At 57.3% G+C, this 56,577-nt stretch carries 51 protein-coding genes, 1 tRNA gene, 1 other RNA gene, 2 pseudogenes and 1 riboswitch (1 of these 56 only partly in view); of the genes and pseudogenes, 25 read left to right on the top strand and 30 right to left on the bottom strand.

Annotated features, from left to right (window positions below; genetic code table 11):
- Positions 1–923, top strand: the 3' portion of a protein-coding gene (locus tag P3C52_RS04465) for a L,D-transpeptidase family protein (RefSeq protein ID WP_275553999.1). Its footprint begins 244 nt before the window's first position; 923 of the gene's 1,167 nt are visible here — the last part of the coding sequence; the start codon falls outside the window, past its left edge; its stop codon occupies positions 921–923.
- 45 nt (positions 924–968) lie between these two features.
- On the opposite strand, the gene P3C52_RS04460 is transcribed toward P3C52_RS04465, so the two are convergent.
- Positions 969–1,922, bottom strand: coding sequence for a DUF481 domain-containing protein (locus tag P3C52_RS04460; RefSeq protein ID WP_275553998.1), 954 nt, complete (start codon positions 1,920–1,922; stop codon positions 969–971).
- An 814-nt stretch (positions 1,923–2,736) separates the two neighbouring features.
- Between P3C52_RS04460 and P3C52_RS04455 the strand changes: the two genes are divergently transcribed.
- Entirely contained in the window at positions 2,737–4,332 is a 1,596-nt protein-coding gene (locus tag P3C52_RS04455) for an inorganic phosphate transporter (RefSeq protein WP_275553997.1), read from the top strand.
- Between the two features lie 83 nt (positions 4,333–4,415).
- Here P3C52_RS04455 and P3C52_RS04450 read toward each other — a convergent pair whose 3' ends face one another.
- The 4 genes from P3C52_RS04450 to P3C52_RS04435 form a co-directional block, all read right to left on the bottom strand.
- A complete protein-coding gene (locus P3C52_RS04450; RefSeq protein ID WP_275553996.1) occupies positions 4,416–5,618 on the bottom strand; it encodes an MFS transporter in 1,203 nt (400 codons plus the stop codon).
- A gap of 75 nt (positions 5,619–5,693) precedes the next feature.
- Positions 5,694–6,647, bottom strand: coding sequence for a tRNA dihydrouridine(16) synthase DusC (gene dusC, locus P3C52_RS04445; RefSeq protein WP_275553995.1), 954 nt, complete (start codon positions 6,645–6,647; stop codon positions 5,694–5,696).
- 136 nt (positions 6,648–6,783) lie between these two features.
- Positions 6,784–8,274: an ATP-dependent RNA helicase RhlE gene (rhlE, locus tag P3C52_RS04440; RefSeq protein WP_275553994.1), complete on the bottom strand. Its 1,491-nt coding sequence runs from the start codon at positions 8,272–8,274 to the stop codon at positions 6,784–6,786.
- A gap of 236 nt (positions 8,275–8,510) precedes the next feature.
- Positions 8,511–8,903: a YbhQ family protein gene (locus tag P3C52_RS04435; protein ID WP_275553993.1), complete on the bottom strand. Its 393-nt coding sequence runs from the start codon at positions 8,901–8,903 to the stop codon at positions 8,511–8,513.
- A gap of 177 nt (positions 8,904–9,080) precedes the next feature.
- Here P3C52_RS04435 and P3C52_RS04430 point away from each other — a divergent pair, with 177 nt between their 5' ends.
- The 3 genes and pseudogenes from P3C52_RS04430 to P3C52_RS04420 all read left to right on the top strand — a co-directional run bounded on the left by P3C52_RS04430 (position 9,081) and on the right by P3C52_RS04420 (position 12,128).
- Positions 9,081–9,842, top strand: a complete 762-nt coding sequence (locus P3C52_RS04430; RefSeq protein WP_275553992.1) for an endonuclease/exonuclease/phosphatase family protein — start codon at positions 9,081–9,083, stop codon at positions 9,840–9,842.
- A pseudogene (gene clsB, locus P3C52_RS04425) lies at positions 9,839–11,082 on the top strand (cardiolipin synthase ClsB). Before P3C52_RS04430 ends, clsB begins: the two are co-directional and overlap by 4 nt.
- Complete coding sequence (locus P3C52_RS04420) at positions 11,082–12,128, top strand: lysylphosphatidylglycerol synthase domain-containing protein (RefSeq protein WP_275553991.1); 1,047 nt, start codon at positions 11,082–11,084, stop codon at positions 12,126–12,128. The pseudogene clsB and the gene P3C52_RS04420 overlap by 1 nt, the downstream one beginning before the upstream one ends.
- Before the next feature lie 107 nt (positions 12,129–12,235).
- On the opposite strand, the gene P3C52_RS04415 is transcribed toward P3C52_RS04420, so the two are convergent.
- Positions 12,236–12,946, bottom strand: coding sequence for a Bax inhibitor-1/YccA family protein (locus tag P3C52_RS04415; RefSeq protein WP_275553990.1), 711 nt, complete (start codon positions 12,944–12,946; stop codon positions 12,236–12,238).
- Between the two features lie 200 nt (positions 12,947–13,146).
- On the opposite strand from P3C52_RS04415, the gene P3C52_RS04410 reads away from it, so the two are divergent.
- A complete protein-coding gene (locus P3C52_RS04410; RefSeq protein ID WP_275553989.1) occupies positions 13,147–15,093 on the top strand; it encodes a methyl-accepting chemotaxis protein in 1,947 nt (648 codons plus the stop codon).
- A 288-nt stretch (positions 15,094–15,381) separates the two neighbouring features.
- On the opposite strand, the gene P3C52_RS04405 is transcribed toward P3C52_RS04410, so the two are convergent.
- The gene (locus tag P3C52_RS04405; protein WP_275553988.1) at positions 15,382–16,470 is read right to left on the bottom strand and encodes a DUF1615 domain-containing protein; all 1,089 of its coding nucleotides are present in this window, start codon (positions 16,468–16,470) and stop codon (positions 15,382–15,384) included.
- 272 nt (positions 16,471–16,742) lie between these two features.
- Here P3C52_RS04405 and P3C52_RS04400 point away from each other — a divergent pair, with 272 nt between their 5' ends.
- Positions 16,743–17,540: an OBAP family protein gene (locus P3C52_RS04400; RefSeq protein ID WP_275553987.1), complete on the top strand. Its 798-nt coding sequence runs from the start codon at positions 16,743–16,745 to the stop codon at positions 17,538–17,540.
- Here P3C52_RS04400 and moaE read toward each other — a convergent pair.
- From moaE to moaA, 5 genes and pseudogenes are all read right to left on the bottom strand, one after another.
- Positions 17,537–17,989 (bottom strand): molybdopterin synthase catalytic subunit MoaE, encoded by a 453-nt coding sequence (gene moaE, locus P3C52_RS04395; RefSeq protein WP_275553986.1) that lies wholly within the window; start codon positions 17,987–17,989, stop codon positions 17,537–17,539. The genes P3C52_RS04400 and moaE overlap by 4 nt on opposite strands.
- A gap of 1 nt (position 17,990) precedes the next feature.
- The gene (gene moaD / locus P3C52_RS04390) at positions 17,991–18,236 is read right to left on the bottom strand and encodes a molybdopterin synthase sulfur carrier subunit (RefSeq protein WP_275553985.1); all 246 of its coding nucleotides are present in this window, start codon (positions 18,234–18,236) and stop codon (positions 17,991–17,993) included.
- Complete coding sequence (gene moaC / locus P3C52_RS04385) at positions 18,229–18,714, bottom strand: cyclic pyranopterin monophosphate synthase MoaC (RefSeq protein WP_275553984.1); 486 nt, start codon at positions 18,712–18,714, stop codon at positions 18,229–18,231. Before moaC ends, moaD begins: the two co-directional genes overlap by 8 nt.
- A 2-nt stretch (positions 18,715–18,716) precedes the next feature.
- Positions 18,717–19,232, bottom strand: a complete 516-nt coding sequence (moaB, locus tag P3C52_RS04380; RefSeq protein ID WP_275553983.1) for a molybdenum cofactor biosynthesis protein B — start codon at positions 19,230–19,232, stop codon at positions 18,717–18,719.
- 14 nt (positions 19,233–19,246) lie between these two features.
- A pseudogene (moaA, locus tag P3C52_RS04375) lies at positions 19,247–20,235 on the bottom strand (GTP 3',8-cyclase MoaA).
- A riboswitch (molybdenum cofactor riboswitch) is annotated at positions 20,222–20,354 on the bottom strand. Its footprint overlaps the pseudogene before it by 14 nt.
- Before the next feature lie 306 nt (positions 20,355–20,660).
- Here moaA and yvcK point away from each other — a divergent pair.
- Positions 20,661–21,569 carry a uridine diphosphate-N-acetylglucosamine-binding protein YvcK gene (yvcK, locus tag P3C52_RS04370; protein WP_275553982.1) on the top strand — a complete coding sequence of 303 codons (909 nt, stop codon included), beginning with the start codon at positions 20,661–20,663 and terminating at the stop codon, positions 21,567–21,569.
- A gap of 112 nt (positions 21,570–21,681) precedes the next feature.
- Here the strand turns inward: yvcK and uvrB are convergent, their stop codons facing one another.
- The gene (uvrB, locus tag P3C52_RS04365) at positions 21,682–23,703 is read right to left on the bottom strand and encodes an excinuclease ABC subunit UvrB (RefSeq protein ID WP_275553981.1); all 2,022 of its coding nucleotides are present in this window, start codon (positions 23,701–23,703) and stop codon (positions 21,682–21,684) included.
- Between the two features lie 908 nt (positions 23,704–24,611).
- On the opposite strand from uvrB, the gene P3C52_RS04360 reads away from it, so the two are divergent.
- A complete protein-coding gene (locus P3C52_RS04360) occupies positions 24,612–25,328 on the top strand; it encodes an ATP-binding cassette domain-containing protein (RefSeq protein ID WP_275553980.1) in 717 nt (238 codons plus the stop codon).
- Between the two features lie 38 nt (positions 25,329–25,366).
- Here the strand turns inward: P3C52_RS04360 and bioD are convergent, their stop codons facing one another.
- Genes bioD through bioB form a run of 4 tightly spaced genes read right to left on the bottom strand, consistent with a single transcriptional unit; the run spans position 25,367 to position 28,964 of the window.
- On the bottom strand, positions 25,367–26,047 hold the full coding sequence (gene bioD, locus P3C52_RS04355; RefSeq protein WP_275553979.1) for a dethiobiotin synthase: 681 nt from the start codon (positions 26,045–26,047) through the stop codon (positions 25,367–25,369).
- A complete protein-coding gene (bioC, locus tag P3C52_RS04350) occupies positions 26,040–26,798 on the bottom strand; it encodes a malonyl-ACP O-methyltransferase BioC (protein ID WP_275553978.1) in 759 nt (252 codons plus the stop codon). Before bioC ends, bioD begins: the two co-directional genes overlap by 8 nt.
- The gene (bioF, locus tag P3C52_RS04345) at positions 26,779–27,933 is read right to left on the bottom strand and encodes an 8-amino-7-oxononanoate synthase (RefSeq protein WP_275553977.1); all 1,155 of its coding nucleotides are present in this window, start codon (positions 27,931–27,933) and stop codon (positions 26,779–26,781) included. The genes bioC and bioF overlap by 20 nt, the downstream gene beginning before the upstream one ends.
- The gene (bioB, locus tag P3C52_RS04340) at positions 27,933–28,964 is read right to left on the bottom strand and encodes a biotin synthase BioB (RefSeq protein ID WP_275553976.1); all 1,032 of its coding nucleotides are present in this window, start codon (positions 28,962–28,964) and stop codon (positions 27,933–27,935) included. Before bioB ends, bioF begins: the two co-directional genes overlap by 1 nt.
- Before the next feature lie 86 nt (positions 28,965–29,050).
- Between bioB and bioA the strand changes: the two genes are divergently transcribed.
- The 4 genes from bioA to P3C52_RS04320 all read left to right on the top strand — a co-directional run bounded on the left by bioA (position 29,051) and on the right by P3C52_RS04320 (position 32,641).
- Positions 29,051–30,343 (top strand): adenosylmethionine--8-amino-7-oxononanoate transaminase, encoded by a 1,293-nt coding sequence (bioA, locus tag P3C52_RS04335; protein WP_275554122.1) that lies wholly within the window; start codon positions 29,051–29,053, stop codon positions 30,341–30,343.
- 74 nt (positions 30,344–30,417) lie between these two features.
- Positions 30,418–31,473 carry an NADP-dependent oxidoreductase gene (locus P3C52_RS04330; RefSeq protein WP_275554121.1) on the top strand — a complete coding sequence of 352 codons (1,056 nt, stop codon included), beginning with the start codon at positions 30,418–30,420 and terminating at the stop codon, positions 31,471–31,473.
- Positions 31,470–32,150 carry a type 1 glutamine amidotransferase domain-containing protein gene (locus P3C52_RS04325; RefSeq protein WP_275553975.1) on the top strand — a complete coding sequence of 227 codons (681 nt, stop codon included), beginning with the start codon at positions 31,470–31,472 and terminating at the stop codon, positions 32,148–32,150. The genes P3C52_RS04330 and P3C52_RS04325 overlap by 4 nt, the downstream gene beginning before the upstream one ends.
- Before the next feature lie 14 nt (positions 32,151–32,164).
- Positions 32,165–32,641 (top strand): kinase inhibitor, encoded by a 477-nt coding sequence (locus P3C52_RS04320; RefSeq protein WP_275553974.1) that lies wholly within the window; start codon positions 32,165–32,167, stop codon positions 32,639–32,641.
- Positions 32,642–32,658: 17 nt separating this feature from the next.
- On the opposite strand, the gene P3C52_RS04315 is transcribed toward P3C52_RS04320, so the two are convergent.
- The 3 genes from P3C52_RS04315 to pgl all read right to left on the bottom strand — a co-directional run bounded on the left by P3C52_RS04315 (position 32,659) and on the right by pgl (position 34,533).
- Positions 32,659–33,003 carry a phosphatase PAP2 family protein gene (locus P3C52_RS04315; protein WP_275554120.1) on the bottom strand — a complete coding sequence of 115 codons (345 nt, stop codon included), beginning with the start codon at positions 33,001–33,003 and terminating at the stop codon, positions 32,659–32,661.
- A 6-nt stretch (positions 33,004–33,009) separates the two neighbouring features.
- Positions 33,010–33,399, bottom strand: a complete 390-nt coding sequence (locus P3C52_RS04310; protein ID WP_275553973.1) for a hypothetical protein — start codon at positions 33,397–33,399, stop codon at positions 33,010–33,012.
- Between the two features lie 138 nt (positions 33,400–33,537).
- Positions 33,538–34,533 (bottom strand): 6-phosphogluconolactonase, encoded by a 996-nt coding sequence (gene pgl / locus P3C52_RS04305; protein ID WP_275553972.1) that lies wholly within the window; start codon positions 34,531–34,533, stop codon positions 33,538–33,540.
- A gap of 157 nt (positions 34,534–34,690) precedes the next feature.
- Between pgl and P3C52_RS04300 the strand changes: the two genes are divergently transcribed.
- Entirely contained in the window at positions 34,691–35,509 is an 819-nt protein-coding gene (locus P3C52_RS04300) for a pyridoxal phosphatase (protein WP_275553971.1), read from the top strand.
- A 94-nt stretch (positions 35,510–35,603) separates the two neighbouring features.
- Here P3C52_RS04300 and modC read toward each other — a convergent pair whose 3' ends face one another.
- The 4 genes from modC to P3C52_RS04280 form a co-directional block, all read right to left on the bottom strand.
- Positions 35,604–36,665 (bottom strand): molybdenum ABC transporter ATP-binding protein ModC, encoded by a 1,062-nt coding sequence (gene modC / locus P3C52_RS04295; protein ID WP_275553970.1) that lies wholly within the window; start codon positions 36,663–36,665, stop codon positions 35,604–35,606.
- Positions 36,665–37,354 (bottom strand): molybdate ABC transporter permease subunit, encoded by a 690-nt coding sequence (modB, locus tag P3C52_RS04290; RefSeq protein WP_275553969.1) that lies wholly within the window; start codon positions 37,352–37,354, stop codon positions 36,665–36,667. Before modB ends, modC begins: the two co-directional genes overlap by 1 nt.
- Positions 37,354–38,130 (bottom strand): molybdate ABC transporter substrate-binding protein, encoded by a 777-nt coding sequence (gene modA / locus P3C52_RS04285; protein WP_275553968.1) that lies wholly within the window; start codon positions 38,128–38,130, stop codon positions 37,354–37,356. Before modA ends, modB begins: the two co-directional genes overlap by 1 nt.
- 148 nt (positions 38,131–38,278) lie before the next feature.
- Positions 38,279–38,434 (bottom strand): AcrZ family multidrug efflux pump-associated protein, encoded by a 156-nt coding sequence (locus P3C52_RS04280; protein ID WP_085067555.1) that lies wholly within the window; start codon positions 38,432–38,434, stop codon positions 38,279–38,281.
- Positions 38,435–38,598: 164 nt separating this feature from the next.
- Between P3C52_RS04280 and modE the strand changes: the two genes are divergently transcribed.
- The 6 genes from modE (at position 38,599) to gpmA (ending at position 45,548) form a co-directional block, all read left to right on the top strand.
- Positions 38,599–39,381 (top strand): molybdenum-dependent transcriptional regulator, encoded by a 783-nt coding sequence (modE, locus tag P3C52_RS04275; RefSeq protein WP_275553967.1) that lies wholly within the window; start codon positions 38,599–38,601, stop codon positions 39,379–39,381.
- A 76-nt stretch (positions 39,382–39,457) separates the two neighbouring features.
- Positions 39,458–40,927 carry a molybdate ABC transporter ATP-binding protein ModF gene (gene modF, locus P3C52_RS04270; protein ID WP_275553966.1) on the top strand — a complete coding sequence of 490 codons (1,470 nt, stop codon included), beginning with the start codon at positions 39,458–39,460 and terminating at the stop codon, positions 40,925–40,927.
- A gap of 500 nt (positions 40,928–41,427) precedes the next feature.
- Entirely contained in the window at positions 41,428–42,480 is a 1,053-nt protein-coding gene (gene galT / locus P3C52_RS04265; RefSeq protein ID WP_275553965.1) for a galactose-1-phosphate uridylyltransferase, read from the top strand.
- Positions 42,481–42,502: 22 nt separating this feature from the next.
- On the top strand, positions 42,503–43,624 hold the full coding sequence (gene galK / locus P3C52_RS04260; RefSeq protein WP_275554119.1) for a galactokinase: 1,122 nt from the start codon (positions 42,503–42,505) through the stop codon (positions 43,622–43,624).
- Entirely contained in the window at positions 43,618–44,649 is a 1,032-nt protein-coding gene (gene galM, locus P3C52_RS04255) for a galactose-1-epimerase (RefSeq protein ID WP_275553964.1), read from the top strand. The genes galK and galM overlap by 7 nt, the downstream gene beginning before the upstream one ends.
- Positions 44,650–44,795: 146 nt before the next feature.
- Complete coding sequence (gene gpmA, locus P3C52_RS04250; RefSeq protein WP_275553963.1) at positions 44,796–45,548, top strand: 2,3-diphosphoglycerate-dependent phosphoglycerate mutase; 753 nt, start codon at positions 44,796–44,798, stop codon at positions 45,546–45,548.
- A 70-nt stretch (positions 45,549–45,618) separates the two neighbouring features.
- Here the strand turns inward: gpmA and aroG are convergent, their stop codons facing one another.
- On the bottom strand, positions 45,619–46,674 hold the full coding sequence (aroG, locus tag P3C52_RS04245) for a 3-deoxy-7-phosphoheptulonate synthase AroG (protein ID WP_275553962.1): 1,056 nt from the start codon (positions 46,672–46,674) through the stop codon (positions 45,619–45,621).
- A gap of 292 nt (positions 46,675–46,966) precedes the next feature.
- Here aroG and P3C52_RS04240 point away from each other — a divergent pair, with 292 nt between their 5' ends.
- From P3C52_RS04240 to zitB, 4 genes are all read left to right on the top strand, one after another.
- Positions 46,967–47,329, top strand: a complete 363-nt coding sequence (locus tag P3C52_RS04240) for a YbgS-like family protein (protein ID WP_275553961.1) — start codon at positions 46,967–46,969, stop codon at positions 47,327–47,329.
- Between the two features lie 164 nt (positions 47,330–47,493).
- Complete coding sequence (locus P3C52_RS04235) at positions 47,494–48,081, top strand: response regulator transcription factor (RefSeq protein WP_275553960.1); 588 nt, start codon at positions 47,494–47,496, stop codon at positions 48,079–48,081.
- Positions 48,063–51,206: a transporter substrate-binding domain-containing protein gene (locus tag P3C52_RS04230; protein WP_275553959.1), complete on the top strand. Its 3,144-nt coding sequence runs from the start codon at positions 48,063–48,065 to the stop codon at positions 51,204–51,206. The genes P3C52_RS04235 and P3C52_RS04230 overlap by 19 nt, the downstream gene beginning before the upstream one ends.
- Entirely contained in the window at positions 51,175–52,113 is a 939-nt protein-coding gene (gene zitB, locus P3C52_RS04225) for a CDF family zinc transporter ZitB (protein ID WP_275553958.1), read from the top strand. Before P3C52_RS04230 ends, zitB begins: the two co-directional genes overlap by 32 nt.
- On the opposite strand, the gene pnuC is transcribed toward zitB, so the two are convergent.
- The 3 genes from pnuC to P3C52_RS04210 all read right to left on the bottom strand — a co-directional run bounded on the left by pnuC (position 52,110) and on the right by P3C52_RS04210 (position 54,561).
- The gene (pnuC, locus tag P3C52_RS04220) at positions 52,110–52,826 is read right to left on the bottom strand and encodes a nicotinamide riboside transporter PnuC (protein WP_275553957.1); all 717 of its coding nucleotides are present in this window, start codon (positions 52,824–52,826) and stop codon (positions 52,110–52,112) included. The two genes, zitB and pnuC, sit on opposite strands and share 4 nt — an antisense overlap.
- A 23-nt stretch (positions 52,827–52,849) precedes the next feature.
- Positions 52,850–53,908, bottom strand: coding sequence for a quinolinate synthase NadA (gene nadA, locus P3C52_RS04215; RefSeq protein ID WP_275553956.1), 1,059 nt, complete (start codon positions 53,906–53,908; stop codon positions 52,850–52,852).
- Between the two features lie 161 nt (positions 53,909–54,069).
- Positions 54,070–54,561: a methylated-DNA--[protein]-cysteine S-methyltransferase gene (locus P3C52_RS04210; protein ID WP_275553955.1), complete on the bottom strand. Its 492-nt coding sequence runs from the start codon at positions 54,559–54,561 to the stop codon at positions 54,070–54,072.
- A gap of 168 nt (positions 54,562–54,729) precedes the next feature.
- Here P3C52_RS04210 and P3C52_RS04205 point away from each other — a divergent pair, with 168 nt between their 5' ends.
- Positions 54,730–56,190 (top strand): AlkA N-terminal domain-containing protein, encoded by a 1,461-nt coding sequence (locus P3C52_RS04205; protein WP_275553954.1) that lies wholly within the window; start codon positions 54,730–54,732, stop codon positions 56,188–56,190.
- A gap of 106 nt (positions 56,191–56,296) precedes the next feature.
- Here the strand turns inward: P3C52_RS04205 and P3C52_RS04200 are convergent.
- Together P3C52_RS04200 and P3C52_RS04195 are read right to left on the bottom strand one after the other, a co-directional pair.
- Positions 56,297–56,421: non-coding RNA, RtT sRNA (locus tag P3C52_RS04200), on the bottom strand.
- A gap of 29 nt (positions 56,422–56,450) precedes the next feature.
- Positions 56,451–56,526, bottom strand: a tRNA-Lys gene (locus P3C52_RS04195).
- Positions 56,527–56,577: the final 51 nt, after the last annotated feature.

Below are 56,577 nucleotides of genomic sequence, written 5' to 3'. Positions count from 1 at the left end.
GTTCTAAACTGATTATTCCTCATCAGTTAATTCTGCCTGACGCTCCGCGTGAAGGCATCGTGATCAACAGCGCCGAGATGCGTCTTTACTACTACCCGAAAGGCACCAAAACGGTCGTAGTGCTGCCGATTGGTATCGGTGAGCTGGGCAAAGATACGCCGGTAGACTGGACGACCACCGTGCAGCGCAAAAAAGCGGGCCCGACCTGGACGCCAACCAAGAAGATGCATGAAGAGTACGCCGCGCGCGGCGAGACGCTGCCTGAGGTGTTCCCGGCTGGCCCGGATAACCCGATGGGACTTTATGCGCTTTATATTGGCCGTCTGTATGCCATTCACGGCACCAACGCCAACTTCGGTATCGGCCTGCGCGTAAGCCACGGCTGCGTCCGTCTGCGCGCTGACGATATTAAATGGCTGTTCGACAATGTGCCGGTTGGCACGCGCGTACAGTTTATCGATCAGCCGGTGAAGGCGACGGTCGAGCCGGACGGTTCGCGTTACGTCGAGATTCATAACCCGCTTTCCACCACGGAAGAAGAGTTTAAATCTCGTGCGCCGGTACCGATTAATCTGACGCCAGCAGTCAGCAAAATCATCGCTGATGCCAGCGTTAATCAGGCGATTGTCGATCAGGCACTGAAAGCGCGTTCCGGTATGCCGGTGAAAATCAACGGCGCAGCCGAAGAAGCACCGATGCAGCCGGTAGTGCCAGAAAGCGCGGGCACCGTGGCGCCAAACCAGACGTTGCCAGCTAATGCCGCCGAGCAAAACGGCAACGCGGCGCCCATCAATCAGGCTCAGCCTGCGAATAACGGCGCGGCACCGATTGACCAGGCTCAGCCTGCGCCCGTGGAGCCAGCGCAGCCTGCTCCAGCGCCTGTAGAACCAGCACAGCCGGTTGACGGCAATAGCGGTTCCTGACATAAAATTTCTGACCAGGGGCGATGCGCAGCATCGCCCTTTTTTTTACCATTTCACGCCCAGACCGGTAGTAAAGCGCCGTTCATTCAACGTGTCCCTGGTGCCGCTGACAAAATCGCGGGCGTAGCCGATATTCAGCGTTGACCAACTGGTCAGGGCATAACGCAATCCCACCTCGGCATCCAGCGTAAAAACGCCCTCCTCATCCAGCGAATGCCCCGCTTCGCCGTGGCTGAACAGGATAATCTCTTTGCCGCGCAGATAGCGCTGATAATCCCAGCGCAGCGAAGCACCGTAATGACTGTCAACACTGCCATCGCTGTAGCCATAGCCAAAGGCACCCGCCAGCAGCGAAAGCGAAAAGGATCCCAGCTCGTTATCCCAAAACTGATAGCCGGGGCCGGTGCCGATAAGCGCCTGATGCGCCAGATCTTCCACCCAGTCGCGCTTATAGCTGGCGCGCCCCTGCCAGAAAAACTGCTCGCGGAAGGTATAGTCGAGCGCGTAGCGCAGGCTGTAATTATTGGTGTTAACGCTGGCATCCTCTTTTTCACGGTTCCAGGTGGCGCCGAGATCGTGACGCCATTTGCCCTGGCTGATTTTGCTGTTAAAAGCAAAGTTGGTGTCCTGAGTTTGCGTCGAGGCGTGCTTCAGGTTGATGCCGGCGTCTACGTTGCCGTTCCACTTCAGCCGATCGCTTCTGACTTTAGCCTTCATAAACTCATCGATCCGTGAAACCGAAACCTTTTCCTCATCCTGTTGTTCATTGATTACCGTCAGGTAACCCGGTTCGGCCGCCGCCAGCCTGACGCTGTAATTTTCTCCGGTCTGGCTGTTACGCAGCGTAATCGCATTTTTACTGTCCAGCGTGCTGACTGCACTCCAGTTCAGCGACAGCGTGCCGCCCCAGCTGGTATCCATAATCAGTTTGCCATCGCTGAGCGAACGCACAGTGCCGCTCAGGCGATCGCCATTGCTTAGCCAGACGGTGTCGGCCACGGCACCGCTGCAACAAAGGAGGCTAAGCCAGGCGGCAGTTAAAAAGAATCGGGATATTTTTGAAGAGAGCATGGCTGGTTTTTGAGGTCTCTGCGGGCGAAGGAGTAAGCCTGGCAGCGAACCGGGGGCAGGAAAAGAGAAGATAATTCCGAAACTTATCTTTGCACAATGAGGATAACGGCGGACCTCTGATATTTCAGGTTAGCACCAGCGGCTGGCAGAGTTCGTAACAGAGATAAAGGCATAAGCTTATTGGCTGAAACGGTACAGGTTCGACAGCATTCATCTCAGAGCAGCCGCTATTTATCTAAATATTGAATTAATTATTTTTGAATTATTATCTCCCTATTCGTGAAAAATTAAAAAATAAAGGAAAAGAGTTCACATTCAACGAATATTTTATTGACGCGCCACGCGCTTTAATAATCTTCGCGTCACCTTAGCTGTAAAATAATAATAATTTTTGCTCTTTTGCCTCACCAGGGAACCTTTATCTACCAACGCCGCTGCCGCCGGCCATTTCGCTGGCGGCGCGGTTTATTTGCCTGTTAAAGCTTCTGCTACTTAATGACGCTTGTTGAGAATAATACGCGTTTCCAGCGCATTAAATAAAGCTACGCCCTTAAAGCTCAGGAATATATTTATTATTGTTTATTACTCGCTGAATTGGCGTTGTTCTTATTTTTCACCATAACAAATTTCCCGCCTGCTTTATTTCCTGACGTCCGGTAATGTCACAGAAATCACCGCGTCATGATCCTGTCATATTACAAGCGTATCACGGCTGTAGTATTTCACGATTTTACGGCCCGATATGAGCGACTACAGCATTTTTAACCGTTACACGTCACGCTTCCCGACGCTTTATCCGGCACGTTCTCGTCGGCAGCTACGCTTACTGACGGTCATCTTTGCCCTGCTGCCGGTTGCGGCAACGGGTTGGATGATGATGCAGCTGAATCTTAATGAGATCGCCAGTCATGGGTTTGGCACCACGCTGCTGCTGAGCGGCGCTCTGCTGTTGGCGCTCGGTTTTGTCTTTATTAATGGGGTTCACGATACCGCTAACGCCGTAACGACGGTGATCTATAGCGGCACGCTTTCACCCGCCCGCGCGGTATTCATTTCCGCCATCGCCAATATGCTGGGCGTCCTGCTGGCAAGCGGCGTGGTCGCCTGGGGCGTGATGTCGCTGCTGCCGCCGGAAAGCCTGCTGCAGCTCGACGTCCGCCACGGCTATGCGTTGATTTATGCCCTGCTGCTGGCGGCTATTAGCTGGAATCTCGCCAGCTGGTATTTTGCTATTCCCTCCTCCTCTTCTCAGGCGCTGCTGGGCGCAATGCTGGGCGTCGGCGTCGCCAGCAGTCTGCTGAATGGCGATCGCACGCTGAGCGGTATCGACTGGCATCAGGCAGGCTGGGCGGGCTGGGCGCTGCTGCTGTCGCCACCGCTGGGATTTGTGGCGGCCGCTCTGCTGCTGTGGCTGATGAAAACGTTGCTGGCTAATCGTCAGCTTATTCAGCCCAGCGATTTTCGTCGCCCGCCACCGCTGTGGCTACGCGGCATGCTGATCCTGACCAGCAGCGGCGTCTCATTCGCTCACGGCGCCAACGACGGACAAAAAGGAATGGGATTGATCATGGTGATTTTGCTGATTGCCCTGCCCGGTGCTTTTGCGCTGAATCGCACCTTGCCAGAGCGCGAGCTGGCCAGCCTGACGATGCTGACCGCCCAGGCGCAGGCGCAGCTGCCGCAGCGCAGCGACCTCTCTCTGTCGGCAGCGCAGGCGCGACTGAGTGACTATCTGGCACAGGAGCGCGGGCACGGCGAGCTGCTTCCGGCGCTGGGCAACGTGACCAGCAGCCTGCATCAGCAGCTTAGTATCATTAAAAGTTTCAGCCAGCTTCCTGCAGAGCGGGCTACAGCGCTGCGTCTGCAGATGGCGCTGGTCGGTAAAACGTTGCGCCAGCTGTTAAGCAGCCCGGCACCGCTCACCGATAATCAGCGCGCGCTGTTAACGACGCTGGCGGGCGAGCTGAATCATGCCAGTAGCGGGATTCCGTGGTGGGTAAAAATCATGGTAGCGCTGGCGCTGGGTTTGGGCACGCTGATCGGCTGGCAGCGCATCGCCATCACCATTGGTGAACGTACCGGCAAAACGCCGCTCAGTGCAGCGCAGGGTGCCAGCAGCGAGTTAGTGACGATGTCCACGCTGGGCCTGGCGGAGCAGTTTGGTCTGCCGGTCTCTACCACGCAAATTTTGACCTGCGGTGTGGCGGGCAGCATGGTGGCTAACCGCAACGCGCTACAGTGGCCAACGCTGAAACGTATGGGACTGGTCTGGCTGCTGACGCTGCCGGTCTGCGCGCTACTGGCGGCGCTGTTCTATACGCTGTTTATTACGCTGTAGAAAGCGCCGCCCTACGATTCAGACTCAACTTTAGCACTAGCGACACAGATAAAGCTTTCAGCCTGCAACAACGCACCTGTGATTCAGACGCGGCTGAGTACTTCACTGCGTGAATGTCGCCACAGACGCAGCGTCAGCAGCATGGCCGCCAGCACCATCAGCGCGGCGGCGGGCCAGATGGACATTATCCCGAGATGATTAATCAGCAGCCCCGCCAGCGGGCCGGTAAGCCCCAGCGCTAAATCAAGAAAGGCGGAATAAATGCCGAGCGCTGCGCCCTGATTCTGCACTTCAACCTGCTTAACTGCCTCCACGCCCAGCGCCGGAAATACCAGCGAAAAGCCTGCGCCGGTGAAAAAGGCGCCAATATCCACCAGCCACGCGCTATCAGCCTGCCAAATCAGCAGCAGCCCTGCGCACTCCAGCGCAAATGAACAGGCGGAAACCGGCAGACCGCCGAAACGGGTAATGGTGCGGCTGAAAGTCAGGCGCATCAGCACAAAGCCGATGCTGAACAGGCTGAGCGCGAAGGCGGCGCCCTGCCACTGACGGCTGGCGAAATAGAGCGTAATAAAGGTGGCAATCACGCCGAAGCCGATGGTTCCTAGCCCGAGGCCCAGCCCGTAAGCCCAGACTCTGGACACCACGCGATGAAAAGGGATACGCACGCCGACGGCCACGCTTACCGCCACTTTACGGCTGGCCAGCAGCAGACCGACCACGCCCATCAGCGTCACCAGCGCGGCAAAGCCGTGAATTCCCATCAGGGCATTGAGCGCCACGCCGGTCGGCGCGCCCAGCGCCATCGCCAGATAGGTGGCGACGCCATTCCAGGAGATCACCCGCGCCGTATGCGTGCTGCCAACGATATTCATGCCCCAGAGCGTCGCGCCGGTACTGCTGAAGCTCTCACCGACGCCAAGGAAAACGCGCCCAACTGCCAGCAGCGTCAAACTGAGCCACGGCGTTGCGGTCGCCAGCCCCGCCAGAATGGTCAGCACACCGCTCAGCCCGCAGCAGCACATGCCCGCCATTACCACTTTTTTCGGCCCTAACGCATCCGCCAGCCGCCCGGACTGCGGCCTGCTTACCAGCGTGGCGAAATATTGCACGCTAATAATCAACCCCGCCATCAGCGAGCTGTAACCCAGCTGGTTATGAACAAAGCCGGGCAGCACCGCCAGCGGCAGGCCAACCGAGAGATAACAGAAAAAGGTGAAAACAATCACGGAGAGAATACGCCGGTTAAGCTGGGCGTTGGTTAAAGCTGGAGTTGTCGGGGCCATGGGCATTCAAAAGCTGGGAGATGAAAACACATCATACGCCAGCCCTGCGGTTGAAAGGGAATTTTTATAATTATGTTACAAAACATCGCTAATCTGGCACTGACGATCGATCGCTGCGGCGATCTCCGCTGAGCTTTTGAGCGTGCGCACCGTGGTAAACAGGGCCTCCGCCTGCGGATACGCCTTACGCAAATAGCCAAGCCACTGCTTGATGCGCGCTACGTGATACATGCCGGTGTCGCCCTGCTTTTCCAGCCGGGTATAGCGATGCAGCAGCGCCATCACCTGCGGCCACGCCAGCGGCGGCTCATTATATTTCACCACCCGGCTCAGGTTCGGCACGTTCAGCGCGCCGCGTCCGATCATTACCGCATCGCAGCCGGTGATCGCCATGCACTGCTGCGCGCTCTGCCAGTCCCAGATTTCGCCGTTGGCAATTACCGGAATACGCAGACGCTGGCGGATTTCGCCGATTGCCTGCCAGTTAATCGCCTCGGCGCGATAGCCATCTTCTTTCGTACGACCATGCACCACCAGCTCGCTGGCGCCCGCCTGCTGTACCGCATCGGCAATTTCAAAGCGACGATCGCCAGAATCCCAGCCCAGGCGCACCTTAACCGTGACCGGCAAATGCGCAGGTACCGCTTCACGCATCGCCTTCGCGCCACGATAAATAAGTTCAGGATCTTTCAGTAGCGTTGCGCCGCCGCCGCTGCCGTTGACCAGCTTCGACGGACAGCCGCAGTTTAAATCGACGCCCCAGGAACCCAGCGCCACCGCGCGTGCGGCATTCTCCGCCAGCCACTGCGGATGCTGGCCCAGCAGCTGGATTCTGACCAGCGTGCCGGACGAGGTTCGGCTCTGATGCTGGAGTTCCGGGCAGAGCCGCAGAAAAGATTTTACCGGCAACAGCTGATCCACCACGCGCAAAAACTCGGTGATACAGAGATCGTAATCATTCACTGAAGTCAGCAGTTCGCGCACCAGAGAATCCAGTACGCCCTCCATCGGCGCCAGTAACACCCGCATGACAGATACCTTTGAAAAAATTGACGCGCAAGTTTACGCCTTTTGCGCAGAGGTGAGAATCACCTGAGCCCGCGTTTATTGCCGGAGCGGATAAAAAAACGGCTACCCTGAGGTAGCCGTGTTCAGCAAAGCGGAATTAACGATTGCCGGAAGGCTTATCGCTGCGTCCCTGCGCGGAACGCTGACCGGAAGGACGACGCGGCTGCGCGCCATCACCGGACAGGCGACGCGGATGGCTGCTGTCGCCCGAAGTCCGGCGCGGCTGATTGCCTTCGCTGGAAGTGCGGCGTGGCTGGCCTTCACCGGACGCACGGCGCGGTTGGTTGCCTTCGCCAGAGGTACGGCGCGGCTGACGCTCGCCGGTCGCAGACTGACGCTGGCGATCGCCGCCCTGTGGACGTCCACCCTGACCGCGACCACCCTGGCTACGACCGCCGCCGCCGCCGCCGCGCTGCTGGCGGCCATTGATAATCGGCTCCGCTTTAATGCTCGGATCCGGCTCAAAGCCCGGCTTCGCCAGACGCGGAATTTCACGTTTCAGCAGGCGTTCAATATCACGCAGCAGCTTATGTTCATCGACGCAGACCAGTGAAATCGCTTCGCCCGTTGCCGCCGCACGCCCGGTACGACCGATACGGTGAACATAATCTTCCGGCACGTTCGGCAGCTCATAGTTGACTACGTGCGGCAGCTCTTCGATATCCAGACCACGCGCCGCGATGTCGGTAGCGACCAGCACACGAATCTGTCCACCTTTAAAATCGCTCAGGGCACGGGTACGCGCGCCCTGGCTTTTATTGCCGTGGATCGCCGCCGCGGTGATGCCATCTTTATTCAGCTGTTCGGCCAGATGGTTGGCACCATGCTTGGTACGGGTAAAGACCAGCACCTGCTGCCAGTTGCCCTCACCGATCATCAGCGACAGCAGTTCCCGCTTACGCTTTTTGTCCACAAAGTGAACGTGCTGAGTAATCTGTTCAGACGCGGTATTGCGGCGCGCCACTTCAACCTGGCTGGGATTATCCAGCAGCTTTTCCGCCAGCGCTTTAATCTCATCGGAGAAGGTCGCGGAGAAAAGCAGGTTCTGACGTTTCGCCGGCAGACGTGCCAGCACGCGGCGAATATCGTGAATAAAGCCCATATCGAGCATGCGATCCGCTTCATCCAGCACCAGGATTTCCACCTGGGAGAGATCGACCGCATTCTGCTGCGCCAGGTCGAGCAGACGGCCCGGTGTCGCCACCAGCACATCCACGCCGCCGCGCAGTTTCATCATTTGTGGGTTAATGCTGACGCCGCCGAAAACCACCAGCGAGCGCAGGTTCAGGTATTTACTGTAATCGCTGACGTTTTCGCCGACCTGCGCCGCCAGTTCACGCGTCGGGGTCAGGATCAGCGCGCGTACCGGGCGACGGCCTTTCGCCGCCGTTTTTGCGCTCAGACGCTGCAGGATCGGCAGGGTAAAACCAGCGGTTTTACCGGTGCCGGTTTGCGCGCTGGCCATCAGATCGCGGCCTTCCAGTACCACCGGGATTGCCTGACGCTGGACGGGAGTAGGCTCAAGATAGCCTTGCTCGGCAACGGCACGCAAAATATCGGCGTTCAGGCCGAGAGAATCAAAGGACATAGGGGTTTAACTCCGGTTCCGCCCTGACCGTCGTTAACGGTGCAGTTTCCAGGGGGGAAAATCATGACGCTTGTTGAGCAAGCGGTTGAAAGGGCACAAACTACGGTGCGTAATGAGATCAGTGTAACAGTTTACACGTCGTGGGGATAGCAGTGCGCCGCTGTCATGTAAAAAAGGCGTACGGCAGAAAAAGCCGGGGCCGCATAATGCGGCCCCGATAAGTGAAGAAACTGGGATTAGCTACGCTTCTTTTCAATGCGCGGCGGCGGCTCTTTCGCCAGCAGCGAAACCAGCGCAGGGCCTAACAGCATCACCACGCCCAGGCACGCCAGCAGCAGGTTGTTATGCAGAACGCGTGAAACCAGGAACAGCACCAGCATAGCGGCGCCAAAATAGTAGGTGGTGGTCATCTCTTCTAAAAAATCGCCGGTGCGACGCAAACGTGGAATACGCTGCGTTAACAGCATGGCGACAAACACCGTGGCATACGCCGCCACCAGTACACTGCTCACTTCGACCAACGCCCTTTCACGCCAGCCCCAAACCAGAGCGACAAGCATCAACAGATGTAAAGAAATATGCAGGCAGGGTTGGCCGGTAGCGATCTGTATACGGTTAAACAATTTCATCCTCTTCTCCTGACAACGACTGAACGCTGCCCAAGTTGTCGGCAAAGCCGATGACGAATGTCCTCAATGTAACGTAGTTTTCGGACAATGCCGCAAATCGCGGCGGAAGTCAGCGCCCTTTTGTGACAAAGACTACACTTTATCGGAAATCAAAACAAAAAGGAGAGCGCCCCCAGTATGTCACAAAAAGCGCAAGGATTTTCCTTTAAAGTCCTGACAATTAATACACATAAGGGTTTCACCAGCTTTAACCGGCGCTTTATTTTACCTGAACTGCGTGAGGCGGTACGCGCCACTTCCGCCGACATTGTTTTTTTGCAGGAGGTGATGGGAACCCACGCCGTGCATCCGCTGCACGTGGAAAACTGGCCGGACACGCCACACTATGAGTTTCTCGCCGATACGATGTGGAACGATTTCGCCTACGGGCGCAACGCGGTCTATCCTGAAGGTCATCACGGCAACGCGGTACTTTCCCGCTTTCCGATTATCGATTATGAAAACCGTGATATTTCAGTGGCGGGTACGGAAAAACGCGGCGTCCTGCACTGTCGGCTGCAGCTGCCGGAACAGGATCAAATTCTGCACGTGATGTGCGTACATCTTGGTCTGCGCGATGCCCATCGCCATGCGCAAATGAAGATGATGTGCGAAATGATTGACGCCCTGCCCGCCGACGCGCCGCTGGTGGTTGCGGGCGATTTTAACGACTGGCAGACGCGCGCGAATAAAATGCTGAAACGCTGCGCCAATCTGGATGAGGTCTTCAGCTATAAAAGCGGGCGTCCGGCGCGCACCTTCCCGGCGCGTTTCCCGGTATTGCGGCTCGATCGCATTTATGTGCGCAATGCCAGCGCCAGTCATCCCAGAGCATTACCGATGCGGCCCTGGTCTCATCTTTCCGATCATGCGCCGCTGGCGGTGGAGATTCACCTATGACAACAAGCTGGCGCGACGGTAACCGTATCCAGCTACTGGAGAACGGTGAACAGTTTTTCCCGCGCGTATTTGGCGCGATTCAACGGGCGCAACAGAGCGTGCTGCTGGAAACTTTTATTCTGTTTGAAGATAACGTCGGCAAGGCGCTGCATCGCGAACTGCTCGCGGCTGCGAAGCGCGGCGTGAGAATAGAGATGATGGTTGATGGCTACGGCTCGCCCGATCTGTCGGATGAGTTTGTCTCCAGTCTCACCTCGGCGGGCGTGCGCTTTCTCTATTACGATCCGCGTCCGCTGGTGATGGGGATGCGTACCAATGTTTTCCGACGGCTGCACCGGAAAATTGTGGTGGTTGACGGCGTGATCGCCTTTGTCGGCGGTATCAACTTTTCCGCCGAACATAACAGCGATTATGGCCCGGAAGCCAAACAGGATTACGCCATCGAAGTGAAAGGGCCAATTGTTGATGATATTGGCCGCTTCGTGCAGGAGGCGATCGGCAGTGAAGCGCCGACGCATCGCTGGTGGGGACACCGCTCCCATCGTCCGGCGGTCAACCAGCGGCCAGGCGATGCGCAGGCGCTGTTTGTTTATCGCGACAATCATGAACACCGTGACGATATTGAGCAGCACTATCTGGAGATGCTGAGCAACGCGAAGGAAGATGTGATTATCGCCAACGCTTACTTTTTCCCTGGCTATCGCCTGCTGCGCGAAATGAAAAACGCGGCGCAGCGTGGCGTGCGCGTGCAGCTTATCGTGCAGGGCGAGCCGGATATGCCGATTGTAAAGTGGGCGCGGAGCTGCTCTATAACTATCTGGTGGAGGGCGGCGTCGAGGTTTATGAATATATCCGTCGTCCGCTGCACGGCAAGGTGGCGGTGCAGGACCAACAGTGGGCCACGGTCGGCTCCAGCAATCTCGATCCGCTCAGCCTGTCACTGAATCTGGAAGCAAACCTGATTATTCACGATCGTCAGTTTAACCAGACGCTGCGCAATAATCTGGAACGCCTGCTGCAGGAGGATTGCGTGCGCGTGGAAGAAGACAAGCTGCCGAAGCGCACCTGGCTACAGCTGAGCAAAAGCATCATTGTGTTCCATTTCCTGCGCCACTTCCCCGCCATTGCTGGCTGGCTGCCCGCGCATACGCCAAAAGTAAAGCAGGTGCCGCCGCCGGTTCAGCCGGAACTGGAAACCCAGGATCGCGTTGGTAGTGATAAACAAGGGGTCAAATCCTGATGTCAAAAGCTCATCCCAAATGGAAACTGGCCAAGAAGATCCTTACCTGGCTGTTCTTTATTGCTGTTGTCGTACTGCTGGTCGTCTACGCCCGTAAAGTTAACTGGGAAGATGTCTGGAAGGTCATCGTTAACTATAACCGTGTGGCGATTCTCAGCGCGGTCGGTCTGGTGATCCTGAGCTATCTTGCCTACGGCGGCTACGATTTGATTGGCCGTGCCTACTGCGGCCATAAGCTGGCCAAGCGGCAGGTAATGCTGGTCTCCTTTATCTGTTACGCCTTTAACCTGACGCTCAGCACCTGGGTCGGCGGCGTGGCGATGCGCTATCGCCTCTATTCGCGTTTGGGGCTGAGCGGCAGCACCATCACGCGGATTTTTTCGCTCAGCATCGCTACCAACTGGCTTGGCTACATTTTGCTGGCGGGGATTATTTTTACCGCCGGCATGGTGCCGGTACCGCCCGGCTGGTTTATTGGCGAAGGTACGCTGCGGCTGATTGGCGGCCTGCTGGCGCTGCTGGTGATCGCTTATCTGGCCGCCTGCGCCTTTTCCAAACGCCGCCGCTGGACGATTAAAGGGCAGAAGCTGGCGCTGCCGTCTCTGCGCATGGCGCTGTTTCAGTTCGTTATCTCCAGCGCGAACTGGATGGTGATGGGCGCTATTATCTGGCTGCTGCTGGGCCAGAGCGTCGATTATCCGGTGGTGCTGGGCGTGCTGTTAATCAGCAGTATCGCCGGGGTGATAATTCATATTCCGGCAGGCATCGGCGTCCTGGAGGCGGTTTTCCTGGCGCTGCTGCGCGGCGAACATGCCGGTCACGGTCAGATTATCGCCGCCCTGCTCGCCTATCGCGTTCTCTACTTTATTGTGCCGCTGCTGCTGGCGCTGGTGCTTTATCTGTGGCTGGAAAGCCGGGCGAAGCATCTGCGGGTGAAGAACGAGCAGAAAATGCGGCAGGAGGAGCGTAACGATCAAGAGGCGACAAACAACCTGCGCCGCGAAGGCATGGAGCCAGATTTAAGCCCTCATGAGAAAACGGTATAGAGCAGCAATATAAACAGCGCCCAACAAAAAGGCCGATCTTGCGATCGGCCTTTTTCTTTACTGCCTCAACATAGCCTGACGGCGGCGCGGTGGAAACTGTCTCCACTTTAACGGCGATTGCCAAAGATACGCAGCAGCATCAGGAACAGGTTGATAAAGTCGAGATAGAGCGTCAGGGCACCCATGATCGAATAACGACGCAGATTTTCTTTATCACGCGTATCGATATTTTCGCCGATCGCTTTCAGCTTCTGGGTGTCATAGGCGGTCAGGCCAACAAACACCAGCACGCCGATATAGGTAATCGCCCACATCAGCGCCGGACTTTTCAGCCAGAAATTGACCAGCGAAGCCAGCAGCAGACCAATCAGCGCCATAAACAGAATGCTGCCCATTTTGCTTAAATCGCGTTTGGTGGTGTAACCCCAAAAGCTCATGGCGCCGAACATTCCGGCAGTAACAAAAAAGGTGCTGGCAATGGATGAATAGGTATAGACCAGGAAAATACTGGCCAGCGTTAAGCCGGTCAGCGCCGAATAGAGCATAAACAGCGCGGTAGCCACCGCCCCGCTCAGCTTATGCACCAACCCCGACAGCACAAAAACCACCGCCAGCTGCGCAATTACCAGCCCAAAAAAGGTCATGCGGCTGGCAAACACCAGCTCCATCACCGCTGGCGTATTGGCCGCGTACCAGGAAATAAATGCGGTCAGCAGCAGACCACAGGTCATCCAGCCATAAACCTGCGCCATATAAGTTTGCAGGCCAGTATTGGCGCGCTGCACGATTGTATCCTGCGAGTGTGGAAATCGATCCATAGATCCCCCAATGGTGTTGATGGATAAGTTTACCAAGTGTGGCATAGATCTAATGGATTATGCCATTTCTCTCGCTTTTCATCGGCGCAGAGGCGGCGGCATAACGGTTAAAGTTTACCCGGTTAGCTGCCGATAATTGCTGCAGAAGGAGCGTTGCTGACAGGAGGTTATTTTACTTTTAACCTTTTCCGGGGAACGCCATGTCTACCATTTCTTCCGCCCGGCGCAAAATGCGCACCCGAACCCTGATGCTGCTGACCGGCGTCGTGACGATCTCCCTTGGGTTTATCCTTACCATCGGCCTGCTGAGCAGCCAGTCGCGTCAGCAACAGCGTCAGCTGGCGCAGGATTATCTGCAACAGATCGCTAAAGCTAATGCGCAACAGGTACAGAATAAGCTCGACGAGGCGCTACATACGGCGCGTGCGTTGCGCACCGACGCCTGGAGTTTAAAAGAGGCAGGCATAACGGATCGACGGGCGCTCGATCAACTGTTGCTGAACACACTGCAGGCACATCAGGAATATCTCTCGATCTCGCTTGCTTTTGAACCCAACGCCTTTGATGGCAAAGATGCTGAATTTACCGGTCAGCCCGGACAGGATCCCGCCGGGCGCTATGTTCGCTATTCCACCCACGATAAGGATGGGCAGGTCAGCGTGCAGAATCTGCTGGATTACGAACATCCCGGCAGCGGCAACTACTATCTGCTGCCGCGTCAGCGCATGAAAGAGGTTATTCTGGAGCCCTACCTCTATCCCTATGACGGTGTGGATGTGATGCTGACTTCTATCGCCTCACCCATTATCGTGGATGGTCAGTTTAAAGGCTCAGTGACCTCTGACATCTCTCTCGCCACGCTGCAAAAAACCATTAGCGCCATTAAGCCCTGGCAGGGCAAAGGCTATGCGCTGCTGCTCTCGCACGAGGGCAAAATCATCGCCGGTCCGGATGCGGCGCAGGCGGGCAAAGCCTGGCAAGGCAAGCAGGAAAACAGCGTTGCGGTACATGAATATCAGGATGCGTTTCTGAAAGAGGCGGCCTTTATCAGCTGGCAGCCGGTTGCCATCGGCAACAGCGGCACGCCGTGGCGGCTGGCGATTGTGGCGCCGGTAAGCGAAGTGATGGCGGCAGCCAACCGTCAGCTGATCTATGCGCTGATTCTGATGCTGGTCAGCATTGTGGTGGTATGCGGCGTGCTGGGACTGATCTTCAGCCGCAAAGTGGCGCGTCCTATCGGCGGCGAACCGGCAGAAGCAGCCAGTCTGGCGCTGGCGGTCGCGCAGGGTGATTTAAGCCGATCCATCGCCGTACAGACCCATGACCAGCAAAGCATTTTCTACGCCATGCAGACCATGCAGCAGCAGCTACGCAATATGGTCGGAGAGATAATAACCGCCAGCGCCTCGGTGCGCAGCGGCGCCAGCGAAATCGCCAGCGGCAACCTCGATCTCTCTTCGCGTACCGAGCAGCAGGCATCTGCCCTGCAGGAGACAGCGGCCAGCATGGAGCAGTTAACCGCTACCGTGAAGCTCAATGCGGATAACGCGCATCAGGCCACCGAGCTGACCGGCAACGCGACGGCCGTCGCCGGACGCGGCGAGGCGCTGGTACAGCAGGTGGTTGAGATTATGGCGCAGATTGACGAAAGCTCGCGCAAGATTGGTGATATTACCAGCCTGATTAACAGCATCGCCTTCCAGACCAATATCCTGGCGCTGAATGCCGCCGTTGAAGCGGCGCGCGCCGGTGAACAGGGACGCGGCTTTGCGGTGGTAGCCTCCGAAGTGCGCAATCTGGCGCAACGCTCGGCCGGAGCGGTGAAAGAGATCTCGGCGCTGATTGAGGAATCGGCTGCCCGCGTCAGCGCCGGCGTGGCGCTGGTTAACGAAACCGGTAAGACCATGAAAACCATGACCGAATCGGTGGCGGCGGTGCAGACGATTATCGGTGAGATCGTCAACGCCTCGGACGAGCAGTCGCTGGGCATCAGTCAGGTCAGCGTGGCGGTCAATGAGATGGATGGCGTTACGCAGCAGAACGCGGCGCTGGTTCAACAGATGTCGGCTGCGGCCGCCTCGCTGGAAGAGCAGGCGCGCCAGCTGGCGGATACCGTTTCCACTTTCCAGCTGGAGCAGCATGGTTAAGGATGCCGAATGGCGGAAGGCCGTCGCCTCTTTCAATGGAAACGGTATGGCTGCGGAAAATTGCTGAATGGCGGGATGCCGTTTCACCATCCAGAGGAAGCGGCATGGCTGCCGAGATTGTTGTCCGGCAGGAAGGCACATCCAGTTGAAAATGGTCTGGCTGATGCTAACGTTGTTAACCAGCCAGATGCCGCCTCACCTTCCCGACCGGTGCAACACTGCCAGCTTCGCCGCGCCGCCCTGAAATCGCGTTGTCGCCCGCCCCTGACGTTAACGCCAGGGGCTTTTTTATTTAGCCCGCGCCATACATTGCTGGTAACGACTGTTTACGCGCTGGGCAAACCAGGCGGTAGTCAGATTGCGGGTGATTTTCGGGCTTTCCAACCGGATACCCGGCAGTATCGCCCGCGGCAGTTTGCGGCCCGCCTGCTTATCGGCCAGTGCGAACACCTGCTGCCACAGCTCGCTTTTCTCGAACTCCAGCTTATCACCCTTCTCCAGATCGCGGCGAATCGCGCGATCGCTCATATCAATCTGCCGGGAGAGCGTACGCACCGCCAGCTCGGTAGCACCCGCCTTATCGGAGCCGTACAGGATCAAATCGCCGTCCAGTGCCAGCTTCATGCCGGTAGCGCGCGCCACCGCCGCCTGAAATGCGGCGTTGCGGCTGGCGTACCAGCCGGCGTTAAAGTCGGCGAAACGGTAAAGCGGCTCGCTATAGCTGACCGGATAGCCCAACAGATGTTTTACGCCGAACCAGATGCCGCCGTGACGCGTAAACACCTCCTGACGCACCGAGGTTTCAATCGGCCACGGATAGCCCTCTTCATGCGCCTCGGCAAAAGCGATGCTGACCTGCATCGGCCCGCCGGTATGGATCGGATTAAGATTACCAAACAGCGTCTGCCCCATCGGCACCATATTAATAAAATCGTCAAAGATGGCGCTCAGCTCTTTTTCCGTGCGCACCTTGTCCAGACGGTCGGCGTAGCTGCGCCCGTCAGGCGATTTGATCAGCAGCGCGGTGCGCACCAGAAAAGCGGGAATATGCAGGCGCGCCGCACGCTTATCGATCTCGCCCCAGGCGATTTTCGGCAGGCCCGGCACCGGCGAATCGGCGTTAAAGTTGGTTTCCTGATCGGCCACGGCGATGGTCGCGCAAATATTGCTGTCGCTGGCTTCAATCTCCTGGGTGCGGAACGCGGTCGCGATGTCGCTCGCCCAGTCCGATTTCTGCCGTACATCGCCCGGCAACAGCGCTGAGATACGCGCCTGCATCTGCTGCGGCGTTTGCTGCAGCGTCTTTGGTTTGCTGGTACAGCCCGCCAGCGCCAGCAGCGCCACGAGCGGAATAAGTCGAAATAGCTGAGGTGACATACCTGTCCTTATGGGTTGACGTTAAGCGCACCTTAACCACTGCCGCTGCGAAATGCCAGCCCTGCTCCGCTTCATTCACTGTGCTGGCCGAACTAACTAAGGCGACTTCATACAATGATGCTCGGAAGTGACATTAGCCAGGTTATTTCAATGTTTTTATCTGGCGCAGTTTTTTTAATATCCCATGTCACGACAGTTTCTGCCCGTGCCTTTCTATTTCAGGAATTTGCACTAACGTTAAGTTTTGTTAATTGTTATGACAGGAGTTGCTGATGAAAACCTCATGGCTGCCGCTGGCTGCGGCGATGATACTGGCTGGCTGCGGCGGCAATAATACGCCGACGCAGGTGCAGACGCCGGGCGCACCGACCTCAACAAAAATGAAGCTGCTGGATACCGGCGCCGCCGCGATGCAGTCGCGCCCGCCTATCGACGCCATTAATGCCTATCTTGACGGTTTCCACTTCTACAACGGTGATAAAAACGGCCAGATGGAAGCGCATCACTACGTTACCATTCTGAACGACGATGTGATGCAGGCGCTGATTTATGACGGCAACACGCGCGATGCGCGCCTGATGGGCGTGGAATACATTATCAGCGAGCGGCTCTATAAGACGCTGCCGCCGGAAGAGAAAAAGCTGTGGCACAGCCACAGTTACGAAGTGAAATCGGGCACGCTGGTCGCGCCAGGACTACCAGATACAGCAGACAAAGCGCTGATGACCAAACTGGTGAACACTTACGGTAAAACCTGGCACACCTGGCATACCGATCGTGATAAAACGCTGCCGTTTGGTATTCCGGCGCTGATGATGGGCTTTACCGCCGATGGTCAGCTCGATCAGCGGCTGCTGAAAGATCGCGATGAGCGCATGGGGATTGATACGCGCAAAATGCGCCAGCAGCGCGCCGATATCGTGGCGCATCCGGTAGTGAAAGGCGCGAACGCCTGGCAGGATGGCGAGACGATCCAGCTACAGCGCGTCGAGGGCGGCGGCGAACACGCCCACGGCAGCACGGAATTTGGCCCTTCAGAACAGACGAAGCGCCATAAAACGGGCAATTAATCCCAGCGACCGGCCGCCTGCTGGTCGCTGTCGCGCGCCTCAACCCAGCGGTCGCCTTCGGGCGTCGCTTCCCGCTTCCAGAACGGCGCGCGGGTTTTCAGGTAATCCATAATAAACTCGGCAGATTCAAACGCCGCACCGCGATGGGCGGCGCTGACGCCGACAAAAACGATCTCATCGCCGGGAAAAAGCTCGCCAACGCGATGAATCACGCTTATACGCTGCAGTGGCCAGCGCTGACGCGCCTCTTCAACAATCTCAGCCAGCGCCTTTTCCGTCATGCCGGGATAATGCTCCAGCGTCAGGGCGGAGACGTTATCGCCCAGGTTGTGATTGCGCACTTTGCCGGTAAAGGTCACCACGGCGCCATCATCATTGCAGGCGGAAAGCCATTGATACTCTTCAGCCATGGCAAACGGCGCCTGGCCGACGCGAATGCGGGTAGCCATCTTAACCTCCGGTCACCGGCGGAAAGAAGGCCACTTCGTCGCCGTCCTGCACAGGATGTTGTAACGAAACCAGCGTTTGGTTGACCGACGCCAGCAGTTTGCCCGCGCTTAACGCCAAATCCCAACGATCGCCGCGCGCCGCCAGCGCCGTGCGCAGTTCGTCCACCGTGGCGTAATCTGCCGGTAGCGACAGCTCAGCAGTCTCCACCAGCTCGCGTACCTGCGCGAAAAACAGCACCTTAATCATGTTCCACCGCCTGAAAATCGCCCGATTTGCCGCCGCTTTTATGCAGCAGGCGCACCGATTCAATCACCATATCTTTCTGCACCGCTTTACACATATCGTAAATGGTCAGTGCAGCCACGGACGCGGCGGTCAGCGCTTCCATCTCGACGCCGGTTTTGCCGGTCAAGCGGCACACCGATTCAATACGCACCCGCTGTTTTTCCGGCTCGGCAGTCAGCTCGACCTCAACCTTACTCAGCATTAGCGGATGACAGAGCGGAATCAGCTCCCAGGTACGTTTTGCTGCCTGAATCCCGGCGATGCGCGCGGTGGCGAACACATCGCCTTTATGATGGCGGCCTTCGATAATCATTTGCAGCGTTGCGGGCGACATTACCACGCAGGCTTCCGCCCGCGCTTCGCGCAGCGTTTCCGCCTTGGCTGAGACATCAACCATATGCGCTTCGCCAGCGGCATTAATATGGGTTAGTTGCGACATAATCAGGATTTTTTCAGATGTGAAACAAACTGGCAGGGACGGGTTCGCGCGTCCAGCTGCTCGCAGATGATACGTTCCCAGGCGGTACGGCAGGCGGAGGTCGATCCCGGCATGGCGAAAATCAGCGTCTGATTGGCCATGCCCGCCACCGCACGCGATTGCAGGGTTGAGGTACCGATCTCTTCCCAGGACAACATGCGGAACACTTCGCCGAAACCTTCGATTTCGCGGTCGAACAGGGGCAGCAGCGCTTCCGGCGCGCAGTTTTTGCTGTTAAAGCCGGTGCCGCCGTTAATTAAAATCACCTGGATATCGTCGCTGGCGATCCAGCTGGAGACCACGGCGCGAATGCGATGCAGGTTATCGGCGACAATCGCATGATCGAGAACCTGGTGGCCCGCTTCGGTCGCCGCCTCGCGTAAATAGTCGCCTGAGGTGTCATCGGATGCGTCACGCCGATCGGAAACGGTTAATACCGCGATCTGTAACGCCTGAAATTCCATCGTGGCTTTGCCCATGCTTTCCTCCAAGGTTAGCCGCCAATAAATGAGAGATTTTGCGTGATGCCTGTGTTGCCCTGATGCAGGAAGTGCGTCTGCTTTTTGTGGCCCAGGCTGGCGGCAATGCGCGCCTGCAGCTCCGGCTGCTGCGCATCGGAGGCCAGCAGATCGCGCAGCGGCACACCGCCGTCGCCAAACAGGCAAAGATGCAGGTTGCCGATGGCCGACACGCGCAGACGGTTGCAGCTGGCACAAAAATCCTTCTCGTACGGCATGATCAGCCCGATTTCGCCCTGATAGTCAGGGTGCCAGAACACCTGTGCCGGGCCGTCGCTGCGCGCACGTATCTGGCGCTGCCAGCCCTGCTGAATCAGCTGATCGCGGATCACTTCGCCGGAAATATGATGGCGACGGAACAGGTCGCTGCCCTCGCCGGTCTCCATCAGCTCGATAAAGCGCAGTTGAATCGGTCGATCGCGGATCCAGTCAAGGAAGGTTTGCAGACTATGATGGTTTACATCGCGCATCAGCACGCTGTTGACTTTGACCTTGCTGAAGCCCGCGTCAAAGGCGGCATCGATGCCGCGCATCACCTGGTGAAATTTATCCTGGCCGGTGATGGCGTGAAATTGACGGGCGTCAAGGCTGTCGACGCTGACGTTAATGGAAGTGAGACCGGCGGCGCGCCAGCGCGCGACATCGCGTTCCATGCGGTAACCGTTGGTGGTAACCGCCAGCTGGCGAATGCCAGGGTTCTCGCGTACGGCGGCGATAATATCGACAAAGTCGCGGCGCAGGCTGGGCTCGCCGCCAGTCAGCCGGACTTTTTCCGTACCGGCATCGGCAAAGGCGCGCGTAACGCGACGGATCTCATCAAGCGAGAGGAAACTTTTGTTGGTCGCGCCCTGCGGCTTATAGCCATCGGGAAACAGTAGGTGCAACGAAAATTGCACACGTCTGTGATCGACAAACGCAAGTAATAGAACTTGCGTGCATAGGAATCAGTAAATTGGGTCACCAGAACACCTTTCCAAAATGGGAGATGCAGTCATTTCTTTCTGCACCCTGGCAGCTCGCGGCTGCGGCCAGTGCCCCGTATCTGCTGACGTAGGCGCAAAGGCTTGAGTGTGGTTTTGCCTGTTAAACAGGAATGCGCAAATAGTAGCGCTATTTGTCGGGGCATGCCACGTTCAATTTCGCTATATAAATGAATATATATCGATAGTTCAACGCTTTTTCCTGCACGATCGCTTCATTTTCTCTGATATTGCTTTTTAAAACCTGCAGGCGAGGCGCGAACGATGATTGCTATAAGTCAACAATGCGTTTTATTTGCAGAATAACGGGCGACGCAGCGCGGGAGCGAGAGTATTCAAGCGCGTGATAAACCATTATCCTGTCGCCTGCCGACGGTTGAGGTTACCGTCACTTTTTGTCAGGAGAATTATGCGTAATCGTACCCTTGCGGATCTGGATCGGGTGGTGGCTCTCGGCGGCGGCCATGGCCTGGGGCGCGTGATGTCTGCCCTCGCCTCTCTGGGTTCACGTCTGACCGGCATTGTCACTACCACCGATAACGGCGGCTCTACGGGCCGGATCCGACGATCGGAAGGCGGCATTGCCTGGGGGGATATGCGTAACTGCCTGAACCAGCTGATTACCGAGCCGGGCGTGGCCTCCGCGATGTTTGAATACCGTTTTGCCGGTAACGGCGAACTGGCCGGGCACAACCTCGGCAACCTGATGCTGAAGGCGCTGGATCATCTGAGCGTGCGCCCGCTGGAAGCGATCAACCTGATCCGCAATATGCTGAAGGTTGACGCGTTTCTGATCCCGATGTCGGAGCAGCCGGTTGATCTGGTCGCCACCGACAGCGAAGGCCATATGATTTACGGCGAAACGGAGATTGATACGCTGGTGAAGCCGCCGCAGGATCTGATGCTGCATCCAAACGTGGCGCCCACGCGCGAAGCGATTGAAGCGATTGCCGAAGCGGATCTGATTTTGATTGGGCCAGGCAGCTTTTTTACCAGCCTGATGCCGGTGTTGCTGATGGATGAGATGACGCAGGCGCTGCGCCGCACACCCGCGCCGCTGATTTATATTGGCAATTTAGGCCGCGAACTCAGCCCGGCCGCCGCCAGCCTCCGGCTGGAAGATAAGCTGGCGATCATGGAAAGGTATATCGGCAAGAAAGTAATTGATGCGGTGGTTGTCGGCCCGCATGTGGATATTCAGGGCGTGCAGGATCGTCTGATTGTGCAGCAGCCGCTGGAAGCGGCGGACATTCCCTATCGTCATGATCGCCAGCTGCTACGCCTGGCGCTGGAACAGGCGATTCAGGGTCTTGGCTAAACCGCCGCTCGCTCCCCGGCAAAGATAAAAAGTTATATCCCGCCAGACCGTACCTTATCCATGCAAAAAGAAAAGCCGCCACCTTTTCAGGCAGCGGCTTTGCTACGTGCGCTTAAGAAGCAGCGATAAAAAGTTCGCGCAGCTGATGCAGCTGGTCGCGCACGCTGGCGGCCTCTTCGAACTCCAGATTCTGCGCATGCTGTTGCATCTGGCTCTCCAGCTGATGGATCTTCTTCTGCAAAGCCTGCGGCGTCAGCGCCATATAATCTGCCTCAGCCTCGGCGGCGCTACGGCTGGTGGTTTTACCGCGCGTTTTCCCTTTCGTCACGCTTTTGCCCAGCTCAAGAATATCGGTGATCTTCTTGTTCAGGCCCTGCGGCACAATGCCATGTTCGGTATTGTATTCCATCTGTTTTTCGCGACGACGCTCGGTTTCGCTAATCGCTCTGGCCATCGACGGCGTAATTTTGTCGCCGTACAGAATCGCCTTGCCGTTCACGTTACGCGCCGCGCGACCAATGGTCTGGATCAGCGAACGCTCGGAGCGCAGGAAGCCCTCTTTATCGGCATCCAGAATCGCCACCAGCGAAACTTCCGGCATATCCAGCCCTTCCCGCAGCAGGTTGATGCCGACCAGCACGTCGAATTTGCCGAGGCGCAGATCGCGAATAATCTCCATGCGCTCAACGGTATCAATGTCGGAGTGCAGATAGCGCACCTTCTCGCCATGCTCTTCCAGATACTCGGTCAAATCTTCCGCCATGCGCTTGGTCAGGGTGGTTACCAGCACGCGCTCGTTGATCTCCACGCGCTTGCGGATCTCCGACAGCAGATCGTCCACCTGCGTCGCCACCGGACGCACTTCGATAATCGGATCGAGCAGTCCGGTTGGTCGCACCACCTGATCGATCACTTCGCCACCCGATTTTTCCAGCTCATAGTTGCCCGGCGTAGCGGAGACATAAATGGTCTGCGGCGCCAGCGCCTCAAACTCCTCGAACTTCATCGGACGGTTATCCAGCGCCGACGGCAGACGGAAACCATATTCCACCAGCGTCTCTTTACGCGCGCGGTCGCCGCGATACATGCCGCCGATCTGCGGAATGGTGACGTGCGACTCATCCACCACCAACAGGCCATCCGCCGGCAGATAGTCAAACAGCGTCGGTGGCGGCTCGCCCGGCCCGCGCCCGGAGAGATAGCGCGAATAGTTTTCGATGCCGGAGCAGTAGCCCAGCTCATTCATCATCTCCAGATCGAACTGGGTGCGCTGCGTCAGGCGCTGCTCTTCCAGCAGCTTATTGTTGGCAAGCAGGGTCTTACGGCGATCGGCCAGCTCAACTTTAATCTCTTCCATCGCCTGTAAAATACGTTCGCGCGGCGTGACGTAGTGCGTTTTCGGATAGATAGTAAAGCGCGCCACTATCGAATCGATCTGGCCGGTCAGCGGATCGAACAGCGACAATCGCTCAACTTCCTCATCGAACAGCTCGACGCGCAGCGCCAGGTCGTCAGATTCCGCCGGGAAGATATCGATCACTTCGCCGCGTACGCGGAAGGTGCCGCGCTGAAACGCCTGATCGTTACGGCTGTACTGCAGCTCCGCCAGGCGGCGCAAAATGCTGCGCTGATCGATAATCATGCCGCGTGACAGATGCAGCATCATTTTCAGATAGAGATCGGGATCGCCCAGACCATAAATCGCCGAAACCGAGGCCACCACGATCACATCGCGGCGTTCCAGCAGCGCTTTGGTAGCGGAAAGACGCATCTGCTCGATATGTTCGTTTACCGAGGCATCTTTCTCAATAAAGGTATCGGAGCTGGGAACATAGGCTTCCGGCTGATAATAGTCGTAGTAAGAGACGAAATATTCCACGGCGTTATCGGGGAAAAACTCTTTCATCTCGCCATACAGCTGCGCCGCCAGCGTTTTGTTGGGCGCCAGCACCATGGTCGGCCGGTTAAGATCGGCAATCACGTTGGCTACGGTGAAGGTTTTCCCGGAGCCGGTCACCCCCAGCAGCGTTTGGTGCGCCAGACCGTCCTCAAGCCCCTCTTTCAGACGACGTATCGCCTCTGGCTGATCGCCGGAAGGTTGAAAGGCGGAGTTAAGTTTAAAGGCTTTACTCATTAGGCATGATCTCTGCTGAAGAATTGCACGGACAGGAGGGTAATTTTACTCCGCTTCGATGATTTTTCCAGCGCGCAGCACTGGATAAATAATCAGTTATTTTGCCCGATTGCGCTGAAAAAGGCAAAGCGACAATTCTAAGGCTTATCATTACATGGGGATAATATTAAGGCATGCAAGGTTATCCCCAAGCGCGCCTGGCATTTAACATTTGTCAATAGGCGCAGCGCAAAACCCGCAGCGGAAAAAAGCATGGAAAGCCACAGGCTTGATTTTAATTAACTTGCTGAAATAAAAGAATTTATAAATAAAGCCCAGTTTAGCGCCAGTTCAGGAAAAAGCCGCGCCCGCTCTGGTCTGCAGGTTGTTTTCACTTGGTAATGCACATGGTTATCCACAGGAATAGTGGATAACTGTTTACAGGCCCCGCGACAACGGGGATGGGTAAAAATCCCCTCAGCGCGGTAACAGAGATGAAATATTTTTTTTTCGCCTTTTTCGTGTTCAGCTAAGGCTAAATTTTTCTCTTTAACGCCTGCTATCCGGCGCGATAACGCTTTTCATGGCTATTACGTCTAACGGTTATTAATAAACTTTCCTGCCTTATTACGGATCCTTTGCACCATAAGCGTTCTGAAAGCGGCACTGTCAAAGTGCATCCGGTTTATTACCGGATTAAATAATTAAGCAATTCTGACCATTTCCTGCAAACCAACCAGGATTAGGGCCTGCTTTTTCGGCGGTGGGCTGCTGTTGGCCTGAGGATTGCAAGTAAAAATGGACCTGGCGTCGTGGCAACCACGCGACGCAAAGAGGAAAGGTGCGATGACTTCGCCGATTTCTGTTTCCGGTCATGCTTGCAGTCCGGCTGGCAGAATGATTTTAACTGTACGGAAGGAGAGTAGCAGATGCTGAGTTTACGTTCGGTTAATCAGTTCTACGGCAAAAATCATATCCTGTGGGATGTGGATCTCGATCTGCCGCCCGGAACCTGCACCGGCATTATCGCCCAGCCGGGCATGGGCAAAACTACGCTGGTGAATTGTATTATGGGCCACCTGCCGGTAAATAGCGGCACCATGGTGTGGCAGCAGGCGGGAGCGGCCCCGCAGGATCTCCTGATGCAGCCGGCGACGACGCGTGCGCGGCTCGGCATCGGCTATGTGCCGCAGGGCCGCCAGATCTTTTCGCAGCTCAGCGTGGAAGAAAACCTGCAGATTGCTCTGCTGGCGGGGCAGCAGGATCGCCACTGTGCGATCCCGTCGCTGGTCTACGATCTCTTTCCCGCGCTGTGGCCGCTGCGCCATCAGCGCAGCGGCGATCTGCCACTGGCGCAGCAGCAGCACCTGGCGCTGGCGAGAGCCTTAACCCTGCAGCCCAAACTGCTGATTCTGGATGAGCCGACCGAAGGCATGTCGCCGTGGCTGGAAGAGGAGATGGGCAATTTGCTGCATCGACTGAATCATGAGTTCGGCCTGACAATCCTGCTGCTGGAGCAGCGTATTTCGGTTATTCGTCGCGTCGCCGACTACTTTTTATTGCTGCACCGGGGACGCAACGTGGCGCAGGGCCACGTTGCGGATCTGAATGAAAGCGTGGTCGATAAATGGCTGGCGGTAAGCTGAGGTTGCAGCTTACCGATATTGCTTTGGGGTTAGCCTTCTCAGGCTGCTGGCGTCGGCAGGCGCAAATAGTCGCCGAGCCGCGCCTCATCGATATTTTCCAGCCAGGGAATTTCGCCCAGCATCGGTGCCGGCAGGCGCTGTTGCAGCGTGGCGAGATATTCCTGATGCCGACGGCCCGGCGGCTCGACATCGTTCGCGATCCAGCCCGCCAGCGGCAGTCCCGCATTTAAAATCGCCTCGGCGGTCAGCAGCGCATGATTGATGCAACCGAGCTTAACGCCCACCACCAGAATCACCGGCAGCTGCTCCTGTTTCACCCAGTCGGCATAAGTCTGACGCTCGGAAAGCGGCGTATACCAGCCGCCAGCGCCTTCCACCAGCACCCACTCCGCTTTTTCACGCAGGTTATGCAAGCCAGCAGAGAGCGTCGCGAATTCAATGGGCTGCCCGGTATCGGCACTGACAATATGCGGCGAGGTGGGTTCGATAAACACCAACGGATTGATCTCTTGATAGCTGAGCGGCAGGCTACTGTTGCGCTGCAGCGCCAGCGCATCGCCGTTGCGGATGCCTTCTGCCGTCATCTCGCTGCCTGAGGCCACCGGCTTATAGCCGGCGGTGGCAAAACCTGCGCGATTAGCCGCCTGCAGCAGCGCGCTACTGGCCACGGTTTTGCCGACTTCGGTATCGGTTCCGGTCAGGAACCAGCAATTACTCACAATCAATCACTCCGGTAATCAGTTGATAAGATAACAGATAGCCCTGCTCATCCTGCGGCCAGTGCTGGGCCAGCTGATGCAGGCGCTGACGCGTCAGCAGCCCGCTGGCGCGTCCCTGATGAATATGGGTGGCGCCGATCCCCTTTAATGAATGCAGCGCGCTCAGCACATCGGGAAAATGCTGTACTACCGTTTCACAATGCAGCCGCAGCGCCATACCCGCGCCAGCCTGCCGGATAGCCGACTCGGAAAGAAAACGGTTTACGTGCTGATAATCATCCACCGCCTGCCAGGCGCTACGCACCTCCTGCAGCGAGGCTTCCGCCAGCGTGGAGAACAGCACCTGTCCGCCGGGGCGCGTCACGCGGCAAAGTTCACGCAGCCCCTGCGCCAGGTCGTCACACCACTGCAGCGCCAGATTGCTCCAGCTCAGATCGACGCTGTGGCTTTGCAGCGGCAGCGCCTCAATATCGCCCAGCAGATAGTGATGGGCGCTGGCGTCTCGTCGCGCCTGCGCCAGCATGCCCGGCGAGAGATCAAGCGCAATCACCTGATGTCCCTGCGCGCGCCAGCGCCGACTGAACCAGCCGGTACCGCAGCCCGCGTCCAGTACACGCCCTGCCGCCGCTGGCGGCAGCAGCGCCATCAGCCGCTCGCCGCTGTCACGCTGGAAGTTGGCAAAGCGATCGTAACCGTCTGCCGCGCGACCAAACGCCTGCGCCACCGCCTGTTTATTGATTTTGTGTGTCATCCAGCGCCTCCAGAAGCCGATCGATGTCTTCCGCCGTATGGCTGGCGGTCAGCGTAATACGCAGGCGAGCCGTGCCGGGCGGTACGGTAGGCGGCCGGATCGCCGTCACCCAGCAGCCGCGCTGACGCAGCCGTTCAGAAAGCCGCAGCGCCTGCGCCTCTTCGCCCACCAGCAGCGGCTGAATCGCGGTAGAAGATGGCAATAGCGTCAGCGCGAGCCGATCGGCGCCCGCGCGAAAACGGGCGATATTCTCCGCCAGCCGCTGGCGCTGTTCGTCGCCTTGCTGTACCGCCTGCAGCGCCGCCCGCAGCGCTTCTGCCTGCGCAGGCGGCATCGCCGTGCTGTAGATCAGATGGCGGGCAAACTGCAGCAGATAATCTGCGGTCGCGCGATCGCACAGCAGCGCCGCGCCGCTCACGCCAAAGGCTTTGCCAAAGGTGACCACCAGCAGCTCCGGCCTGATGCCCTGCTGCCAGCAGCTGCCGCGTCCCTGCTCGCCCTGCACGCCGATGCCGTGCGCATCGTCCACCAGCAGCCAGCCGCTCGCCTGCTGCGTCAGTTGATGCAGTGCGGCCAGCGGCGCGCTGTCGCCATCCATACTGAATACGCCCTCGGTTACCACCAGGGTTTCGCCTGCCTGCGGCGCGCTTAACAGGCGTTGCAGGCTGGCCGGTTGGTTATGGGCAAAACGGCGCAGCGTCGCCGGGCTCAGGCTGGCGGCCTCCAGCAGCGAAGCGTGCGACAACTTATCTGCCAGAATGCGATCGTCGCGCATCGCCAACGCACCAATCACTGCCTGGTTGGCGGCGTAACCGGAATTGAACAGCAGCGCGCATGGATAGCCGAGCCAGTCAGCCAGTTCCGCCTCCAGTTCAGCGTGCGGCAACGCATAGCCGGTAACATGGCCTGATGCGCCCGCGCCGACGCCGTAGCGCGCCGCGCCCTGCTGCCAGGCCGCGATAATGCGCGCATCGTCGCTCAAACCAAGGTAATCATTGCTGGCGAAATTGCGGTAGCGTTTGCCGTTATGCAGCAGCCAGCCGGCACGGCTCTGTGCCAGCAGGCTGCGCTGGCGTAAGCGCTGCTGCCGCTGCCGTTCGTCCAGCGCCGCAGCAATGCGATGTTGCCAGCTCATTACAGCGCCGCGTTGTAAAACTGCGTGGTATCGGCCTCGATCAGCTGCTGCGCCAGCGCCTGCTGCTGTTCGTTATCGCCCGCGCGGGTATGGGTATGTTCAGGGTTGAGGCCCAGCTTGCGGAACAACAGCAGATCTTTATCCTCTTCCGGGTTCGGCGTGGTCAGCAGCTTGCAACCGTAGAAAATAGAGTTGGCACCCGCCATAAAGCACATCGCCTGGGTCTGCTCGTTCATCTGCTCGCGTCCGGCGGAGAGACGTACGTGCGAGGTTGGCATCATAATGCGCGCCACGGCGATGGTGCGGATAAAATCAAAGGGATCGACATCCTCGTTATCCGCCAGCGGCGTGCCTTTCACCTTCACCAGCATATTGATCGGCACGCTTTCCGGCGGCGTCGGCAGGTTCGCCAGCTGCACCAGCAGCGCGGCGCGATCTTTGACCTCTTCGCCAAGGCCGACAATGCCGCCGGAGCAGACTTTAATGCCCGCCTCGCGCACTTTTTCCAGCGTATCCAGCCGCTCCTGATAGGTACGGGTGGTAATAATATTGCCGTAAAATTCCGGCGAGGTATCGAGGTTGTGGTTGTAGAAATCGAGCCCGGCCGCGCCGAGACGCTGCGCCTGCTCATCGTTCAGCGTGCCGAGCGTCATGCAGGTTTCCATGCCCATCGCCTTCACGCCCTGCACCATTTTTTCGAGGTACGGCATATCGCGATCGTTGGGGTTTTTCCACGCCGCGCCCATGCAGAAACGCGAGGAGCCCGCTGCCTTCGCCTTGCGCGCCGAGGCCAGCACCTCCTCCACTTCCATCAAACGCTCCGCTTCCAGTCCGGTTTTATAACGGGCGCTTTGCGGGCAATATTTGCAGTCTTCCGGGCAGGCGCCGGTTTTGATCGACAGCAGCGTACTCACCTGCACCTGTCGTGGGTCGAAGTGCTGCCGGTGAACCTGTTGCGCTTCAAACATCAGCTCAAGAAAAGGTTTATTAAACAGGGCCTGAGCCTCTGCCAGCGTCCAGCGCATTGCCATTGCTTACTCCAGAAATTGTCGTTTTTATGGTGCTACCTGATGTAGACTTGTAAACTAAATCTTTTTATTTTGGTTTACAAGTGATCATGACATCTGACGATCTCGCCTTTGACCGCGACCATATTTGGCACCCTTATACCTCCATGAGCGAACCGTTGCCCTGCTATCCGGTGGTCGGCGCGCAAGGCGTTTATTTAGAACTGGCCGATGGCCGCCAGCTGGTGGACGGCATGTCCTCCTGGTGGGCGGCGATTCATGGCTATAACCATCCGCGCCTGAATCAGGCGCTGCAGCAGCAAATGGCGCAAATGTCGCACGTGATGTTTGGCGGCATTACACATCCTGCTGCCGTGGCGCTCTGCCGCCGCCTGGTGGCGATGACGCCCGCGCCGCTGGAGTGCGTGTTTCTGGCGGATTCCGGCTCGGTAGCCGTTGAAGTCGCAATGAAAATGGCGCTGCAATACTGGCAGGCGCGCGGCGAGAAACGGCAGCGCTTTTTAACGCTGCGGCGCGGCTATCATGGCGATACTTTTTCCGCCATGTCGGTATGCGACCCGGAGAATTCGATGCACAGCCTGTGGCAGGGCTATCTGCCAACGCACCTGTTCGCGCCCGCGCCGCAGTGCCGTTTTGACGATGCCTGGGATGAGCAGGATATTGCCGACTTTGCCCAACAGATCGACGACCATGCCGACAGCATCGCCGCCGTGATCCTGGAGCCGATCGTGCAGGGCGCAGGCGGCATGCGCTTTTATCATCCACGCTATCTGCAAGCGGTACGCGCCCTGTGCGATCGCCATCAGATACTGTTGATTGCCGATGAAATCGCTACCGGCTTTGGCCGCACCGGTAAGCTGTTTGCCTGCGAACATGCCGGTATCGCGCCCGATATTCTCTGCGTAGGGAAAGCGCTGACCGGCGGCACCATGACGCTTTCCGCCACCCTGACCACCCGCGAGGTTGCCAACACCATCAGCAACGGTGCGGCGGGCTGCTTTATGCACGGGCCAACCTTTATGGGCAATCCGCTGGCCTGTGCCGTGGCCGACGCCAGCCTCGCGCTGCTGCAGGAAGGCGGCTGGCAAACGCAGGTGGCGAATATCGAGCAGCAGCTGCGTGCGACGCTGCTGCCGCTGGCCGCGCATCCACAGGTCGCCGACGCGCGCGTGTTGGGCGCGATCGGCGTGATTGAAAGCCGTCATCCGGTCAATCTGGCCGCCATCCAGCGCTTCTTTGTCGAACGCGGCGTCTGGATCCGCCCTTTCGGCAAGCTGATTTATGTGATGCCGCCTTATGTGATGACGCCCGCGCAGCTGGAACAGCTGACACAGGCCATTCACGCCGCGCTCGATCGGCCAGCGCTCTTTTCAGACGCCTGATGCGGGCTGACGCAAAGCGTGGGGCGGCGTGATGCACTACGCTTTTAGCATCCCCATTTGCACAGGAGTAAATGATGTCACAGCAAAAAGAGAGCAACCGTCAGGTTATCCTGACCTCACGTCCGCACGGCGCGCCGACCGCCGATAACTTCCGCCTCGACACGCAGCCGGTTCCCACGCCTGATGAAGGCCAGGTTCTGCTGCGGACGGTTTATCTCTCACTCGACCCTTATATGCGCGGTCGCATGAGCGATGCGCCTTCTTACGTGCCGCCTTTTGCCGTCAATGAAGTGTTGGGCGGCGGTACGGTGGCGATTGTCGAAACGTCGCGTCATCCCGATTACGCTGCGGGCGACTGGGTAGTGAGCCAGAGCGGCTGGCAGGATTATGCACTGTCGGATGGCAGCGACCTGTTTAAGTTACAGGGCCCGGTGCTGGAGCATCCTTCCTGGGCGCTCAGCCTGCTGGGAATGACCGGTTTTACCGCCTATATGGGACTGCTGGATATTGGTAATCCGCAGCCGGGCGAAACCGTGGTGGTGGCTGCCGCCACCGGCGCAGTGGGCTCGGTAGTGGGACAAATCGCGAAGCTGAAAGGCTGCCGTGTGGTCGGCATTGCCGGTGGCGAAGAGAAATGCCGCTATGCGCAAGAGACGCTGGGCTTTGACCACTGCGTCGATCACCGCCGCGACGATCTTGCTGAGCAGCTGAAACAGCACTGCCCGGACGGCATTGATGTCTATTTTGAAAATGTCGGCGGCAAAGTGTTTAACGCCGTACTGCCGCTGATGAACACCAAAGGACGCATTCCGCTGTGCGGTCTGATCGCCGACTATAACAGCACCAACCTGCCGCAAGGTGAAGACCACCTGCCGCTGTTCCAGGGCGCGATTCTGCGTAAACGCCTGCGCGTGCAGGGTTTTATTATCACTCAGGATTATGGCGATCGCTTTGACGAATTTTTCCGTCAGATGAGCCAGTGGATCGCGGAAGATCGTCTGGTATTGCGTGAACATATCGTCGACGGGCTGGAGCAGGCGCCGGAAGCCTTTATCGGCATGCTGGAAGGGAAAAACTTCGGCAAGCTGGTTATTCGGGTGGCAGACGATCAACCGGGAGAGCAGTCATGAAAATTTTGATGGTGTTAACCTCGCACAACCAGCTGGGCGACACCGGCAAAAAAACCGGCTTCTGGCTGGAAGAGTTCGCCGCGCCTTATTACATCTTTAAAGATGCCGGCATCAGCGTGGTATTGGCTTCCCCGCAGGGTGGCCAGCCACCGCTCGATCCAAAAAGCGATGCGCCCGATGCGCAGACCCATGATACTGAACGCTTTCGTCAGGATATTGCCGCGCAGCAGGCGCTGGCGAATACGCAACGTCTTGAAACTATTGATGGCAGCAAGTTCGACGCGGTATTTTATCCCGGCGGCCACGGTCCGCTCTGGGATCTGGCCGAGGACAAACACAGTATTGCGCTGATCGAAAACCTGTTTGCCAACGGCAAGCCAGTGGCGGCGGTGTGCCATGCGCCTGGCGTGCTGCGCCATGCGAAAAAGCCGGACGGTACGCCGCTGGTGGCCGGTAAACGCGTTACCGGCTTTACCAACAGCGAAGAACAGGCGGTTGGGCTGACCCATATTGTTCCTTTTCTGGTGGAAGATGAGCTGAAAAATCAGGGCGGCCTGTTTGAGCGCACGGAGGACTGGGGCGTGTGGGCAATCACCGATGGTCATTTGATTACCGGACAGAATCCTGCCTCATCGGCCGCAACCGCAGAAGAACTTTTAAAATTTTTGCATCGATAACAAACGGAGGTGCGATGAGGATTTACAGCCATAATTTCAACGACGGAGAGAAGATGCCGGAGCGCCATGTATTTAACGGCATGGGCTACCAGGGCGATAATATTTCACCGCATCTCGCCTGGGATGAGGTGCCGGATGGCACCAAAAGCTTTGTAGTGACCTGTTACGATCCCGATGCGCCGACCGGTTCTGGCTGGTGGCATTGGGTGGTGGCGAATATCCCCGCTGAGGTGACCGTGCTGCCGCAGGGCGCGGGATCGGGCCAGACGGCGCTGCCTGAAGAGGCGATTCAGACGCGTACCGATTTTGGTAAGGCGGGCTACGGCGGCGCGGCACCACCGCAGGGCGAAAGCCATCGCTATATTTTTACCGTTCACGCGCTGGACGTGGAAAAAATCGAGGTCGATGAAAACGCCAGCGGCGCGATGGTGGGCTTTAACGTCCATTTCCACCGCCTCGCCAGCGCGTCGATTACGGTACTTTACAGCTAATACTATCCGGCGGGGCGCTATTGCGCTCCGCCAGCCGCCAGCCGTTTGAACTCCTCTTTGGCTTTAATCATCTGCTGACTGAACTGCGCGTTGCTGTGCAGCCTGGCCACCACGGCCGCTGCCATAATACGTGCGGCATCAATATCGCTTTGCCAGTGATAGCCGCAAATTACCCGACTTTCGCCAATCTCCAGTCCGCGTCGCATGATTTCCTGCTGACGTGCCGGATTGATCTCCGCCAGCACCAGTGCTAACGCCCAACCAATAGTGGTATGGCCGGAAGGATAAGAGCCTTCGCCCGCCAGCGTTTGCTCATCCTCCTGGCGACAGGTCGGCACGCCGTAAAAAGAGAACGGTCGTATGCGTTGCTAATGTTTTTTCGCGCTGGCGGTAGCCCAGGTTCCCGCATCTTCTTTCATGGTAATCATCAGGCGGTAAATTTCAGGCGCCTGTTCTTTACTCAGCGGATAGTCAAACGCATCGGCAAATAGCAGCGGAATATTTTCCGCTTTAACATTCGCATCCTGCCAGGCAAGTTTGCCACGCGCGGTTCTGCGCTGCGCAACGCCCCAATCGTACATCGCCTTATCCCGCAGGAAATCAACGCTGTTAAAGTCGGGCGGCGGCGGCAGTATAGCCAGGCTATCCGGCGCTTCTGAGGCAGTTAAATAGTGAGGAACCGCTTCTGCACCAGCGGCGGTGGAAAACAGCAGGCTGAACAGCAGCAGGGATGGGCAGATATTGCGTAGCGGGGTCATGATAGCTTCCTTGTTGAGTAATCTCCGCGGTTAGGTCAACCCGACGGCGAAATAAACACAACCCGGAAAGTGCAATAATTTGATCTGACAAAAAATAACCTGCCGCAACGCAGCCGAAACTGCGATGCGGCTCAAGTTTTACAGCGCGTGGATCACCACCCACATCGGACCCTGGCCGACCGCGTAGCGTGCCAGCGGCGTTAACAGCCCCTGCTCGCCGCCGATGCGGTAGACTTCGATATGGTGCGATTTCTGCCCGGCCGCCACCAAATATTGTCCGCTTTGATCAATATTAAAACCGCGTGGCTGCGTTTCGGTCGGCTGATGCCCTTCCAGCGTTAATAATCCGCCATCTTCGCTGACGCTAAAGATTGTCAGGGTGCTGGAGGTACGATCGCAGGCGTAAAGATGACGGCCATTCGGCGTTAAGTGAATATCCGCCGCCCAGCGCGTGCCGGTGAAATCAGCAGGCTGCATATCCAGGCTCTGAACGCACTCGACCTCGCCGTTAGCGTTGCGCAGCTGCCAGACGTCTACCGTGCTGTTAAGTTCGTTAACGCAATAGGCGTACTGCTGATTTGGGTGGAATACCATATGACGCGGGCCTGCGCCCTCGACGGTTGTCACCTGCGGTTGCTGATGCGGCGTCAGTTTACCCGTAGCGTGAACATCAAACAGGCAGATACGATCCTGCTTCAGCGCCGGTACGAACAGCGTCTGATTATCACTGCCGATATTGGCGGAGTGGCAGCCTTCCAGACCATTAATCACCTGGCTCGGCTCCAGCGGCACGCCGTCGGCACCAATCGGACTGATGCTGACGCAGGCGTCGTTATAGGAGCCGCAAAACAGGAATTTGCCCTGGCGATCGGTCGAGATATGCGTCGGGCTACCGGGCAGCGATGCCTGGCCCGCTTCGCTCAGAGTGCCATCTTCCGCGATGCGGTAAGCGATAGTGCGGAACTGCGGGCGCACGCCGACATATAAAAAGGGCTGGGTTGGATTGACCACCATCGGCTGCACCTGACCGGCGACGTCCACGACCTGCAACAGCGTCAGCGCGCCCTCCTCGCTCATACGCCAGACGTGAATCTGCTGGCTTTCGGGACTGGCGGTATACACAACTTGCTTCATGAATTCTCCTTGTCTTATTACCTGTAATTTTTTACCTGAGGCAAAGGGTAGCGCGTTTTACCACGCCCGTCGGATTGTTTCTGCCGCTGTCATTTGGTGCCCGGCGTCGCAGGGTGTAACATCGCTGCTTTGCTAATAATGACTGGCGGAATTAACTATGAGCTATCGCGTGATTGCCCTCGACCTTGACGGTACGCTGCTGACGCCGCGTAAAACTATTCTTCCTGAATCTTTGGCCGCGCTGGCCGAGGCGAAACGGGCCGGGGTGAAAATCCTGATTGTGACCGGACGTCATCACTGCGCCATTCATCCTTTTTATCAGGCGCTGGCGTTAGATACACCTGCAATCTGCTGTAACGGTACTTATTTGTATGATTATCAGGCAAAAAAAGTGCTTTCCGCCGATCCGCTGGCAAAACCACAGGCACTAAAAGTAATTGAAATGCTTGATCAGCAGGCAATCCACGGACTGCTGTATGTCGATGATGCGATGCTCTATCAGACGCCGACCGGTCATGTGGAGCGCACGCTCTTGTGGGCTGAGTCGCTGCCGCCTCATCAGCGTCCGCTGTTTTTGCAGGTGCCCGATTTAGCCGCCGCCGCACAAGATGCGCAGGCGATCTGGAAGTTCGCCCTTTCTCATCCCGATACGCGAGCGCTACAGCAGTTTGCCGATAGCGTCGAACAGGAGCTGGGGCTGGCGTGCGAATGGTCGTGGCACGATCAGGTGGATATTGCGCAGGCGGGCAACAGCAAAGGCAAACGCCTGGCGGAATGGGTGGCGTCACAGGGGCTGGAGATGAAGGATGTGCTGGCGTTCGGTGATAACTATAACGATCTCAGCATGCTGGAAAATGTCGGGCTGGGCGTGGCGATGGGCAATGCCGATGAGGCGATTAAAGCACGCGCCGCGCGGGTGATCGGCACCAATCTCGAACCGGGTATTGCCGAGACGATCCGCCGCGAAGTGCTGTAATCGCAGGCGGCGTTTTTCCGCCGCTGAAGGCGTTTCTTTGCCTGGCGGAGCCGATCGGGTTGCCGGCTCCGCCCGCTTTATACGCTGTCAGGCATCAGGAGCTGATTGAAACGCTTTTAATCTGGGCAAACAGCCACATTCCCGGCTTGATCGCCAGTTCATCGCGCGCCCAGGGCGTAATACGCGCCCACAGCTCGCTGGCACCGATGCGCAGTTTGACCTCGACCTGCTGATTATCCACCTCAATCAGCTCGCTGACCTGGGCAGGCAGCACATTACGAATGGTGCTGTTCAGCGGCGGTTGAAGCGTTAACGACACATCCGCCGACTGAATACGAATACGCAGCGGCGTTTTCTGCGGCGCGTCGACACGGCTGACCCAAATATGCTGATCGCCCAGCGAAAGCGCGGTCATCGCGTAATCGGGATGCTGCTCCAGCACCTGTACGCGCAACACGGTGCTTTGTTCGCTACGCGGCAGCCACGGACGCAGCGCGCTGCTGCTCCAGACCTCCTCCAGCGTGCCGGAGGCTTTCACTTGTCCGTTGTCCAACACCAATACCCGATCGGCCAGCTGTAAAATCTCATCCAGGCTATGCGAAACATAAAGCAGAGGAATATCCACCTGCTTCGCCAGCTTTTGCAGATAGGGCAGCAGTTCGCGTTTGCGCGGCAGATCCAGCGCCGCCAGCGGCTCATCCATTAGCAAAATATCGGGCGCGGTAAGCAGCGCGCGGCCAATGGCGACCCGCTGTTTTTCACCGCCGGAAAGCGACCAGGGAAAACGATCCAGCAACTCACCGATGCCCAAAAGATTGACCAGTGCATCAAACTGCGGCTGGCGGCTTTTCGCCATGCCGTAGCGCAAATTGCCGCGCACCCGATAATGAGGAAAGAGGCGCGCCTCCTGAAAGACATAGCCGATGCGCCGTTTTTCCGGCGGCAGCCAGACTTTTTCCTCAGCATTGCTGAGCGTGCGGCCATTCAGGCGAATAAAACCCTGCTGCGGCTGCGCCAGCCCGGCGATAGCGTTGATCAACGAGGTTTTTCCCGCGCCGGAGACGCCAAAAACGGCAGTAATGCCTTTGGCCGGCAGCTGAGTATCGATCTGCAACGTGCTGTCGCCCTGTTGCAGCGTAAAATTAAGTTCCAGCATCAGCCCCCCAGACGCTTACGGCCCCAGCGGGCCAGCCATTCCGACAGCAATAGCGAGATCAACGCCAGCGCGATAGCAATCAGGCAGAGCCTGGCGGCGTTGGCTTCGGCCCCCGGCATTTCTAACAGGGTAAACATCGCCAGCGGAATGGTGCGGGTTTCGCCAGGAATATTAGAGACAAAAGTAATGGTGGCACCGAATTCGCCCAGCGAACGGGCGAAGGCAAGAACGGTGCCGGCGATCAGTCCGGGCAGCGTTAATGGCAGCGTGATGGTAAAAAAAACCCGCCAGCGACCGGCGCCTAAGGTGCGCGCCGCCTGCTCCAGTTTCGGATCGACCGCTTCCAGCGCCAGGCGAATTGCCCGCACCATCAGCGGCAGTGCCACCACCGCGGCCGCTAACGCCGCGCCGCGCCAGCTAAAGGCAAAGCTGATGCCGAACCAGTCATACAACCATGCGCCAAGCCAGCCGCGCCGTCCCAGCGACAATAACAGCAGATAGCCCACCACTACTGGCGGCAGCACCAGCGGCAGATGAATCAGGCTGTCCAGCAGCGCTTTGCCGCGGAACTGACAGCGCGCCAGCAGCCAGGCGAGAAAAATGCCTAACGGCAAACTGGCAATAACGGCAATGGCAGAGACTTTCAGGCTGAGTTCAACAGCCTGCCATTCAACATCACTCAGTATCATTAGCGTGGGGTAAATCCATATTTTTTAAATATTGCCGCCGCCTCAGGTCCTTTGAGGTAGTCATAAAACGCGCTGACCATGGGCTGACGATGATCTTTAACGATGGCCATCGGATACTCAACCGGCTTATGGCTGTTTTCCGGGAAACGTCCCACCACCGTCACGTTTTTGCTGGCTACGGCGTCGGAACCGTAAACGATGCCGTAAGGCGTTTCGTTACGTTCCACCAGCGCCAGTGCGGCTCGCACATTATTGGCGCGCGCCATAACCGGCGACAGCGTATCCCAGGCTCCAAGATTTTGTAAGGCCTCTTTCGCATAAATTCCTGCCGGAACATGGTCCGGGTCGCCGGTAGCGATACGCTGGCCTTTTAACAGGCTTTTCCAGTCGGTATTTTTATCGATGCTGACCGCTTTGGCATGGGCATCTGCAGGTGCGATCAGTACCAGATCGTTGCCCAGCAGCGTGTAGCGGGAATCCTGCTCAATGCTGTTTTTCTGCGCCGCGTAATCCATCCACTGCTGATCGGCAGAAATAAACAGATCGGCGGGTGCGCCCTGCTCTATCTGGCGCGCCAGCGTTGAAGAGGAAGCATAAGAGGTGACGATTTTTATCTCATGCTTATTTTTTTCATACTGGCTGACAATATCCTGTAGCGCGTTGGTCAGCGACGCCGCCGCAAAAACAGTGATATTTTCCGCCGCCACGGCGTGGCCTGCGACGCTCAGGCTGATGGCTGCAGCGCCCAGCCAGTGACCCCATTTAACAACAGACATAGTTTTCTCCCGGTTACGTTATGTAGCGCATACTATAACGATACCGGGAAGGCTGTCATACGTTTGATCAAAGCGAAAGCGCGGAGAGCGAAAACAGCAGGGCCGACATCATGTCGGCCCTGCGATAAAGAAAGAGAGTGCGGTAAGCTTACTGACGATGCTTTGCCGGTTGGTCATTACGATGACCGAATTTTGAAATGACGTTAAAGACTTCGCCAAGGCCATAGATCAGGCCAAGGATAATCGCCATTACGATCGGCACCATGATCACGGCGACAGCAAGGCTTTTTAATAACTCCAGCATAGTTGCCTCGTTTATTGCGGTAAAAAAACTATTTTAACCAATGTGATAAAAAACGCACTGGCCTTTTGTGCGCTTTACCTTTCCTTAAACGGCGCGCCGTAACGCCGTGACACCCTCTGCCGCCTCTTTTACAATTGCGCCAGGTTCACTTTACAGGGCTTCGTATGCAGGCTGATATTTCACTGATTATTCGACTACAGCAGAAGCTGTTTGCCGATCCGCGCCGGATTGCGCTGCTACAGCAGATCAAGCATACCGGTTCCATTAGTCAGGGCGCAAAGCTGGCGGGCATCAGCTATAAAAGCGCCTGGGATGCGATTAATGAGATGAACCAGCTGGCGGAGCGCACGCTGGTAGAACGCGCCACCGGCGGCAAAGGCGGCGGCGGCGCGCAGCTGACGCGCTACGGCGAACGTCTTATTGAACTGTTCCGTTTGCTGGAGCAAATCCAGCAGAAGGCCTTTGATGTGCTGCAGGACGATGGGCTGCCGCTGGATAGCCTGTTGGCCGCGATTGCCCGCTTTTCACTGCAGACCAGCGCGCGCAATCAGCTGTTCGGTACCGTGCTGCACCGCGATGCAGAGCAGGTGCAGCAGCATCTGGAGGTGTTGCTGGCCGATGGTCAGACGCGCCTGAAAGCGGCCCTGACACGCCAGAGCGCCGATCGTCTTCAGCTCAGCGCCGGAAAAGAGGTGCTGCTGTTAATTAAAGCGCCTTGGATTGAAGTCAGCCGAGACGCCTCCGGGGCTGATAATCAGCTCCCCTGCACTATCAACGCCATTGAACGCGGCGAGCAGCAGAGCGAAGTGCTGATGAGCCTGGCGAGCGGCGAGACTTTATGCGCCACCGTTAGCAATGAGCAAGTCGCCCAGCAAAATCTACAGCCAGGCGCCGTGGTAATAGCACATTTTAATGCCGATCGGGTGATTATCGCGACGCTGCTCTGAATCCGTTATGGCCGTTTGACAAGCCTCCAGCCAGCCATTAGAAAGGTTTTTCACGCTGCAAAAAACGGAATGAAAAATGGCTACGTTGCAAATTTCGCAAGGCACGTTTCGTCTTAGCGATACCCGAATACTGACGCTTAACGATTTAACGCTGCAAAGCGGCCAAAGCTGGGCTTTTGTGGGGGCGAACGGCAGCGGCAAATCTTCGCTGGCGCGCGCGCTAACCGGTGAACTCCCACCGTTACAGGGCAGCGTTCAGCATGATTTTGCGCGCCCGACGCGCCTGTCGCTGGAAAAGCTGCAAAAGCTGGTGCAGGAAGAGTGGCAACGTAACAATACCGATCTGCTTAGCGAAGGCGAAGAGGATACTGGCCGCACCGCAGCAGAAATGATTCAGGACGAGGTAAAAGATGCGGCGCGCTGTCGTCAGCTGGCGCAGCTGTTCGGCATTGAATACCTGCTGGATCGCCGCTTTAAATATCTCTCCACCGGCGAAACGCGCAAAACCTTACTCTGCCAGGCGCTGATGGCTCAGCCCGATCTGCTGGTGCTGGACGAGCCTTTCGACGGGCTGGATACCGCTTCGCGCGCCAGCCTTGCCGCGCTGCTTGAGGAGCTGCATCAGCAGGGCTATACGCTGGTGCTGGTGCTGAATCGGTTTGATGATATTCCCGCTTTTGTTGAGCGCATCGGCGTGCTGGCGGAGTGCCATTTAACGCATGTCGGCGCACGCAGCGAGGTGCTGGAAGAAGCGCTCATTGCACAGCTGGCGCACAGCGAACGTCTGGCCGGAATGGCGCTGCCGGAGGCGGATAATCCTGCGCAGCAGCCGCAGCTGGCGCCCGATGAAGCGCGGATCGTGTTGAAAAACGGCGTGGTGAGCTACAACGACCAGCCGGTGCTGCATGGCCTGAGCTGGGAAGTAAAACCAGGCCAGCACTGGCAAATCGTTGGGCCGAACGGCGCCGGGAAATCTACCCTGCTGAGTCTGGTTACCGGCGATCATCCGCAGGGCTACAGCAATGATTTAACGCTGTTTGGACGGCGGCGCGGCAGCGGCGAAACCATCTGGGATATTAAGCAGCATATCGGCTACGTCAGCAGCAGCCTGCATCTGGATTATCGCGTCGCCATCAGCGTGCGCAACGTTATTCTCTCCGGCTATTTTGATTCCATTGGGCTTTATCAGGCGGTTTCCGATCGGCAGCGAACGCTTGCCAATAGCTGGCTGGCGCTGCTGGGCATGGAAAAGCTGGCGGATGCGCCGTTTCATAGCCTCTCCTGGGGCCAGCAGCGGCTGGTATTGATTGCGCGTGCGCTGGTGAAACATCCGACGCTGCTGATCCTTGATGAGCCGCTGCAGGGACTGGATCCAATTAATCGACAGCTGGTACGCCGTTTCGTTGACGTGCTGATTGCCGAAGGCCGGACGCAGCTGCTGTTCGTTTCACATCATGCAGAAGATGCGCCGCAGTGTATTACTCATCGTTTGAGCTTTGTGCCGCAGGATGGCCGTTATGGATATCAGATCGATGCGCTGAGCTAAAGGGAAGGCCCGGTGACGCCGGGCCGAAGCTGTTGCTGTTGCTGTTGCTGTTGCTGTTGCTCAGGCCGCAGAAAATGCTTTTTTGCCTGACTTGCCTAACCTTCCTGCTTACCCTGCCATCCTGGTTGCCAATTTTCAGTTACCCAGCTTCACCGCTTCACCGCTTTACCGCTTTACCGCTTTACCGCTTTACCGCTTTACCGCTTCACCGGCGATCTTACCGTCTTCGTTTTTCCCGCATCCCTTTCTTTTCCATGCCGTCTCTGCTCTTTTCTTTATTGCCGCGTTTAAGCGTATGACCGCAATTTGAACAAGTGTAACCGTTACCATATTTTCCTCATGCAAAATAAAAGCCCTGCGCCGCATACGCCATGCCATCTGGCAAATAAGAATTTTCAGCTTGTGTAAACGATTCCATTTATCCAGACTGGATCACGCTTTCGCGTTTTACACTGTGCTATTTTTTTATTCTGCGATTAAGTCAGCTATCAGGACACAACATGGAAAAATTCAATCCGGTCGATCACCCGCATCGCCGTTACAATCCGCTGACCGATCAGTGGGTACTGGTTTCTCCGCACCGCGCTAAACGCCCATGGCAGGGCGCGCAGGAGGCTCCGGCCGTACAACAACTGCCGAAACACGATCCCGACTGTTTCCTCTGTCCGGGCAATACGCGTGTCACCGGCGATAAAAACCCTGACTATTCCGGCACCTACGTTTTTAAAAATGACTTTGCCGCGCTAATGGTTGATACGCCGGAAGCGCCGCAGAGCGACGATATGCTGATGCGCTGTGAAAGCGCACGCGGCACCAGCCGGGTCATCTGTTTTTCGCCAGATCACAGCAAAACGCTGCCGGAGCTGAGCCTGACGGCACTGGAAGAAGTGGTCAGCACCTGGCAGCAGCAAACCGCCGAGCTGGGCCAGCACTATCCATGGGTACAGGTTTTTGAAAATAAAGGCGCGGCGATGGGCTGCTCTAACCCACATCCTCATGGTCAGGTCTGGGCGAACAGCTTTCTGCCGAATGAAGTACAGCGCGAAGATCAACATCAGCGCACTTACTGGCAGCAGCACGGCTCGCCGATGCTGGTGGATTACGTGGCGCGTGAACTGAAAGATGGCAGCCGCACCGTAGTGGAAACTGAACACTGGCTGGCGGTGGTGCCCTGGTGGGCCGCCTGGCCGTTTGAAACGCTGCTGCTGCCGAAAACCCATATTCTGCGTCTGGTGGATCTCACCGAGGCGCAGCGCAGCGACCTGGCGCTGGCACTGAAAAAGCTGACCAGCCGCTACGATAACCTGTTTCAGTGTTCCTTCCCCTACTCGATGGGCTGGCACGGCGCACCGTTTAATGGCGAAGAGAACAGCCACTGGCAGTTGCACGCCCATTTTTATCCGCCGCTGCTGCGTTCAGCGACGGTACGTAAATTTATGGTTGGGTACGAAATGCTGGCAGAAACCCAGCGTGACTTAACCGCAGAGCAGGCAGCGGAGCGCCTGCGTTCTGTCAGTGATATTCATTTCCGCCAGACGGGAGACTCAGAATGACGTTAAAACCACTACCGCCCAGATTTTCCAGCAGCAGTTCGGCTATCAGCCGACCCACACGATTCAGGCGCCGGGCCGCGTCAACCTGATTGGCGAGCATACCGACTACAACGACGGTTTCGTGCTGCCCTGCGCGATCGATTATCAAACGGTGATCAGCTGCGCGAAACGCGACGATCGCCAGGTGCGGGTGATCGCCGTCGATTACGATAACCAGCAGGACATTTTCTCGCTGGATGAGCCGATCATGAGCGTGAAAGAGCCGATGTGGGCTAACTACGTGCGCGGCGTGGTGAAACACTTACAGCAGCGCAACAGCAATTTTAACGGCGCCGATCTGGTGATTAGCGGCAACGTGCCGCAGGGCGCAGGCCTGAGTTCCTCCGCCTCGCTGGAAGTGGCGGTCGGCACGGTGTTCCAACAGCTTTATCATCTGCCGCTGGATGGCGCTGAAATCGCGGTGAACGGCCAGGAAGCGGAGAACCAGTTTGTTGGCTGCAACTGCGGCATTATGGACCAGCTGATTTCGGCACTGGGTAAAAAAGATCATGCGATGCTGCTCGACTGCCGCACGCTGGGCACGCGTGCGGTGCCGATGCCGAAAGACGTGGCGGTAGTGATTATCAACTCCAACTTCCGCCGCAGCCTGGTCGGCAGCGAATATAACACCCGCCGCGAACAGTGCGAAACCGGTGCGCGCTTCTTTAGCCAGCCCGCGCTGCGTGATATAGATATTGAACAGTTCCGGGCGGTCGAGCATGAACTGGATGCGCAGGTCGCGAAACGCGTTCGCCATGTGTTGACCGAAAATGCACGTACGCTGGAAGCCGCCGAAGCGCTGAGCAAAGGCGACCTGAAACGTATGGGCGAGCTGATGGCGGAGTCACACGCTTCCATGCGCGATGACTTTGAAATTACCGTACCGCCAATCGATCTGCTGGTTGAGCTGGTGAAAGAGGTAATCGGCGATAAAGGCGGCGTGCGCATGACCGGCGGCGGCTTCGGCGGCTGCGTAGTGGCGCTGATGCCGCTCGATCTGGTCGAGCCGGTCAAAGCGGCGGTCGCCAGCCAGTACGAAGCCAAAACCGGCATCAAAGAGACCTTTTACGTCTGTCAGGCATCGGAAGGAGCGGGACAATGCTAAACGAGGCAACGTCACTGGCGCCCGATGGGCAGCCGTGGCGCATTACCGTGCTGCGCAACGGCAACGGAATGGTGGCCACTTTTATGGACTGGGGCGCCACCTGGTTGTCGGCGCGTGTGCCGATGAAAGATGGCAGCGTGCGCGAGGCGCTGCTGGGCTGCGCCACGCCATCCGATTACCTTAACCAGACCGCCTATCTCGGCGCGACCGTCGGGCGCTATGCGAATCGCATCGCCAATGCCCGCCTGAACGAGGCCGGCATTACGCTGCTGGCGAACCAGGGCGCGCATCAGCTGCACGGCGGGCCGGAAGGCTTTGACAAACGGCGCTGGCAGATTGTCAACCAGAGCGAAAACAGCGTGCGTTACCGCATCGATTCGCCCGATGGCGATCAGGGCTATCCCGGCAATTTAGTGGCGCAGGTGGAGTACCGTCTGGATGATAATAACTGCCTGACCATCAGTTGGGAGGCGCAGGTCGATCGGCCCTGCCCGGTCAATCTGACCAACCACGCCTATTTCAACCTGGATGCGCATCACGGCGATGCGCGCCAGCATACGCTGCAGCTCAGCGCCGACAGCTATCTGCCGGTCAGCAGCGAAGGCATTCCGCGCGCGCCGCTGCAGCCGGTGGAGAACGGCGGCTTTGATTTCCGCCAGCCAAAATCCATTGGCCGCGACTTTTTGCAGGATGAAGATCAGCGCCTGGTGCAGGGTTACGATCACGCCTTTTTGCTCAATCCGCGCGAGGCGCAACAGCCCGCCGCACAGCTCTGGTCGGCGGACAGCAAACTGAAGCTAACGGTACACACTTCGGCATCCGCGCTCCAGTTCTACAGCGGCAATTATCTGGAAGGCACGCCCGCACGCGACCAGGGCAGCTATAATGCATTCCAGGGCATCGCGCTGGAAAGCGAGTTCCTGCCGGACTCGCCGAACCATCCTGAATGGCCTCAGCCTGACTGTTGGTTACAACCAGGTGAAACCTATTACAGTGTTACCCGCTATACATTAACGGCGGAATAACAACAGGCTGAAAAACAGGCATCGCGCAGGCTAACTACTTACGCCCTGCGTAGATTTCCGCTATGGTAGGGCACTATCAATTGCCGTGCCGCGCGCGACGGCAATATAATGCTTTCATTATCATACGAGCGTTAAGGAGTTAAGCTATGGCTGTAACTAAGCTGGTTCTGGTGCGCCACGGCGAAAGCCAGTGGAACAACGAAAACCGCTTTACCGGATGGTACGATGTTGATCTTTCCGATAAGGGCCGCGGAGAAGCGAAAGCAGCAGGTCAGCTGCTGAAAAAAGAAGGTTTTACCTTTGATTTCGCTTACACCTCCGTACTGAAGCGCGCAATTCACACCCTGTGGAACATTCTCGACGAACTGGATCAGGCCTGGCTGCCGGTTGAAAAATCCTGGCGTCTGAACGAACGTCACTACGGTGCGTTGCAGGGTCTGAACAAAGCTGAAACCGCTGAAAAATATGGCGACGATCAGGTGAAACAGTGGCGTCGCGGCTTCGCGGTGACGCCGCCGGAGCTGGATCGCAGCGACGAGCGTTTCCCTGGCCACGATCCGCGCTATGCGAAACTGACCGCTGAGCAGCTGCCGACCACTGAAAGCCTGGCGCTGACCATCGAACGCGTAATTCCTTACTGGAATGAATCCATTCTGCCGCGCCTGAAAAGCGGTGAGAAAGTGATCATCGCCGCGCACGGTAACTCTCTGCGCGCGCTGGTGAAATACCTGGACGATATGAGCGAAGAAGAGATCCTCGAACTCAACATCCCGACCGGCGTACCGCTGGTTTATGAGTTCGATGAAAACTTCAAGCCCATCAAACACTACTATCTGGGCGACGCTGACGAAATCGCAGCGAAAGCCGCAGCGGTAGCGAACCAGGGCAAAGCGAAGTAATTCGTTCTGCATAAAAAACCCGCCGATCGGCGGGTTTTTTTATTGGCGCTTATGCGCTGCTTAGCGGGTTTTAAACGCCCCGGCGCGCTTTTACCGCTGCCGCCAGCTGCTGCAACACCTTCTCGGTATCTTCCCAGCCGATGCAGGCATCCGTCACGCTTTTGCCGTAAACCAGCGGCTCGCCGCTTTCGAGGCTTTGATTGCCTTCAACCAGATGGCTTTCAATCATCACGCCGATAATGCTCTGTCCGCCGCCGCTAATCTGCTGCGCCACATCGTCAGCCACCACCATTTGACGCTGGAACTGCTTGCTGCTGTTCGCATGGCTGAAATCGATCATCACCTGCGCCGGCAGGCCCGCTTTCTCCAGCCCCGCTTTCACCGCGCTAACATGCTGCGCGCTGTAATTCGGCTCTTTGCCGCCGCGCAGAATAATATGACAGTCGCTATTGCCGCTGGTTTCCACAATCGCGGAATGGCCATATTTGGTGACCGACAGGAAGCAGTGCGGCGAACCGGCGGCGTTAATGGCGTCGATCGCCACTTTGATGGTGCCGTCGGTGCCGTTTTTGAAGCCCACCGGACAGGAAAGCCCGGAAGCCAGCTCACGATGCACCTGAGATTCGGTAGTACGCGCGCCGATGGCGCCCCAGCTCATCAAATCCGCCAGATATTGCGGCGTAATCATATCCAGGAACTCGCCTGCAGCAGGCAGACCGGTATCGTTGATCTCCAGCAGCAGCTTACGGGCGATGCGCAAACCGTCATTAATCTGGAAGCTGCCGTCCATCATCGGATCGTTAATCAGCCCTTTCCAGCCCACCGTCGTACGCGGTTTTTCAAAATAGACGCGCATGACGATTTCTAATTCGCCGCTCAGGGATTCGCGCAGCGTCAGCAGGCGCGACGCATACTCTTTCGCCGCGTCAACGTCGTGAATAGAACAGGGGCCGATAATCACCAGCAGGCGGTCATCTTCATTTTTAAGAATTTTGTGGATCGCCAGGCGGGAAGCGGCGACGGTCGCGGCCGCTTTTTCCGTGGCCGGGAATTTTTCTAATAACGCAACCGGCGGTAAAAGTTCTTTTATCTCTTTGATTCTTAAATCATCATTCTGGTAATTCATAAGCTATCCATTCATTATTTTGCCCGGTGTGTAACGGGCACAAGCTGCCCAATTTATCCCGTGAATACCCTGCTGTAAATCGCCTTTGCGCCAGCACGGCAGCCAGGTGATTTGCGTTTCTTTGGTTCCTTACTACACTTTTAACCGTTAGTTCTTAAAAATTTATTATTTTCATCAGATGTTTTCGTCAGACGTTGTCTGGGCGATATATTGTTTCGCCTGCATGAAAAGATGATTTAAAAGTTCTATCAGGTTTCGTCAGCAACTATCAATAATTAACGGGAGCATAATTATGAATAAGTTTGCAATTGCAGTCCTGACAGCAGCAATGACGCTTGGCAGCGGCGCCGCACTGGCGGCGACGGGAAATAACGGCACAGCCAATCAGGCAGCGGACGCGGGCGCAGTGGCTCCAGGCGCCAAAGAGAATCTGCCGCCAAATAATGTAGATAACAGCAAAATTAATAACTCCGGTCTTAATCAAACCGGTTCGGGCAGCAGCACGCCGACTGCAGGCAGCAATGGCATGTCTGCCGATGAAATGGATCAAAATGCGCAGTGTAAAGACGGCAAATGTCCTAACGTGAATGAAAAAGTTCAGACACAGCAGGGCGGCGGCGATGTTGACCGTAAAACCGACGGCACGACGCAGTAACAGGTTTGCCCTGTTGAAAATAAAGAGAGCTGCGGCTCTCTTTATTTTTGTCCGGTAAATAACGTCACGCTTTTGTTTTAATGATATTTCCCATCCGGCCGTGCCGATTGCTTCTGGTAAAGTATCCGCTATTCTGACGTTCTGATAATTAAAGAAGCATAGCTATGGCGCATCTGTTACTGATTGACGACCACCCGCTGGTGCAGGTTGCACTTAGCGCAGCCCTGACCACCGCGCCCATTCCCCTCAGCCTTGCCGCCGTTGACAGTGAAGCAGCCGCCTTTCAGGCTCTGCAGCAACAGCTTCCGCAGCTGGTCATTCTTGATATAAGCCTGCCAGACAGCAATGGCATTGAACTGCTCAAGCGGTTAAAACGCCGTTTTCCGACGGTATCGGTTTTAATTTACTCCGCGCAAAGCGAACGGCTTTATATGCAGCTGGCGCAGGCGGCAGGTGCCGCCGGTTATGTGGTGAAAAGCCAGAGTATGCCGCAGCTGTTAAGCGCTATTCTGGCGGTGTTAGGCGGCCAGACCGCCTTCCCTGCCGATCTTGCCAGCAGCGAAGCGCCGCTGTTAACCAGCAAAGAACAGCAGATTCTGTCGTTGCTGGCTCAGGGTTTTTCTAACCTGCAGATCGCCCACCAGCTGCATATCAGCAATAAAACCGTCAGCACCCACAAAAAGAATATTCTGGAGAAAACCGGAGCCAGCTCGGTGCTGGATCTGGCCGCCCTATGGAAAGCTCAGCAATAGTTCGCCTGCTGCTGCTGGCGCTGCTGATATGCACGCCCGCCTCTGCCGCCTGGCGCCCGGTCAGCAGCATGCCGTTGCCGCAGGAATTAATGATGCCGAGCGGCACCACGCTGCCCTGGCGTAAAACGCTGCGCGTGGGCGTCCTTCAGGCCAGCAGCGCGCCCTGGAATATGTTTGTCGGCAAGGATTTATATGGCATCAACGCTGATTATCTGATTGCGCTAAGCAATCTGACCGGCGCAACCTTTACCGTCTCCAGTTATCCCGACGGTGCAGCGCTGTTGAAGGCGCTGCGTCAGGGCAAGGAAGATCTCGCTTTTGGCGTGCCGCGACAAAAGCACGCCGACGATCTTTACGCCACGCACGCCTGGTTTACCACGCCCTTGCGCATCTACCGCAGCCGTCAAAACCAGCGCCCGGTGATGTTCAATTCGCAGAACGCGCGCATTGCCGTTAGCGCCAGTACGCTGCAGCAGGTCGATCCGCAATTTGTCCGCCAGCACCGTTGGCAAACCTACAGCAGCGATTTGCAGGCACTTTATACGCTGTTTAACCAGCAAAATGATTATGTGGTGGCGGACGAAACCAGCGCCGGATTCCTGCTCGGCCAGTTACAGCAAGGGCAGATTTACCAGATCGCCTCATCGCTGAAGCCAGGCGAGCTGAGTCTGTATGCCATTACGCCGCAGGCTGCGCTGCGCGATGCGCTTAATCAGGCAATCCGTCAGCTTCCGCTGGAGGTGATTAACGGTATTCAGGGACGCTGGAGTATGTCGCTGCCGCGTTACTCCGATACCAATACGCTGCAGCTGACGACGATGGAAAAGAGCTGGCTGCAACAGCATCCGCAGGTGGTTTACAGCGCGCTGGCAGATAACTATCCCTGGAGCTACCGCGACGCGAACGGCGAGGCGCGCGGCTATAGCGTCGATTTACTGAATGCCGTGGGGCAAAGTACCGGGCTGCGCTTTATGCCGCTGTGGGTCAACAATCCGCAGCAGGCGCGGGAGCGGGTCGCCTCAGGTCAGGCGCTGATTGAACTGGTGCAGCCGCTCTCTGGCAACAGCGAGCTGGAAAGCAGCACATTGCCGGTCTGGCGTGCGCTGTGGGGCGTTTATGTCGGCTCGCTATCGCCGGATATCACCCACTGGCGCGATTTGCAGGGGAAACGCATCGGTATTCGCCGCGGCGATTTAGCGCAGCAGCTGATTCCTGATGGGCTTCAGGTGCAGGCTTTTGACGACGGCCCAGGGCTCTATAACGCGCTGGCTAACGGGCAGCTGGATGCCGTTGTGGATAATGTTCTCTCGGCGCGCTGGCTTATTCAGAGCCGTTACGGCGGCGCCGTGCGCTTCGCCTTTGCCGCCAGCGATACCGCCTGGCCTATTGCCATGGGCGTTAACGCGCAACAGCCGCTGCTACGGGCTATTCTCGATAAAGGGCTGCAACAGATCCCGCCCGATACCCAGCAGCGAATGCGCGAAGCCTGGAGCAATGAAAACCAGCCCGGCGGCGCCGAGCGCGGCGCGATGCGTTCCGTTTCGCTGGCGCTGTTTATTGCCGCGCTGGCGGCGATTGCGCTGCTGCTGACGTTACTGATCCGACGCTGGCGGCAACAGCGCCAGGAAGCGCGTCAGCGCCGAAAGATAGAACAGGAGCGCGAAGCGGCGCAGCGCGCGAATCAGATGAAAAGCCAGTTTCTGGCCAGCGTCAGCCATGAACTCCGCACGCCAATGCAGGCGATTCTCGGCCTGCTGGAGCTGGAAATGGCCCGTCAGCCGCAGGCTCAGAGCCTGACGCTGATCCACAGCAGCGCCACCTCGCTGATGAGCTTGCTGAATGATTTGCAGGATCATTCGCGCATTGAAAATAACACCTTTAGCCTGCAACCTGCGCCGCTGAGCCTGCAGCAGTGGCTGGACGATTTGGCTAACTTCTGGTCACCGCTGATGCGGCCAGACGGCCCGCAGTTTAGCGTCGCGGCCCTGACGCCGCTTCCCCGCAGCGTGCTGCTTGACGGTGGTCGTCTGCAACAGATCGCCACCAATTTAATCAGTAACGCGGTGAAGTTTACCGCGCACGGCGCGATTACCCTGACGCTGGCCGTCAGGGATACGCAGCTGACGCTCTGCGTTACCGACAGCGGCAGCGGTATTCCGCTGGAGGAGCAGGAGCGATTGTTCGAACCCTGGTACCAAACACCTTCTGGTCGTGCCCGTTCGGTACAGGGTAGCGGGCTTGGTCTGTCAATTTGCCGTGAAATAGCGCGGCGCATGGGCGGAGAGATTACGCTCCGTTCTGCGCCCGGCACAGGCACCACGGTTACCTTAACGCTGCCGTTGACCTTAGCGCCTGAGATGCCGTCAGCGGCGCCGACGTCTGCCAATGCCGATCCTTCGCTGCGGCAGCTGAATATCGCCGTCGTTGACGATCATCCGACCAATTTGCTGGTTATTCAGCAGCAATTGCACTGGCTGGGCGCTGAAGTTGAGGTTTTCGCTGATGGCCGCGCGCTGTTGCGGGCAACAGAAAAGCGCCGCTTCGACATCGTTTTTATCGACTACAATATGCCGCGTCCTGATGGCCCGACGGTGGCGCGCATTTTACGACGGCGCGAGCGCCATACAGCACAACACACGCGGCTGATCTATTGCAGCGCCGATGCGCAACTGGCGCAGCACCCGGAGGCCTGGCGCGATGCCGATGAGATAATGATCAAGCCGGTCAGCCTGAACGCTCTGCGCGCAGCGCTGAGCAACCGGCCCCCAACAGATGCGCTGGCGGGCCTGGAGCAGCAGCTCTGGCAACTTGCCAACCAGGATCGCGCCTTCTTACCCGCCGTTATCGCCACGCTGCGCCAGACGCTGCAGGAAGACAGCGACGCCATCCGGCTGGCGCTGGAGCAACAGGACTGGGAAACGCTGGCGAAGCGCGCCCATCGTATGAAAGGCAGCTGGTTGCTGGCCAACATCAGCGAAGGCGAGCAGCGTTGTCAGCAACTGGTCGAACAGGCGCAGGCACATCTCGACTGCCGGGAAAGCGTTAATTTACTGTTATTATTAACAAGCAATTTATTAACCAGGCTGGAAACCTATGACGCATCAACATTCGCATTCCGAACATGACGGCAATCTTTCACGATTGCGCGCCGCTTTCATTGTTACCGCGCTGTTTATGCTGGCTGAAGTGGCAGGCGGCCTGTTTTCCGGCTCGCTGGCGCTGCTGGCCGATGCCGGACATATGTTGACCGATACCGCAGCGCTGCTAATGGCGCTGCTGGCGGTTCAGTTTGCCAGGCGTAAGCCAAATGCCAGCCATACGTTCGGCTGGCTACGCCTGACGACGCTGGCCGCGTTTGTGAATGCCATGGCGCTGCTGGTGATAACCGTGCTGATTGTCTGGGAAGCCGTGCGTCGCTTCTGGCAGCCACAGCCGGTGGCGAGCGGCATTATGCTGGGCATCGCCATCGCTGGTCTGCTGGCGAATCTGCTCTCTTTCTGGCTGCTGCATCGCGGCAGCGGTGAAAGCAATATGAACGTGCGGGCGGCCGCGCTGCATGTGCTGGGGGATTTACTGGGATCGGTAGGTGCCATCGTCGCCGCGCTGATCATTATGTTTACCGGTTGGACGCCCATCGATCCTATTCTGTCGATAGTGGTGTCCGCGCTGGTATTGCGCAGCGCCTGGACGTTGATGAGAGAGAGCCTGCATGAGCTGTTGGAGGGCGCGCCCGCTTCTATTGATGCCGAGAAGCTAAAGCGTGATTTAACGCTGAATATACCGGAAGTGCGTAATGTCCATCATGTGCATCTGTGGCAGGTTGGTGAAAAACCGGTGGTGACATTACATGTGCATGTGATCCCGCCCTACGATCATGATGCCCTTTTACAGCGTATTCACCACTATCTGCACCAGCGCTATCAGATCGATCACGCGACCGTGCAGATGGAATATCAGGCCTGCGCCGGAGAGGATTGCGGTCTGACGTTGGGCGCGACTTCGCACGCCCATCACCACCACCATCATCACTAAGGATTTAACGGGCGCGTGCCGTGCTGGCGCGCGCTCTTGATCCACAGCCAGCTGCCGTTAAGCGCGATCAGCGTCAAAATCAGATACTCCAGCGCCATTGCATACACGCCCTGACGGGCGAATATCCAGACGCTAATCACATCAATGATCACCCACAGCAGCCAGTTTTCTACATATTTGCGCGTCATCAGGATCATCGCCACCACCGACAGTACCATCATGGTGGAATCCCAGAACGGGAAGGCGTCAGGCTGCAGCTCCGGCATCGCCACCTTCAGCCCCAGCGCCTGCATCAGCATGACCGCCAGCTCGGTAAGAAACGCGAAAACCGGATCGATCCATATTGTCATCAATGCGATAGCCGCCACGCTGCCCGCTCCCCAGGCTATCGCTTTGCCACGCGGCAGCCAGCGGATTTGCAGCGCCACGCCATTGTCATTCTGTCGGCTCCAGGCGTACCAGCCGTAAAGATTGGCGGCAAAAAAGAAGAGCTGAAGCAGCAGGCTGGCGTAGAGCTGGATCTGGAAAAAGATAATGGCGAACAGCGTAACGTTGATCAGCCCGAACAGATAATTGCTGATTTTTTCGCGGCTGGCCAGCCAGATACAAAGCAGGCCCGCCAGCGTACCGACGGCTTCAATCCATGAGAGATCGTAGCCGCCTTTGCCCAGCGGGATGTGAACCAAAATATTCTGCGTGCTGAAAAATTCCATACTGCCACCCCGGTTTATGCCGTTCAGGCATTCCCTTTGACGTTAAGTTTAAGATCCGCAGCAAACGACAGCATACGATTGAGCGGCAGCAGTGCGCGCTCGCGCAGCGCGGCATCCACATGAATTTCATGCGCAGCCCCGCCCTGCTCCAGCCCTTCAGCAATCGCCTGCAGGCCATTCATCGCCATCCACGGACAGTGCGCGCAGCTGCGACAGGTTGCCCCCTCGCCTGCGGTCGGCGCCTCAAGCAGGACTTTTTCCGGCACCGCCTGCTGCATCTTATAGAAAATGCCGCGATCGGTGGCAACAATCATTTGCGGGTGCGGTAAGGTTTTCGCCGCCTGGATCAGCTGGCTGGTGGAACCGACCGCATCCGCCAGATCGACAATCGCCTGCGGCGACTCCGGGTGAACCAGTACCGCCGCCTGCGGATAAAGCCCTTTCATCTGCTGCAGCGCCTGGGTTTTAAACTCATCATGTACGATACAGGCGCCCTGCCAGCACAGCACGTCGGCCCCGGTTTGCTGCTGCACGTAGCGGCCAAGATGACGATCCGGTGCCCAGAGAATTTTTTCGCCCAGGCTGTCGAGATGTTCAATCAGCTCAACGGCAATGCTGGACGTCACTACCCAGTCGGCGCGCGCTTTTACTGCCGCCGAGGTATTGGCATAAACCACCACGGTACGGTCGGGATGGCAATCACAGAAGGCGTTGAACTCGTCAATCGGGCAGCCAAGATCCAGCGAGCATTCCGCCTGCAGAGTCGGCATCAGAATCGTTTTTTCCGGGCTGAGAATTTTCGCCGTTTCTCCCATAAAACGCACGCCCGCCACCAGCAGGGTTGAGGCGGGATGCGCGCTGCCAAAGCGCGCCATTTCCAGCGAGTCCGCCACGCAGCCGCCCGTCTCTTCCGCCAGCGCCTGAATTTCCGGATCGGTGTAATAGTGCGCTACCAGCACTGCATTACGCTCACGCAGCAGCTGTTTGATCTTTTCACGGTAAGCGCTTTTTTCTTCGGCGTTTAAACGGGCAGGCTTGGGCGGGAAAGGATAGAAATTATCGAACTCAGGCAACAGGCTCATTACAGCGTTCTCGTTTTATCAACTTAACTTATTCAGCATTTATACCGCTTTATAACGGTATAAAACCCACATCGGTTTTGTATGCTAAACAAGATAAAGGAAAACGCGACGGCTGTCGCCCATTTTACGCGGCGCGTTGCTAACCGCTCCGCACCGGCGCTTTACAGACTCAGCAAATCAGGCTTTTCAACGGCTAACAGAAAGGCTTTCGCCTCCAGCCCTCCCGCAAAGCCGGTCAGCTTACCGTTGGAACCAATCACCCGATGGCAGGGCGCGATAATCGAAATGGGATTTCTGCCGTTCGCGGCGCCGACGGCTCTGACCGCGCCGGGATGACCAATTTCGCGCGCGATCTCTGCATAGCTGCGCGTTTCGCCATAGGGAATCGCGGTGAGCGCCAGCCAGACCTTTTTCTGAAATTCGGTGCCGCTAAAATCGAGCGGTACGGTAAATTCCCGCAGCTCGCCGGCGAAATAGGCGTTAAGCTGCCGTTCTGTTTCCAGTAATAAAGGATGCTGCGGATCTTCCTCTACCGGCGTCAGTCGAATACGTCTTAATTCATTCGGCCACAGTACCGCTGCCAGTCCGCGTTCGCTGGCGAACAGCGTCAGCTCGCCGACCGGCGATACCATTTTTTTGCTGTAATAGCCCATTTCCTCTCTCCTCGATACTCCGCTCAGTCTGCTCATTATCACGCATTTTATGCTGCTTTCCGGCTGTTTTCGGTCAGCAGAATAAAAAAACCGCATGTCCGAAAACGGCGAGTTTTATACTCGGTCAGAACCTAAAATAAAGTTAACTATCCGCCGTGGAGCAAAAAGATGATTAACGATGATACCGCTTACCAGGCGCTTACCTCCAAAGATACGCGCTTCGACGGCCTGTTTTTTGTTGGCGTCACCTCCACCGGCATTTATTGCCGTCCGGTTTGTCCGGTCAAGGCGCCGCGACGGGAAAACTGTCTGTTTTTTGCCAGCGCGGAAGCCGCGGAGAAAGCCGCTTTCCGTCCCTGTTTACGTTGTCGCCCTGAGCTGGCGCCGGGCAATGCGCCGGTGGATAGCGCGCATCGCATTACTGATTTGCTGTTGCAGCGTATCGATGAAGGGATGATTGATGAAGTCAGCAGCCTGGAGGAAGTCGCCGCCTGGTTTAATCTGAGCCTGCGGCAGCTGCGACGCATTGTACAGCAGGAACTGGGTGTCTCTCCGCTGGAGTTGAAACAAACCCGGCGCCTGCTGCTGGCGAAACAGCTGCTGACCGAAACCCGCCTGCCGATTACTGAGATCGCTTTCGCCAGCGGCTTTAGCAGCCTGCGACGCTTTAATGATGTATTTAACGCGCGCTATCGTATGCCGCCGGGTCGTCTGCGCAAAGAAGCCGCGGCCGGAGAAAAGGAGATTGGCCAACTGGATGCTTCCACGCTGCTGCTGGGCTATCGCCCGCCTTATAACTGGCAAACCATTCTCGATTTCCTGCGACTGCGTGCGCTAAAAAATGTGGAATGGGTCGATGGTGACAGCTATACGCGCACGGTGCAGCTGGGACGTTATCGTGGCTGGATTCGGGTTACACATGCAGCGGCGAAGAATGCACTGCAGGTGACGTTTTCCCATACGTTGACCGGCGCGCTGCCTCTGCTGCTGCGCCGCCTGCGTAACTTATTCGATCTCAATGCGCATCCGCAGGCTATTGACGAATGTTTGCGTCAGGATCCGCTGCTCACCGCAAGTATCGAACGCGATCCGGGACTGCGCGTGCCAGGCGCCTTTGACGGCTTTGAGATGACGGTGCGCGCCGTGCTGGGTCAGCAGATTACGGTAAAAGCGGCCACGACGCTGGGCGGACGTTTTGTCGGCGCTTTTGGCGAGGAGATTACCACCCCTTTCCCTGAGTTGACCCGGCTGGCACCGCAGCCGCAGCGGATCGCCGAAGCAACTATTGATGAGATTGCCAGCCTGGGCATTGTGAGCGCGCGGGCACGCTGTATCCTGGCGCTGGCCGCCGCCTGCACGAGCGGCGAGTTGCAGCTGGATAGCTGTACGCAGCCTGAGGAGATGATGCAGAAGCTTAAACAGCTGCCGGGCATCGGTGACTGGACGGCGTCTTATATCGCGATGCGCGCGCTGCGCTGGCCGAATGCGTTTCCCGCAGGCGATGTGATTATACGTCAGAATCTGGGCAGGGTTAGCGCTAAGCAGGCGGAGGCACGTTCGTTGGTCTGGCAGCCGTGGCGCAGTTATGCGGTGATGCATATCTGGAAGAATCTAACGCCGCCAAAATGATAAAGCGTTGGCAAGGTCTCGCATACGCTCGACCCGAACCTGCTACAGGTTCTCATCCTGCCGATTTTGCATAGCAAAAAGGCGCCTTTAGGGCGCCTTTCTACACTGGTGGGTCGTGCAGGATGACTCGGCTTCGCCTCGCCCTTCGGGCCGTTGCCGCTGGCAACGTTGTCTCGCGATGCTTGACCCGAAACTGCTACAGGTTCTCATCCTGCCGATTTTGCATAGCAAAAAGGCGCCTTTAGGGCGCCTTTCTACACTGGTGGGTCGTGCAGGATTCGAACCTGCGACCAATTGATTAAAAGTCAACTGCTCTACCAACTGAGCTAACGACCCGATGGTGGGTGATGACGGGCTCGAACCGCCGACCCCCTCCTTGTAAGGGAG

This window comes from Mixta sp. Marseille-Q2659, assembly GCF_940807255.1.
Taxonomy (GTDB): Bacteria; Pseudomonadota; Gammaproteobacteria; order Enterobacterales; family Enterobacteriaceae; genus Mixta.
This window is presented reverse-complemented; position numbering and strand designations above follow the sequence as displayed.

Excerpts from the sequence above, each read along its gene's own strand:
- P3C52_RS04455 (WP_275553997.1), top strand. The coding sequence starts at position 2,737 with ATGAGCGACTACAGCATTTTTAACCGTTACACGTCACGCTTCCCGACG.
- P3C52_RS04450 (WP_275553996.1), bottom strand. The coding sequence starts at position 5,618 with ATGGCCCCGACAACTCCAGCTTTAACCAACGCCCAGCTTAACCGGCGT.
- dusC (WP_275553995.1), bottom strand. The coding sequence starts at position 6,647 with ATGCGGGTGTTACTGGCGCCGATGGAGGGCGTACTGGATTCTCTGGTG.
- rhlE (WP_275553994.1), bottom strand. The coding sequence starts at position 8,274 with ATGTCCTTTGATTCTCTCGGCCTGAACGCCGATATTTTGCGTGCCGTT.
- P3C52_RS04435 (WP_275553993.1), bottom strand. The coding sequence starts at position 8,903 with ATGAAATTGTTTAACCGTATACAGATCGCTACCGGCCAACCCTGCCTG.
- P3C52_RS04430 (WP_275553992.1), top strand. The coding sequence starts at position 9,081 with ATGTCACAAAAAGCGCAAGGATTTTCCTTTAAAGTCCTGACAATTAAT.
- P3C52_RS04420 (WP_275553991.1), top strand. The coding sequence starts at position 11,082 with ATGTCAAAAGCTCATCCCAAATGGAAACTGGCCAAGAAGATCCTTACC.
- P3C52_RS04415 (WP_275553990.1), bottom strand. The coding sequence starts at position 12,946 with ATGGATCGATTTCCACACTCGCAGGATACAATCGTGCAGCGCGCCAAT.
- P3C52_RS04410 (WP_275553989.1), top strand. The coding sequence starts at position 13,147 with ATGTCTACCATTTCTTCCGCCCGGCGCAAAATGCGCACCCGAACCCTG.
- P3C52_RS04405 (WP_275553988.1), bottom strand. The coding sequence starts at position 16,470 with ATGTCACCTCAGCTATTTCGACTTATTCCGCTCGTGGCGCTGCTGGCG.
- P3C52_RS04400 (WP_275553987.1), top strand. The coding sequence starts at position 16,743 with ATGAAAACCTCATGGCTGCCGCTGGCTGCGGCGATGATACTGGCTGGC.
- moaE (WP_275553986.1), bottom strand. The coding sequence starts at position 17,989 with ATGGCTACCCGCATTCGCGTCGGCCAGGCGCCGTTTGCCATGGCTGAA.
- moaD (WP_275553985.1), bottom strand. The coding sequence starts at position 18,236 with ATGATTAAGGTGCTGTTTTTCGCGCAGGTACGCGAGCTGGTGGAGACT.
- moaC (WP_275553984.1), bottom strand. The coding sequence starts at position 18,714 with ATGTCGCAACTAACCCATATTAATGCCGCTGGCGAAGCGCATATGGTT.
- moaB (WP_275553983.1), bottom strand. The coding sequence starts at position 19,232 with ATGGGCAAAGCCACGATGGAATTTCAGGCGTTACAGATCGCGGTATTA.
- yvcK (WP_275553982.1), top strand. The coding sequence starts at position 20,661 with ATGCGTAATCGTACCCTTGCGGATCTGGATCGGGTGGTGGCTCTCGGC.
- uvrB (WP_275553981.1), bottom strand. The coding sequence starts at position 23,703 with ATGAGTAAAGCCTTTAAACTTAACTCCGCCTTTCAACCTTCCGGCGAT.
- P3C52_RS04360 (WP_275553980.1), top strand. The coding sequence starts at position 24,612 with ATGCTGAGTTTACGTTCGGTTAATCAGTTCTACGGCAAAAATCATATC.
- bioC (WP_275553978.1), bottom strand. The coding sequence starts at position 26,798 with ATGACACACAAAATCAATAAACAGGCGGTGGCGCAGGCGTTTGGTCGC.
- bioF (WP_275553977.1), bottom strand. The coding sequence starts at position 27,933 with ATGAGCTGGCAACATCGCATTGCTGCGGCGCTGGACGAACGGCAGCGG.
- bioB (WP_275553976.1), bottom strand. The coding sequence starts at position 28,964 with ATGGCAATGCGCTGGACGCTGGCAGAGGCTCAGGCCCTGTTTAATAAA.
- bioA (WP_275554122.1), top strand. The coding sequence starts at position 29,051 with ATGACATCTGACGATCTCGCCTTTGACCGCGACCATATTTGGCACCCT.
- P3C52_RS04330 (WP_275554121.1), top strand. The coding sequence starts at position 30,418 with ATGTCACAGCAAAAAGAGAGCAACCGTCAGGTTATCCTGACCTCACGT.
- P3C52_RS04325 (WP_275553975.1), top strand. The coding sequence starts at position 31,470 with ATGAAAATTTTGATGGTGTTAACCTCGCACAACCAGCTGGGCGACACC.
- P3C52_RS04320 (WP_275553974.1), top strand. The coding sequence starts at position 32,165 with ATGAGGATTTACAGCCATAATTTCAACGACGGAGAGAAGATGCCGGAG.
- P3C52_RS04310 (WP_275553973.1), bottom strand. The coding sequence starts at position 33,399 with ATGACCCCGCTACGCAATATCTGCCCATCCCTGCTGCTGTTCAGCCTG.
- pgl (WP_275553972.1), bottom strand. The coding sequence starts at position 34,533 with ATGAAGCAAGTTGTGTATACCGCCAGTCCCGAAAGCCAGCAGATTCAC.
- P3C52_RS04300 (WP_275553971.1), top strand. The coding sequence starts at position 34,691 with ATGAGCTATCGCGTGATTGCCCTCGACCTTGACGGTACGCTGCTGACG.
- modC (WP_275553970.1), bottom strand. The coding sequence starts at position 36,665 with ATGCTGGAACTTAATTTTACGCTGCAACAGGGCGACAGCACGTTGCAG.
- modB (WP_275553969.1), bottom strand. The coding sequence starts at position 37,354 with ATGATACTGAGTGATGTTGAATGGCAGGCTGTTGAACTCAGCCTGAAA.
- modA (WP_275553968.1), bottom strand. The coding sequence starts at position 38,130 with ATGTCTGTTGTTAAATGGGGTCACTGGCTGGGCGCTGCAGCCATCAGC.
- P3C52_RS04280 (WP_085067555.1), bottom strand. The coding sequence starts at position 38,434 with ATGCTGGAGTTATTAAAAAGCCTTGCTGTCGCCGTGATCATGGTGCCG.
- modE (WP_275553967.1), top strand. The coding sequence starts at position 38,599 with ATGCAGGCTGATATTTCACTGATTATTCGACTACAGCAGAAGCTGTTT.
- modF (WP_275553966.1), top strand. The coding sequence starts at position 39,458 with ATGGCTACGTTGCAAATTTCGCAAGGCACGTTTCGTCTTAGCGATACC.
- galT (WP_275553965.1), top strand. The coding sequence starts at position 41,428 with ATGGAAAAATTCAATCCGGTCGATCACCCGCATCGCCGTTACAATCCG.
- galM (WP_275553964.1), top strand. The coding sequence starts at position 43,618 with ATGCTAAACGAGGCAACGTCACTGGCGCCCGATGGGCAGCCGTGGCGC.
- gpmA (WP_275553963.1), top strand. The coding sequence starts at position 44,796 with ATGGCTGTAACTAAGCTGGTTCTGGTGCGCCACGGCGAAAGCCAGTGG.
- aroG (WP_275553962.1), bottom strand. The coding sequence starts at position 46,674 with ATGAATTACCAGAATGATGATTTAAGAATCAAAGAGATAAAAGAACTT.
- P3C52_RS04240 (WP_275553961.1), top strand. The coding sequence starts at position 46,967 with ATGAATAAGTTTGCAATTGCAGTCCTGACAGCAGCAATGACGCTTGGC.
- P3C52_RS04235 (WP_275553960.1), top strand. The coding sequence starts at position 47,494 with ATGGCGCATCTGTTACTGATTGACGACCACCCGCTGGTGCAGGTTGCA.
- P3C52_RS04230 (WP_275553959.1), top strand. The coding sequence starts at position 48,063 with ATGGAAAGCTCAGCAATAGTTCGCCTGCTGCTGCTGGCGCTGCTGATA.
- zitB (WP_275553958.1), top strand. The coding sequence starts at position 51,175 with ATGACGCATCAACATTCGCATTCCGAACATGACGGCAATCTTTCACGA.
- pnuC (WP_275553957.1), bottom strand. The coding sequence starts at position 52,826 with ATGGAATTTTTCAGCACGCAGAATATTTTGGTTCACATCCCGCTGGGC.
- nadA (WP_275553956.1), bottom strand. The coding sequence starts at position 53,908 with ATGAGCCTGTTGCCTGAGTTCGATAATTTCTATCCTTTCCCGCCCAAG.
- P3C52_RS04210 (WP_275553955.1), bottom strand. The coding sequence starts at position 54,561 with ATGGGCTATTACAGCAAAAAAATGGTATCGCCGGTCGGCGAGCTGACG.
- P3C52_RS04205 (WP_275553954.1), top strand. The coding sequence starts at position 54,730 with ATGATTAACGATGATACCGCTTACCAGGCGCTTACCTCCAAAGATACG.